A 54,804-nucleotide genomic window follows, 5' to 3' on the forward strand; every position below is an offset into this window, starting at 1 on the left:
GTGAGGCGGGCGGTTTCGAGCATAGACCACTCAAAGATCGTCCCGCCTCACCCTTCATCCTTATCTGAACACCGCCTCGCGGGCGCCGGGCGGGACGCTCGCGGCCCTCTGATAAATGACAGCGGTCGAGTCCGGTCGGAGGGCGGTGAGCGGGTGAACGGCCGGAACCGACGGTCGTTTGCCCTTATAAGTCCGGCTCGGCGGCTCCGAGCTCCGAACGATCGAGGGCTCCGGGTTCCGAGCGCTCAGCGGCTCCGAGATCCGAACTCCGCCGAGACGTGTCGCCAGCGACGGTGAGGCGAGTGCCCCGGGCCCGACGCCGGCGCTACAGCTGCTCTTCGATCGCCTGCAACACCCGAGCGCTCGTCCGGATCCCGTTCTCGAAGTTCTCGACGTCGAGGTGCTCGTTCGGCGAGTGGTTCCCCTGGTCGTGGTTCGCGTAGGGAACGATGAGCACCGGCACGTCGCTGAGGGCCTCGACGTCGCGGAAGTAGGCCGCGGGCAGGCTCCCGCCCAGCACCGGCAGTTCGATCGGCGAGTCGCCCCAGACGGCCGCGAGCGCGCTCTCGACGGGATCGGCGGCGGGCGTGTCGACCGGCGTCTTCATCGGCGGGAACGTGCTCTGCTTGGTGGCCTCGACGTCGGGCGCGACCTCGTCGAGATGGTCGCGGATGGCCGCGAAGACATCGTTCGGGTCCTGGTGGGGGACGAGCCGACAGTCGAGCTTCGCGGTGGCCTCGTTCGGGAGGACCGTCTTCATCCCTTCGCCCTGGTAGCCCCCAGAGAGGCCGTTGATCGTCATCGTCGGCTGGGTGAGCAGGCGCTCGTAGTAGGGGTCGTCGCTGGCGAAGTGGGACAGCTCGAGGTCGGCCGCGATCGCCGCGCTGTCGTCCGGGATGGCCTCGACGAGCTCGCGGTCCGCCTCCGTGATCTCGACGCCGTCGTGGAAGCCCTCGACCGTGATCTCGTCGCCGCCGGGGCCGCGCATCGAGGAGAGCGCCTCGACGAGCTCGTTCGTCGCGGCCGGGACCGGGCCGCCGAAGTTGCCCGAGTGGAGATCCGTGTTCGCCGTGCGGTGATCGAGCTGGAAGGAGAGCACGCCGCGGTTGCCGTAGATGAGCGTCGGCCGGCTCTCGCGGGCGACCTCGACCGGTTCCTCGCCGTCGACGAACTCGTCTTCGGCGTCGGCCGCGCCCGGGGCGACCGCGTGCTGGGGGCCGTCCGCGACGTAGACGAGGTCGGCGTCCTCGATCTCGCGGGCGCCGTCCTCGAGGTACTCGCGGAGCCCGTGGCTGCCGCTCTCCTCGCCGCCCTCGATCAGGAGCTTTACCTCGACTTCCGGGAACGCGTCGGCCGCGAGCAGCGCGTCGACCGCGAAGGCGTGGCAGGCGAACTGGCCCTTGTTGTCGCCGGCGCCGCGCGCGTAGATGCTCCCGTCGCGGACGGTCGGCTCGAACGCGGGGCTCTCCCAGGCGTCCTCGTCGCCCGGCGGCTGGACGTCGTAGTGGCCGTAGAAGACGACCGTCGGCACCTCGTCGGCCGGGACCTCGCCGCGCGCGACGGACTCGGGCACGCGCTCCGCGTACACGAGCGGATGCCGGCTCGTCTCGATCAGCTCCGTGTCGAGCCCCGACGCCTCGAGGGTCTCGACGACGAGGTCGCCGGCGACGGCCATCCCCTCGCTGGTCGTCGAGATGCTCGGCTGCCGCAGGAGGTCGAACAGGCGCTCGCGGTACTCGTCGAGGCGGTCGTCGATGGCGGTCGTTACCGGGTCGTCGGCAGGTGCGTCATCATCGTCGACGTCGTCGACGTCGTCGCTCATGCGTAGGCTCACGACCGCCCGGGGTTTTGCCGTTCGGGTTGCGGAACGTCGCGCTGGGGTGCTGATGCTGGAGCGAAGGCGAATCGTGTGCCACGTTCCGCCTTCGCAAGAACTACGGCTATCTCGCACGTCACTCCCTCAAGGGATCCCCGTGGCCAATCAGGACGCTCGCGTCGACATGACGACGGGGCGGATCACGCCGAAGCTCTTCCACCTGGCGTGGCCGCTCGTGCTCGGCAACCTCCTCCAGACGCTGTACAACCTCGCGGACATGTTCTGGGTGGGGCGCGTGAGCGCCGAGGCCGTCGCCGCCGTCTCGCTGATGTTCCCGCTCTCGTGGATGTTCGTCAGCTCCGCGATGGGCGTCACGGCGGCGACGATCGCCGTCGTCTCCCAGCACGTCGGCGCCGGCAACGACCGCCACGCGGACCGGGTCGTCGCGCAGACCTGCATCCTCGCCACGGTCGTCTCGCTCGTGCTCGCGGTCGGCGGCTTCCTCGCGCGCCACTGGCTGCTCTACTGGATCGGCGCCCGCGACCAGGTGTTCGTCGAGGCGCTCGCGTACATCGAGGTCATCTTCCTCACGCTGCCGCTCACGTTCCTCTTCTTCGCGTTCCGCGCGTCCCTGCAGGGCGCCGGCGACACGAAGACGGCGATGTGGCTCGTCGCGGTCTCGGCCGGGATCAACATCGTCATCGACCCCTTCTTCGTCCTCGGCTGGGCCGGGTTGCCGGCGATGGGCACGCGCGGGGCCGCGCTCGCGACGCTCGTCTCCCGCCTGTTCGCGACGGCGGTCGGGATCTGGATCCTCGTTCGCGGGAAGCGCGGCATCCAGCTCCACCTCGGCGACCTCCGCCCGGACCCGGCGATCCTCCGGAAGCTCGTCGACGTCGGCTACCCGGCGACGCTGGACGGCTGGGCGCGCTCCTTCGCCGCCGTCGCGATGGCCGCACTGGTCGCGCGCTTCGGCCCGGCGGCGACGGCGGCGTACGGTATCGGCGTCAGGCTCATGTCCGTCTCCTGGACCGTCTCCGGCGCGGTCGGCCAGGCGACGTCGACCGGCGTCGGGCAGAACCTCGGCGCGGAGACGCCGGACCGCGCAACCCGCGTCACGGGCGTCGCGACCGCCGCGACGATGGGGATCCTCTTTGCCGCGGGCGGGCTCGCCTGGCTGTTCCCGGACGTCGCGATGGGCGTCTTCATCGACGACCCGGCGGTCGTCTCCGAGGGCGTCCGGTTCCTCCGGATCATCGCGCTGACCTGGGGCTTCTTCGGCGGGCTGATGGTGATCCAGGGTGCCTTCCGCGGCGCCGGCGACACCAAGGTCGCCATGACGCTCTCGCTGCTCTCGCGCTGGATCGTCCGCATCCCCATCGCCGCCATCACGGCCTTCGGCGCGGTGACCGTGCCCGTCGTCGGCGTCTCCTACACGGGCCTCGGCTGGGGCGTCGACGGCCTCTGGTGGGCGTACGCGACGAGCGCCGTCGTCTCCTTCGTCGTCGGCGTCGCCTGGTTCCTGCGCGGGACCTGGCAGGAGGGGGTCATCGAGGAGGAACCGCCTGCGGGGGCCGCGGCAGATCCCGATGCAACCGCGAGCGAAGACGCCGGCGACGAGGTGGTCGCGACGACGGAAGAACAGGGGTCGGACGCGCCGACGGACGATTAGGCGCGCTGCGGGAGGTCGCCGTTACTCCGCCAGCCGCTCGCGCAGCAGCTGGTTCACCTGGCCGGGGTCGGCGGAGCCGCCGGTCTGCTGCATCACCTGGCCGACGAGGAAGTTGATCGCGCCCTCGTCGCCCTCGTGGTAGTCCTCGACGGCGTCGGGGTTCTCCTCGATGGCGGTCTCGACGGCGGTCTCGACCTCGCCGGACTCGGCCTTGCCGAGCCCCTCCTGTTCGATGACGGTGTCGGGGTCGACGCCCTCGTCGAGCATCTCGCGGAGGACGGTCTCCTCGGCGTTCTTCGTCGTCACCTCACCCTCGTCGACGAGCTCGACGAGGCGTGTGAACTCGTCGAGCCGGTCCTCGACGTCGGTGATCGCCATGTCGCGGTAGTTGAGCTCGCCGAGGAGGTTGTCGGCGACCCACGTCGCCGCGAGGTCGGGGTCGAACGACTCGGCGACGTCCTCGAAGAAGTCCGCAACCTCCTTCGTCGACGTGAGCTTCGAGGCCGACTCCTCGTCGAGCCCGTACTCGGTCTGGAACCGCTCGCGGCGGGCGTCCGGGAGTTCCGGGATCGGGATCTCCTCCTTCCAGTTGGACACCTCGAGGGCGGGGAGGTCGGCCTCGCGGAAGTAGCGGTAGTCCTTCTCCTCCTCCTTCGAGCGCATCGAGACGGTGATGCCGCGGGACTCGTCCCAGTGGCGCGTCTCCTGGGCGACCTCGCGGCCGCGCCGCACGGCGTTCTTCTGGCGCGTGACCTCGTACGCGAGGGCTTTCTCCGCGGCCTTGTGGCTGGAGATGTTCTTCACCTCGGTGCGGTTCGCCGCCTCGAGGGCTTCGTCGGGGATGTGGCCGTCTTCTTCGACTTCCTCCCCCGGCACGAGCGAGATGTTGGCGTCCACGCGGAGCGAGCCGTCGCGCTGGGCGTCGAAAACGCCGAGGTACTCGAGGACCTCCTCGAGCTTCGCGAGGAACGCGCGCGTCTCCTGGGGCGACCGGAAGTCCGGGTCCGTGACGATCTCCATCAACGGCGTGCCGGCGCGGTTGTAGTTGACCAGCGTGTAGTCGGCGGTGTCGATGGAGCCGCCCTTGTGCTGGAGCGAGCCGGGGTCCTCCTCGAGGTGCGCCCGGGTGACGCCGATCTCTCGGCGCTCGCCCTCGACCGAGACCTCCAGCGAGCCGTCCGCGCAGATCGGCGCGTCGTACTGCGTGATCTGGAAGTTCTTCGGCAGGTCGGGGTAGTAGTAGTTCTTCCGGTGGAACTCGGTGCGCTCGGGGATGTCCGAGTCCAGCGCCTTGCCGATCTTGACGGCGGCCTCGACGGCGCCCTCGTTGAGGACGGGGAGCGCGCCCGGGAGCCCGAGGCAGGTCGGGCACGTGCGCGTGTTCGGTTCCTCGTCCTCGGCCGGTTCCGTCGAACAGCTGCAGAAGATCTTCGTGTCGGTTTCGAGCTGAACGTGGACCTCCAGCCCGATGACGACCGCTAGCTCCTCCTCCGCGGTCTGAGTACTCATTACCGACGCGTAGCGCGGCCGCTGTGTAAAGCGTGTCGGGATACGGAGCCGCGACTCGCACCTCGGGGCCTCACCGTGAGTGACCATCCACGTTGGAACGGAACCAGCTACAGTTCGCTGACGTCCATCGATCCGTCGACCGAGAGCGTCCCTCTCGTCCCGACGGTGACCTTCATAATCGTATCGATACGGCCGACAGGCCCTCTTTCCGACTTGGCGTACATTTCCCCATATGCCCGATATGTTCCATACGGACAATCGGCATCAGGAACACCGAGCGGAAAGTAGTCGGCAACGGCAGTCGCCCCCGGGGTGAGTTCGAGACCGCCGGCCTCCGCCGTTTGCCGAACGAATTCGGGCATCTTCCAGCACTCCTCGTAGACGGCGTCGCCGATCGTCAGCGACTCGCCCGAATCAACACCTGAATACTCGTTGACTGCGTCGGATTGCTGGGGAAACAGTTTCAACGGCGTCGAGGCGTCCACCTGCTCGGCACGATTCGTGTCGAAGCCCACAGGAACCGGGTCGCCACCGGTGACCAGCAGCGTGCGGTCCGTGTGGTTCGTCAGCGCCGCTCGAACGCGCCCCGGAGCGTCGCTACTCGGTTGGCGAACCACCGTGACGAGAAACTCGAAGTCGGACTCCGAGACCGGTTCCGGCGGTTCAGCGGTTTCCGCTTTGGTAGTTGTCGGGTTCGGAGACTCTGACGGTGTGCTGCTCGCCGTTTGCGTCTCTGGTGAGGTGTCCGTCCGAGAAGTCTCCGTCGCGGTCGACGGCACGTCCTCGCTGGTCGCCGAACACCCACTGAAGGCGGAGAGCCCGGCCAGCGCCGCCAGCACTCGTCGTCGGTTCGGGGAGGGCATAAAAAAATTCGCCGCGGCCGGCGCTGAAAGTTCTTTCCCCGGTCCTGTCCCCCTTACTCCTCCTCGATCAGCCGCATTCCGGCCGGATGCGTCCGGCAGACGTCGGGGTCGTAGCCGGCGTCGGAGAGGCCCGTGCCGAGCGCGAAGACGGTCCGGCCCAGCATCGCCATCGACGCCTCGCCGCCGGCGTCCTCGACGGCGTCGATGGCCTCGGCGACCTCCGGCACGAGCAGGCCGACGTCCCTCGTGAACTCCTGCGCGGCGGCGACGAGCGTCGAGAGCCTGGGGTTGCGTTCAAGGGTCGTGAGCGCGCGCTCGCCGGCCGCCGTGAGGTCGGACGTGTCGCCCTCAAGCACGTCGACCGTCGAGAGCTCGCCGAAGGAGACGTACTCGACGCGCGTCGTCGCCGGGACGCCGTCGAGCCGGCCGTAACCTGGGGCGCCGGGCTCGAAGCGGATCGGGATCCCGCCTCTCGCCTGCGCGACGACGTCGCCGAGGCCCGTCCCGGCCTCGACCTCGGCGACGTGGGCTGTCCGGATCAGGTCGTTCTCAGAGCGCCCGCAGTCGAAGGCCTGGTTCGCGGCGAGGGCGGTGCCGAGCGCCGCGGCGCCGGAGACGCCGAAGCCGGCGCCGATAGGGAGCTCCGTCTCGACCGCGACGTCGGCGTCGACGTCGAGGGCATCGAGGACGCGTTCGACAGGCTCGACGTCCACGTCGTCGCCGTCGACGGTGAGGCCGTCGCCCTCGGAAACTGTGACTTCGACGCCGTCCGTGAGCGTGAGGCCGGCGCCGCAGGAGCCGGCGGCTGCGGGTTCGTCCGCCGGATGTGCGCTGAAGAACGCGGTGATGTGGCCCGGCACGAAGGCGGTCGATCGCTCGTCAGTCATAGTGAGGTCGACACACACCTCGGGATTAACGGTTGCCATCCGCGGCGGGCGCGGCGATGTGTCTCCCGGGTCGGCGTCCGCCTAAAAATGAAGGTAGTCGAATTCGACGTCTCGCGCGCGGCCGGCTATGGCGAGAGGCGCTGGCGGTCGCGCGGGTAGAGCACGGCCTCGCGGATGTTGTCGAGGTCGAGCAGCGTCATGATGAGGCGCTCGGCGCCGATGGCCCAGCCCGCGTGCGGCGGCATGCCGTACTTGAACATGTCCGTGTAGTACGCGAACTCGTCGGGGTCGAGCCCCTGCTGCTCGAACCCTTCGATGAGCTGCTCGTAGCGGTGCTCACGCTGGCCGCCGGAGACGAGCTCCATGCGCGGGTGCATCAGGTCGAAGCCGGTCGAGAGGGCCTCGTCGTCGTCGTGGTCCTTGATGTAGAACGGCTTGATCTCGGAGGGCCAGTCGGTGATGAAGTAGTGGCGGCCCATCTCCTGGCCGAGCGCGTGCTCGCCCTCGGTCGGGAGGTCGTCGCCCCAGACGAGCTGCTCGTCGAGCTCGCCGGTCGCGTTGATCTTCTCGATGGCCTCCTCGTAGGTGAGTCGCGGGAAGGCGTCGTCCGGGACCTCGAACTCGCCGGCGAGCCCGAGCGTCTCGAGCTGGTCCGCGCAGTTCTCGGAAACGGCCTCGTAAGCCGACTTGACGACGGACTCACAGACGTCCATGGCGTCCTCGTGGTCGCAGAAGGCGCCCTCGAAGTCGATGGAGGTCGCCTCGTTGAGGTGCCGCGGCGTGTTGTGCTCCTCGGCGCGGAAGATCGGGCCGATCTCGAAGACGCGCTCGAGGTTGGAGCCGGCGGTCAGCTGCTTGAACAGCTGCGGCGACTGGTTCATGAAGGCCTCCTCGCCGAAGTACGTGATCGGGAACAGCTCCGTGCCGCCCTCGGTCCCGGTCGCGACGATCTTCGGCGTGGTGACCTCCGTCGCGTTCGCGTCGCGGAACGCCTCGCGGGCTGCGCGCAGGATCTCCGAGCGGATCTCGAAGATGGCCTGCACCTCGTCCTTGCGCAGGTCGAGCGTCCGGTTGTCGAGTCGGGTCGAGAGGTCGGCGTCGACCTTGCCGGAGGGGTCGAGCGGGAGCTCGGTGTCCGCCTCGGCGATGACCTCGACCGATTCCGGCGTGATCTCGACGCCGGTCGGCGCGCGAGGCTCCTCCTCGACGGCGCCCGTGACGGAGACGACGGATTCGCGAGCGGCGTTGAGGCCAGTCTCGACGAGGTCGTCGTCCATCTCGTCCTTCTCGAACTTCACCTGGATCTTGCCCTCGGTGTCGCGCAGGATCAGGAACGCGATGCCGCCGAGGTCACGGATCTCGTGGACCCAGCCAGCGACCGTCGCGTGGTCGCCCGGCTCGGCGTCGGCCGTGTACGTACGGTCTTCAAGTCCTTCCATACACACGCGTACCGCGGTTACGGCTTAAAAGACGTTGATTCGAATTTTGCTTATGGGGATGGCTCACGTGGTTATCGCAAGCTTTCGGGTGGGTCTTCGTCGTCGGTGGTTGCGTCGGGTCCAGTTCGAACTTCGGCGACGTTGGCAACTCGACTTCGTTCGGAAGTTCGGTCGCTATCTTCTCTCGTGGCTCCACTCGATATCCACCGAATTCCACAGCCGTCGAGGCGATCACGTTTTTAAACGAACTCGGCTGTCGTCGCTGGCGATACCACTCGGCAGGTCTTGAAAGCCCCAGCCGGCGAGCGGTCGCGCTGCTCGCTGCGCGCCTCGCCAGCTCACTCGCTGCGCGCCTCGCCAGCTCACTCGCTTCGCTCGTTCGCTGGCTCTGTGCTTGCGTCGCAGGGCGTCCCGCTCGCCGGCTGCCCCTTTCAGTCCCACCCACCGAGTGGTTGCCAGGCGTCGCTCGCGGCGGTTGGTTCACGGCTATCGCTTGGCGGGTGCTCGGCGTGCGGTACTGGGCGGCTGGCGCGCGCGAGCAACGCGTGCGAGGGAGGCCGGTGGCGCGCCGGAGCGGTGCGGTGCCGGCGCGCCCCGGCCGAGGCTGGGGAGGGCCGAGGCTTGCGGTTTCTGGGCGGTCGCGGTGCGGTCGCGGTTGCGGTGCTGTGCGGTCCTGGCGGACTGAAAGGGCGATGGCCGGTCGCGCCGGAGGGGGAGTCGCTGAGCAGGCCCTATCTGCGCGGGCGGTGCGGAGAGCGCAGATATCCTCAGCGACCGCGAGCGGCCGAGGGCTTTCTGGGTGTTTGCGGTGCTGTCGAGAGCAAGACCGTATCACCTGCCCAAACCTGCGCATCCCGAGCGGCCGAAGGCTTTCCCGGCGTTGCAGCCTGTTATATCGATGGTCGCTATTTAGAATCCAGCTACACCCGCGTCTCGGCCAACGATTAACCCCCTCGCGCCCCATACTCGAAACATGAACAAACTCGTGGATGGCGAGTGGCGCACGGACGCCTACGAGGCGACGGGCGAGTCGGGGGAGTTCCAGCGCGAGGAGACGAACTTCCGAAACTGGCCGGTCGGCTCCGAGATCCCGGCCCACGTCGACGCCGAGATCGACGAGCGGTTCGAGCCCGAACCGGGGCGCTACCACCTGTACGTCTCCTACGCCTGCCCGTGGGCGCACCGCGCGCTCACCGTGCGCTCGCTGCTCGGTCTCGAGGACGTCATCGACGTCAGCGTCGTCGACCCCTTCCGGGCCGAGGACGGCTGGCAGTTCACGCCGGAGAAGGCCGGCTGCACGCCGGACAAGATCCACGGCGCGGATTACCTGCGCGAGCTGTACGTCGAGGCCGACCCCACCGCGACCTGTCGCGTGACGGTGCCCGTGCTCTGGGACACGAAGGAGGACACCATCGTCAACAACGAGTCGCGGGAGATCATCCGCATCCTCGACACCGCCTTCGCCGAGTTTGGGAACGGACGACGCCTGCTCCCCGAGGACGAGGAAGCGATCCGCGGGGTCGACGAGCTCATCACCGACATCTACGAGCCGATCAACAACGGCGTCTACCGCGCGGGCTTCGCCCGCTCGCAGTCTGCCTACGACGGCGCCATCGACGACCTGTTCGACGCGCTCGACCGCTACGACGAGCTGCTGGCGGACCAGCGGTTCCTCGCCGGCGACCGGCTCACCGAGGCGGACGTCTGCATGTTCACGACGCTGATCCGGTTCGACCAGGTGTACCACACGCACTTCATGTGCAACGTCCAGCAGATCCACGAGTACGACAACCTCTGGCCGTACCTGCGCGACCTCTACGGGACCGGCGACGTCGCCGAGACCGTGAACATGGACCACATCAAGGAGCACTACTACACCACCCATCCGGACGTGACCCCCTCCCGCATCGTCGCTCGTGGGCCTGACCTCGACTTCGAGGCTCCGCACGACCGCGACGCACTCGCGGAGTCGCCGCCGCTGCCCGAGGGGAGCGCCGTCGCGGACGACTGACCACGCAGACGCCGACGACAGAACCACACCACCTTCCCGTCGCGACGTTCCGCCTTCCAACTTCTTAACTCGGCGGCGGCCGACCTACGCGCATGCACCAGCCAACAGAGCGCGTCCGCGCGACGGAGCGGTCGCGCATCCGGGTGATGTTCGACCTCGCGGAGCAGGAACCGGCCGACCGCGACCTCGTCCGGCTCGAGGTCGGCGAACCCGACTTCGACACCCCCGAGCACGTCGTCGACGCCGCGGCCGAGGCCGCCCGCGGCGGGGCGACGCACTACACTTCCAACGCGGGCCTGCCCGAGACCCGCCAAGCCATCAGCGACTCGATGGCGGAGAACTACGGCATCGAGCACGATCCCGACGAGATCGTCGTCACCGTTGGCGGGATGGAGGCGCTCCACCTCGCGACGCTCGCGACGGTCAACCCCGGCGAGGAGCTGCTCTACCCGTCCCCGGCCTGGCCGAACTACGAGACGCAGGCGCTACTGGCCGACGGGGAGCCGGTCGAGGTACCGATGCCGGCCGAGAACGACTACGACCTCGACGCGGACCTCCTGATCGAGGAGATGAGCAAGAACACCGCTGCGGTCGTCCTCACCACGCCATCGAACCCGACCGGCCGCGTCTTCGATCCGGCCGAGATCCGCGCGGTCGTCGAGGCCGCCGCGGACTACGACGCTTACGTCATCGCCGACGAGGTGTACGCGGGCCTCACGTACGACACCGAACCCGAGGGCATCGCCTCGCTCACGGGGCACCCGGACCACGTGCTGACGGTCGGCTCCTGCTCGAAGAAGTACGCTATGACGGGCTGGCGGCTCGGCTGGCTCGCCGGCGACTCGACGGTCATCGACCAGGTCGTCTCGATCCACGAGTCGACGACGGCCTGCGCCTCCAGCGTCGCGCAGGCGGCCGCCATCGAGGCGATCACCGGCCCGCAGGAGCCCTTCGAGGAGATGTACGACGCCTTCGAGCGCCGCCGCGATTACGTCGTCGGGCGCATCGAGGGCATCGACGGCCTCTCCGCGCCGCGACCGGAGGGCGCTTTCTACGCGTTCCTCGACCCCGACGTCGACGCCGACTCCCTGACGTTCGCGAAGTACCTCCTCCGCGAGCACGGCGTCGTCCTCGCACCGGGCGACGGTTTCGGCGACGCCGGCGAGGGGCGGCTCCGGCTCTCCTTCGCGAACTCGATGGATCGGCTGGAGGAGGGGATCGACCGGATCGAAGCCGGGATTCAGTCGTACTGAAGCAGGAAGCGTCGCTTTCGGGCGGTCCTCTTTATAAGTAGCCGAGCGGGATCTGCCGGTTCAGACCTACCGCATGTCCTCACAGCCGTGCTCGCACGCCGCCTCCGCGACCTCGTCCGCGGCTGCGCCGCTGGTGAGGTAGTTGACCGCGGCGTCGTAGCCGTCGCGTGCGAACTGGAGTTCGATCGCCCGACAGAGCCCGCGTGAGGATCCTGTGACGACTACTGCTGGCACGTCTGGAGCCTCGCCGTCCGGCCACCTGAATCGACGCGTTCTCCGGGACGTTGCCTACTCGTCCGCGAGCGGGGCGTCAGGCGAGGGTGCCTCCGCGTTCTCCGGGGCGGCGCCGCCGAACTCGCCTTCGCGCATCACGCGCTCGGCGTCCGCGAGCGCCTCGTCGGCGTCGAACGCGTCGACGACGGCCCGGAGCTCCTCGTCCGTCGCGTCCGCGAGGTCCTGCGCGTGCTCAGTCACGTTCGGCACCGCCCGGATGATGTTGTCGATGATCGGGATCGCGGCGGTCTGGGGCGACCGGGAGCCGGGGTTCAGGTCGATGACGATCTCCGTCTTCCCCATCTCGGCCAGCGCCTCCGCGCGGTCGCCGTCCTCCAGGGGAACGAGGACGACGTCCGCGGCGCCGATGCCGTCGGCGTCGACGGTCCCACGCGCGTGGTCGAGCCCCGGGATCTCGCCGTCGCCGGTGAGCCCCTTCACGTTCTCGGCGCCGTGGGCCTCGAGGTGGTCGACGATCGCGCGCATGCGCTCCTCGGTCCGGTTGAAGAGGTTGACCTCGAGGTCGGCGTCGACGGCCTCGGCAAGCGCGACGATCTCGCCCGGCACGAGCGCCGCGACGTTGCCGTTGACGGAGAGGACGGGGTGGTCCGCGAGCAGGAGCTGGGCGGCGGCCGCCCGCTCGGCGGCGTCGGCGGAGTCGATCGTGCGCTCGCCGAGCAGGTAGTCGAACGCTTCGCCGCGGCCCTGGGCGATCAGCCCCTGTCTGGACGTGATCCCCTTGTCGACGCCCGCCTCGATGCGGTGACGCGTGAGGAGGGAGGCGTAGCGCGGGTGGTCCTCGGGGATCTCGACGTCGCTCATGATCGATGGTAGGTGATGGACTGTTTAAAAGTCCGCTACTTTGGATAGTCAATACAGGATTCTTTGTAATTGGAGTTTATATTGTATTATAATATATTTCGTCAACTAATTCAGGCAGACATAGTCGAAAAGCTGGAGGAAAACGGTTGGCAGACAATCTACTTGAGTTTCGAAAAGGACGTAATTTCTACACTATCAGAGAGAACCGATAACGAAGTGATAGAACTTCTGCCGCTCGGATAGAACGTACTAGTGATAGCGTGACTTATTCTTACACGGAGGACGGACAATGTCGTTGACAGGTTATTTATAATTGGAGGAACGGGTTTTCGTTAATGCCTCCTGAGAATGAAGACCTCTTCCTGGCTGATCGAGCTATTACCTCTGAGGCGAATGATGAATTTGGACATAAGGAGTACGCAGACAGTTTAGAGAGGATTCTACGGAACGCTAATCCGCCTTGGCACATCGGCATCTTCGGAAAATGGGGATCCGGTAAAACATCTATAATTCGGATGCTGTATAATCGTCTCAGGGAAAAGAAGGAGTTTGAAGATACTGTTTTTGTAGAGTTTGATGCTTGGTCTCACGCGGAAGGCTCTATCCGAACCGAGCTACTTCTTGAATTAGATGAGAGGATCGGTAAGGAGGTCAAAGGAGAGAATTCAGATGGTATTCTTGGTGAAGACGAGATCACAGGTAGGCTATACGACGTAGAAGAGGAAGAGGAAGTTTCGAAGCCAGCTAACCCACGAAAGGTTATAGAAAACTTTTGGGAGGACAGCCCACTACTCGCAATCAGTTTTGTCGGTATCGCTATAGTTGCAGGTCTACTACAGTATAAGGGGCACTCAACACTGGCATCGATAACTGTTACTGGATTACTACTTCCAGTTCTCGGTTATATTCTCCAGCAGTTGGACACTGTGGCCCAGACGATTCAGAGAAAGTTCCTACACCCTAGAAAAGAGTGGTCAGGATCTTACCAGCGAATATTCGAAGATGTAATCGAAGAGTCGAACGCAAAAACTATCGTAATCTCTATCGACAATCTGGACAGATGCGAGAGTTCGACGGTCTACGATGTCCTCGTATCTCTTAAGACGTTTCTGGAGAATGATGACTGCATCTATCTCATTCCTTGTGATGACAAAGCCTTAGAGAGCCATATCAAGTCGATTGACAAGGGCGAATATTTTGAAGAAGGAAAGAACGAACGAGAATTTCTCCGAAAGTTCTTCCAAACCCATATACGAATTCCACCGTTCCTACCAGAAGATATCGAGGACTACACTGAGAAGGAGAACCAGAGGCTCTCCGATCCTTTCGAAGAGGAAGCTCTTGACGTCCTCACTAATGCCTACATCGACAATCCACGGAGGATCAAGCATGCACTCAACCGGCTTTCGACACTCAGGGTTTTAGCGGAGGAGATTGAGGAAACCGGCGGGTTAACTGGGGGTAGAATCACCGAAAACATCCCATTCCTAGCAAAAGTCTCCATTTTAGAAGAGGAATATCCAGAGTTCTATGATACTCTCTCGGAAAATCCTCGGTTGCTAGGAGATATTAATGACTACTTCCGAGACCAGCTTAGTGGTTCAAGCGACCAGAATCGGGTTGAAAAGGTTCTGAAACCAGATGATGACTCAGAGAAGAACCCCGATCAAGAATCTCGTCTGGAGGCATTTCTCCGTTCCACTCGCCGTATCCATGTTGAGAATCCAAATCCGTTCCTGAACTTGTCTGAACCGTCTTATGCAACCAGTCTTGCCGACGTCGACGCCTTCCTGCAAAATCTTAGGACTGGGCAGGGGGAAGATGTTAGGAAGGAACTTGAACAAGTCGATGACTATGGCCCGTATGTTGACGCGATTGAGAGTACGATACAGAAATATACCACGAAGAGGAGGGAGCAACCGCTTTTCGGGACTGTTGACACTACAATAGCGGTCTTCGATGAATTTGATGAGCGTTCAAGAGGGAGGCTGATTCGTCTTCTTGGGGAATATCTAACTGTTGAGCCTGGGAAGAGATTCTTGGTTGTTCTTGAACCTGATTCAGTATTCCCGATCATCATTCAGATGCGCGATTCCGACTCAGAGACACTACTGGAAGAGTATGCTGGCCTTCTAGTTGATGACAAGGATCTACGCGAGAATATATTAGAGGCCTTTGTGAACAACGCTGAGGATATACCTCAGAACATCGCTCGTAAGGTGTCTAACCAGGTCGAATCACTCGAAGACAACGAGTTCAAGACCGCACTTGATCGTATAGAATCTTCTGAGGAGGCAAAGAATCGCATTATCCGTACTGAGACGCTGGAGCGGGCCGTATCAATGATAGTGCTACAGGATAATGAGAACAAATTCACCGATACAGATTACTATACACGTTTTGAGGATGTAGCAAGTCAGAAAGCAAGAGGAGCGTATGCCACGCATCTTCTTGATCTGAGACTGGATTATTCGAGAAATCAAGAGCAGCAGGTGGATCAAGAATTGGCAAAACTGTTGCTTGATGTTAAGGGTGATATCCTCCAGTCGAGCGGGGAGGAAGTCTTCTACGGGATTCGTGATATAGTGAAGAGTAGCGGGAACAGGCAGCCCGTCGATCTGATCGAGGTTTGCTTCCATTTCTACGATTCGTTCCCTAAAATGTCAAAGCAAGAGTTCCACAGCTGGATGGCCGAACTCTTCCGTGACTGGAATGCCAATAATACAGAGGAACTTTTCGATCTAAGTAACGAGTATGAGGTCTCTATTGTAGAGACAGAGGAAGAAGTTAATGCAGTTCTACAGCAAATTCCTAACCCGTTAGACAACGAATCCCTTGTTATAACTAAGATTGTACCCGCCATTCCAAGAGAATTTGAGCAGCAACTTCACGATAAGGTGAAGAATCTAATCAAGAACAACAATAATAATCATAGCCAGCTTGGAATCGATATATTCACCGAGTATTCAGACCGGTTCGAACCTATTTGGGGAGAAGTCATTGAAATCTGTGGTAACCAAGCGAATCGCGAAAACCGCATTAATCAAAAGAGACGCTACTTGAAGCTTGGTGCAGTGATTTTCCCGAAGCTCGACGGACCGGGACAGGAGAGCTATATCAGCCAAATAGACAATCTACTAGGTGGTGATCAGACCGAGTACCAGTTATACCAAGATCTCTGGGAGAAGATAGAGTCTGATGTTGAGTCTGACAGGAAAGAGACTGTAGCAGAAGATGTCCGTAATGAGCTGGCACAAGCTTTCAGTCGGAATCAGAATCCAGGACATCTTGATCCCTTGATTGAAGTGATGAGTTCTATTACTGGATATCTTGTTGAGGAGAACGGTCAACAATTCATGGACCGTATCAGTAAGCAACTTACGCAGAATAATCTGAACGATGGCCAGAAAGCACGAGTCTTAGAACATATCTCGGAGTTCGACGAATTCTTCGGAAAAGAAGGCCAGATTCTGGATCGAGTCGAGAACGTCCTGAAACAGTCGAACCATAATAATGTCGAACAGAAAGGAGGAAAACTGCTCGACAAGCTGGAAGATCTTGGTGAAGCCGACCAAGCAAGGATCGACCAGATTAGGGAGGATTACCTCTTAAAGTGAGGTTAGTTTCACCTCCCCTGTTTTTAACAAGTAGTCTAAATTTTGGCCACCACCTAATCCAGATTCTATTGTAGAAGGACACCGACTATGACCTATAGCTCTGAGAACAAAGTTGACGGGATAGTGCTACTCATAGACCTCCCACAGGAATTCCTAAACCCGAAAAGGAAATTACATATCGATAGCACCGGCGCGAACTGCTTGTAACCGCCACCATCTACAATCTCCAAAAAGCTCTCAAACATTGGTCACGTCCCAATCATCGGATTCAACATAGCACAACAGTCCGAAAACCCTCCACCGCTCGCGGTTGCTGCGCGACATATCCGCGGCTCTCCGCCTCGGGAGACGGTCCGGGCTTCCGTTGCGACCTCGACGGACGGGTCCGGACTGCGACTTCCAGCCCTTCGTTCGTTGTGCTCACGAAGACACCGCCCGACGCTGATAGGGGTCGGCTCAGCGACTCCGATACAACGCGACCGGCCATTGCTCTTTCAGTCCGCCAGGACTGCCACAGCAACTGCACCGCGACAGCGACAGCACCGCACAGCTACCGCGAGCCCGGCCCTCCCCGGCCTCGGCCGGCGCCGGACCGCAACACCTCGGCGCCGGCCTCCCTCGCACGCGTTGCTCGCGCGCGCTGGCCGCCTCAGCACCGCACGACGGACAGCCGGCAAGCGATAGCCGTTAATCAACCGCCGCGCACGACGTCAAGCCACCACTCCTGGGCGGGATTGAAAGGGGCAACCGCCGAGCGCGAAGCCCCGCGACGAAAGCACCGAGCCAGTGAACGAGCAGCGCGAGCGCCTCGGCGGCTGGGGCTTTCTGGGCATGCTGAGTGGTGTCTGTGGGGACGACACCCGCATTCATTTATAAGCATGCCCGTTCAGAGGGCGGCTATTTACCGGTTCCGCGAACGATTTCCAGAACGTCTACCGACCAAACCAGTACTACGAAGAGGTCAAAAAGCCAGCAATCACCGACTTCATCCAATTAAATCATATCTGCCCAGAAGACGCTAAATCCGAATCAGAGCGTGTCGAGAACGCCAAGCACGCGCTCCTCGGCCTGGCGGCCGGGGTCGTGTTCGCTGCCGTCGCGGTCGGACTCGAGGTGGTCGACGGCGGTGCGGTGCATCGCCTCCTCGATGGGCGTCGACTCCCAGCCGAGATCCGCGAGCTTGCAGGTGTCGAGCACGTGTGGGTAATCGCGGTAGAGGACGAAGTCGTCCGGTTCCAGTGAGCCGGACGCGAGCGCGTCAGCGCCGGCGGGGACGACCTCGCAGTCGGTGTCGAGCACGTCCGCGATGAGGTCGACCATCTCCTCTAAGGTGACGAGCTGGCGGTCGCCGACGTTGTACGCCTCGCCCGGCTCGCCGCGCTCGGCGACGACCCGGAGAGCGCTCGCGACGTCCTCGACGTACGCGCGGTGCCAGACGTTCTGGCCGTCGCCCGGGACGACGACGCGGTCGCAGTTCGCGACGCGGTCGATCCAGTAGTCGAGCCGCTCGGTGTAGTCGTGGGGCCCGTAGACGATACAGGGCCGGACGGCCATCGCGTTGACGCCCTCCGCTGCGGCTTCGAAGACGACGCGGTCGCCCTCGGCCTTCCGGTTGCCGTAGGTGTCGTGGGACTCGTCGGTCGCCTGCTCGGCGGAGCAGGGGCGCAGCTCCGTCTCGCCCTCCCGTTTGGGAATCTCCTCCGCGCCGTAGGCGTCGCCCGAGGAGATGTAGACGTAGCCGTCGACGTCCGCGAAGACGTCCACGGCGGCCTCGACGTCCGCCGGGTAGTAGGCGATGCAGTCGATGACGACGTCGGGCTCCGCCGAGAGCTTCGCGGTCCGGAGGTCAGTGTCGTCGGTTCGGTCGCCCTCGACGTGCGTGACGTCGTCGGCGCCCGCGAAGGGGTTCTCGTGGTTGCCGCGGTTCAGCATCGTGACCTCGTAGTCGTGCTCGCGGAGCTCCTCGACGACGTGGCGCCCGATGAAGCGAGTGCCGCCGATGACGAGTGCGGAGTCTGCCATACACGGACTCGTGTGGGAGCCCTCAAAAGGGTGACCGAACCGGTCGGAGGAGGGTGTGGGTCGAGGGTCGCCGTAGCAGCGGCGGACTCCGTTCCACGACGCGGCTCTTTATAAGCTCGCGGCGTAACGCCCGCCCATGTTGGCGCTTCACGCGGCGTTTCTGCTGCTGCTCGTCGGGTCGGCGGCCTTCTTCACCTGGCTCGCCGCCCGCGACGTGCGGCACGCGACGACGACGGTCACGGACCAGCAGGACTGGCTCGCGGACACCCTCGGCGTCGAGGACCACGAGGAACTGCTCTCGTACCACCGGATCACGACCGCCTTCGGGCAGCTCCAGGAGTGGGTCGTCCTGGGCGGCCTGTTGCTCGTCCTCTACCTCGGCGGCCTGAACCTGGCCGTCGACGCGCTCAAGGGCCTCGGCCTCGGCCCCGTCGCCACGGGCGTCCTCTTCTTCGCCGGGCTCGTCGTCGCCTCGCAGCTGTCAGGTCTCCCGTTCAGCGCGGTCGATACGTTTGCGATCCAGGAGAGCTTCGGGTTCAACCAGTCGACCGTGAAGCTGTGGGCTCGCGACCAGCTCGTCTCGACGGTCGTCTCCGTGGTCATGATCGGGCTCGTCGTCGGCGTCGTGCTCTGGTTCACGACCGTGCTCCCGTCGCTGTGGTGGCTCGTCGGCTGGGCGTTCGTCGTCGCGTTCCTGCTCGCGATGCAGGTCGTCTACCCGCGCGTCATCGCGCCGCTGTTCAACGACTTCGAGCCCGTCGAGGCAGGCGACCTCCGCGAGGGCATCGAGGAGGTGTTCGAGCGCGCCGGCTTCTCGCCGGAGGGCATCTACGTCATGGACGCCTCCCGGCGCTCCTCGCAGGTGAACGCCTACTTCGTCGGCTTCGGCGAGACGAAACGGGTCGTCCTCTTCGATACCCTCGTCGACAAGCTCGACGTCCGGGAGGCGCAGGCCGTCCTCGCGCACGAACTCGCTCACTGGAAGGAGAACCACATCTGGAAGCGCCTCGGCGCGTCCGCGCTCCGCCTCTTCGTCGTCTTCGCCGCCCTCGGCTACCTCGTCGAGGTCGACTGGCTCTACGTGATGTGGGGGCTCCCGACGGACGCCGTCTACGCCGGCCTGTTCCTCGCGACGCTGTGGATCTACCCGGTCCTCGACCTGACGAGCCCGATCGAGAACCGCGTCTCGCTGTCCCACGAGCGCGAGGCCGATGACTTCGCCGCCGAGGTGATGGACGGCCCCGAGCCGCTCGCGGACGCGCTCGCACGGCTCACCCAGGAGAACCTCTCGAACCCCTTCCCGGACCCGCTGTACGCGGCGTTCCACTACTCGCATCCGCCGATCCCGGAGCGAATCCGGCGCCTGCAGGAAGGGAGGGACGTCGACGCGAGCGACGGGAACGACGCGAACGACGCGACTACCGGCGCTTCGGAAACTGACACCGCAGAAGCGTAGTCGGCGACCACCTCGCGACGAAGGATCGGCTCCGAGAGCCGTTCAGCGCCGGCCTACCATCCGGACGACGATCTGGAGGACGTGCACGAACACACCAGCGACTGCAACGTAGAGGCCGATCGCCTGCAGGGAGACGGCCTGGACGCGCGCGTCGCGGATGCGCCAGATCTCCCAGCCGAGCCGGAGGATGAAGCCGGCGAAGATGAGGACAAAGCCGACCAGCAGCACCGGCGGGAGGAAGGTGCCGACGAGCACGGCGACGAGCCCGCCGAGGAACGCGTACGTCGACCAGGTGCTGTAGTGGTCGAAGTCGATCGAGCGTGCGTACACGTACGTCCCGATGCCGGCGGTCATGATCGCGACGACGACGGCGGTGATGCCGAGGATGGTCAGCTGTGCGCCGCGGGACGCGAACCCGAGGATCCCCGCGCCGAAGGTGCCGAAGGCGAGCTGCAGGATCGCGACCCCACCGAGCGCGAGGCCGACGTCGCCCGCCTCGACACCCTTCTCCGCGAGGGATTCGCCCGCGTAGATCGCGGCCCCGTAAATCAGGACGCCGACGATCGGGATCGAGAACAGAAGCTCGTTGACGGCCGCGAGCGGCGTCGCCACGAAGACGTACATCAGCAGGACGTTCAGCGTCATCAACGCGGCTCCGCCGCCGATCGCTTTCCACTCCCGGCCTGAGAGAAGGAACCCACGGTCCGTTTTCGTTTCGTATGCGCTCATACCTACGCGTTCCCAGAAGAGACTTAAAAAGGCACGCGTGTAGAAGGTACGCGTGAGAAGCCACGCGTGAAGCGGTCGGCGAGCGGGCACCATCGTTCCGACGCCGCCAGCGCGACCCGACGTTATTGGAGCCAACCTCACCTACCGTAACCCAGAAGCTTCAGGAACCTACGCACGTACATACGGTTGATGGCACATCGGTTCCGCCCGTGGATCGCTGCCGTGCTCGCGCTCGTGCTGGCTGGGTTGGGGCACGCGTACCTGCGCCGCTGGGCGCGAGCGCTGCTCTGGCTCGTGACGATCGCGGCATCGTCAGTCCTCCTGCACTCCCTCCACGGCGTGGAACCGGCCAACCCGCTCACGTCGCCGGGCGCGATTCCGACGGACATCCTCGTCCCGCTGACGTTCCTCATCGGGCTGTCCGCGGTGGACGCGTTCCTCATCGGTCGCGAGCAGGCCGCGAGCGGCGAGCGCGACGCGGCGGAGCACGTGGCCGCCGAGCGTGGCGTGGGCAGCGACTCTGCTGACGTCGAGGGCGGCCGCGAGCCCGGATCGAACCTCGATCTCGGCGGCAACGTCACCGAAATCCTGCCGACGGAGGGACGCGAGGGCAACGCCAAACTGGCCGACGAGGGCGACGTCAAGCGCAGCGGGACGGTCCAGTGTCCCAACTGCGGGAAGCAGGCGGACGCGTCGCTGGACTTCTGTCACTGGTGTACGGAACGGTTCCCCTGGGCCGACGAGGAGTAACCCGAAAATCGGCGGCGCGTAGACCGCGGTCGACCGCAGCGCTACTTCTCGATGATGCTCTCCTCGACTTCCTCGCCGAAGTGCCGGGCCACGTCCTCGTAGTAGAGGAGCACCTCGTCGCCAGTCTCGAGGTCGGTGACCGCGGTCCGGCCCTCGCTCGTCGGGACCTTGATCGTCTCCGCGTTCTGCAGGAGCGTCTCGACGCGGTCGGTGCCGTCCTCGCCCTCGACCTCGACCTCGACGCGGAACATCGGGCGCTTCTCGATCTTCACGCGACCGACGATGGCCTCGCGCGTGTGGCCGTCCGTGTCGACCACCTGAACCTCGTCGCCGCTTTTCAGCTCCGCGAGGTACTTCGTCCCGCCGTCAGGGGTCCGGACGTAGGCGTGGACCGCGCCGGCGTTCACCCGGAACGGGCGGGAGGCGACGTACGGCGATTCGGCGGTCTCCGCGTGGACGAAGAAGAGCCCGCGGGACATCGACCCGACGAGCATCCCCTCGTCGTGCTCCATCAGCGTGCCCGTGTCGATGCAGACGCGGTCGGCCATGCCCGCGCGCTCGACCTCGGTCACTTCGGCGTAGGTGAGCTCGAGCTGCTCGCGCTCGGCGGCGTCGCGGACCTCGCAGGTCTGCCGGATCTCGTCCGGGTCGTCGGAGTCGAGGAGGACGCCGTCGGAGCCGATCTCCAGCGTCTCGAAGGCGGTCTGGGCCTCCGCCGCGCTCGTGACGCCGGCGATGAGGTGCGTCTCGTCGCCGACGCGGGAGATGAGGTTCTCCAGCGGGATGATCGTCCAGTCCTCGCCGACGGCGATGGTGTACTCGGCCTCCGCAGCGGCCTCACCCGCGAACGCCTCGTAGTTTTCGTCGAAGATCCGGACGTAGGCCCCCTGCGCGCGGTCGTCGCGGCGCCGGAGCGTCGAGAGGTCCGCCGACCCGGAGAAGTCCTCGGGGAGGTCGATCGTCCCGTCGCCCTCGCTGTCCTTGCCGACGAAGTAGGCGTCGGCCTCGCTCTCGTCGGGTTCCGCCTCGTCGACGACGTCGGCGTCGGTCCGGAACGCGGCCACGTTGACGTCGCCGAGCTCCCGGACGCGCTCGACGTCGCCCTCGTCGACGAGCACCCAGTCGACGCCGGCCTCGATGCCGGCCGTGATCCGCTTCTTGCGCGTTTCCCAGTCGCCCACGTCGTCGTCGGCCTTGATCCAGACGCTACGGCTCATGCTCGGACCGTCGGGATGGCGGCGCTTGAAAACTGCGGAAGCCGCAGCTGATTATGGTGTGTCGTGTTTGTCAGTGGTCGCGGTAGTTGGTTTGTTTTAAAGGGCGCAATTGCTGACCGGTCGCGCTTATAAATGGGGTTGGCTTCCGTCGTTGGCGAGACCACTCAGCACACGTAGAAAGCCCCAGCCGATGAGACGGTCGCTTTATAAACAAATTTGGCTACTGTTGCGTTCGACACCACTCGGCACGCCCAGAAAGCCCCAGCCGCTGAGCGGTCGCGCTGCTCGCTGCGCTCCTCACCCGGCTCGCTCACTGCGTTCGCTCGCCGGGTTCCGGTGCTTACGTCGCAGAGCGTCCCGCTCAGCGGCTGCCCCTTTCAGTCCCGCCCGGGAGTGGTGGCCGGGCGTCGCTCGCGGCGGTTGGATCGTCGACGACGTGCGCCGGCTGTCCGGCGTGCGGTGCGGGGCGGCGGCGCGCGCGAGCAACGCGTGCGAGGGAGGCCGGTGGCGCGCCGCGCGTTGCGGGGCCGGCGCGCCCCGGCCGAGGCTGGGGAGGGATGAGGTATTGCGGTTGCTGTGCGGTTGCTAGGCGGTGCTGTGCAGTCCTGGCGGACTGAAAGGGCGATGGCCGGTCGCGCCGGAGGGGAGTCGCTGAGCAGGCCCTATCTGCGCGGGCGGTGCGGAGAGCGCAGATATCCTGCTTCGCGAGAAATCGAGGATTTCTCGGAGCCCGAAAATCTCCGATTTTCGAGGACAGCGACCGCGAGCGGCCGAGGGCTTTCTGGGTGTTTGCGGTGCTGTCGAGCGCAAGACCGTATCAACTTGCCACACCAACCAATAGCGAGCGGCCGAGGGCTTTCTGGGTGTCTGCGGTGCTGTCGAGAGCAAGGCCGTATCACCTGTTTAAACTCACACATAGCGAGCAGCCGGGGCTTACTGGATGTCTGCGTTGCTGTCAAGCGCGGCAGCGTCTGGATCTTTATATACTCTTTATAAGCAAGAGTGGACGAGGTCCCTCTGGGTCCTGTAGCCGTGCTTGACCGAAAACACCTCGAAAATAACCAACCACCTCAACAAATACTCCATCCGCCGTCGACGAACACCGTCTGCCCGGTCATGTACCCGGCGTCCTCGCTCGCCAGGAACAGCACGGGCCCGGCGATGTCCTCGGGGTGGCCGGCGCGCCGCATCGGCACTGGCTTCAAAAACGCGTCCTCGCGGGCGCCCTCGTCGGCTTCCTCGGTCCAGCCGGGGAAGAACTCCGTCGCGATCTGGCCCGGGGCGACCGCGTTCACCCGGATGCGCTGGTTCGCGAGCTCGAGGGCGGCGTTCCGGGTGAGCATGCTGACGGCCGCCTTCGTCAGGTCGTAACCGGCCTGGTCGTGCTGGGCGAAGCGGGAGCTGATCGAGGAGACGTTGACGATCCGCCCGGGCTCGTTTCGGCGGACCATGTCCGCGGCGGCGGCCTTCGTCCCCGCGAACGCGCCACGGACGTTCGTCCGGTAGAGGCGGTCGAGCTCGCTCACGTCGTGTTCCAGTAAGGGCTCCGAGACGTACTGCGCGGCGTTGTTCACCATCACGTCGACCCCGCCCGTCGCGCGGGCGGCCTCGATGACGGCGGCGATCTCGTCGGGATCCGTGACGTCGGTCTCGACGAACTCCGCGTCGCCCCCGGCCGCTTCGATCCCCTCGTGGGTGGGCGTCTCGGCGTTGACGTCCTTCGGCTCCGCGCGGACGTCCGCGACGACGACGGTCGCGCCCGCCTCGCCGAACCGGAGCGCGATCCCGCGGCCGATGCCGGACGCGCCGCCGGTGACGATCACCGTCTCGTCCTCGAAATCGAAGGTAGCCATACTGTGAGTCGCACGCGGCGCGAGCAAAAGCGCGATGGCCGGGTACGGGTGACTGATTCCGGGTGGTCGGTACCGGGAGTGGCGACTACCCGCAACTGTGGAGCGTCCGAAGAACAGCTTCAGGTCCTCAGGCTTGCACGAGGCCCGCCGCACGCAACGCGTCCTCGACGTCGCGGTCGTCGTGGACGACCTTCGAGACCGCCGTCGCGATGGCCTCGGGGTCGTCGTGCTGGAAGATGGAGCGCCCCATCGAGACGCCCGCCGCGCCGCCGTCCATCGCGCCGCGCACCATCTCGACCGTTTCGCGGTCGGTCCCCTTCGAGCCGCCGGCGATGACGACCGGCAGGCGCGTGGACTCACACACGTGCTCGAACGACGCCGCGTCGCCAGTGTAGCCCGTCTTCACGACGTCGGCGCCGAGCTCCTCGGCGAGCCGGACGGCGTGGCCGAGGTCCTCCGGATCGTCGCCCTCGACGTCCGGGCCGCGCGCGTACGACATCGCGAGGACGGGGAGCCCGAGCCGCTGGGCGTCGTCGACGAGCTGCGCGAGGTCCTCGATCTGTTTGGGTTCGTAGTTGGAGCCGGAGTTGATGTGGAAGGAGACCGCGTCGGCGCCCGCGCGGACCGCCTCCTCGGCGGTCGCGGTGACGCGCTTGTCCCGCTCGTCCGGGCCGATAGTGGTGGAGGCGTTGGCGTGGACGATGTAGCCCGCGTCGTTCTTATTGTCGTGAACGCGCGGGGCGATCCCCTTCTGCGTGAGGACGGCGTCGGCGCCGCCCGCGGTGACGCCGTCGATGGTCGATTCGATGTCCTTCAGCCCCTTCACGGGACCCATGGTAATGCCGTGGTCCATGGGGACGATGAGGTAGCGGTCGTTCGTCGAGATTCGGTCCAGTCGTGCGTTGAGTCCTGCTGTCATGTGTTTGCCTCGTCGATAGTGTCGTGGGTGTCGTTTCGATGGCTCCACCGATGCCGATTCGCCGGCATCGCCGGATCCGCGTCGGCGGGACCCCCGTCGGTGGGTGACTCCCCGCGAGTCGCCGCGCCGTCGTGGTCGTTATGTGAACGTGTGTCAATCGGCCGTAAGTGGGTTTCGTTCGGCGCCGTTGCAAGTAGGTTACGCTCAACCCAATTACTCCGATTTCGAGCTGGCCGTCCGCTGCTCATATCCGCGTCGCGCGCCCGCCTTCAGCTCCCGCGAGAGCGCCTCCAGGCGGTCGGCGATGGCGGCCGTCGAGAGCTCCTCCTCGACGCCCTCCTCGATGATCCGCACTAAGGCGGAGCCGACGATGATGCCGTCGGCGCCGGCAGCGACGATCCGCTCGGCGTGGTCGCCCTCGGAGATGCCGAAGCCGACCGCCTTGGGGACCTCGGGCGCGTCCCCGCCCGCGGCTGTCGCCCCCTCGCCAGCCGCGGCGCCAGCCTCGCTGCCGCCCTCGCCGGCGACGTCGTACTCGGAGAGCCGTTCGAGGCTCTCCGTCGTCTGCCCCGACACGTCGCTCTCGGCGCCGGTCGTCCCGAGTCGCGCCTGCACGTAGACGTAGCCGGAGATCTGGCTCATGATGCGGTCGAGGCGCTCGCCCTTCGTCGTCGGCGCCACGATGAACACGAGGTCGAGGCCGAACTCGTCGCAGGCCTCGCGCAGGGGGTCGGCCTCCTCGGCCGGGAGGTCGGGGACGACGAACCCCTCGAGGCCGACCTCGGCGGCGCGCTCGACGAACGGGCGCGGCCCCTGCTCGTCGCCGTACTGGTAGATGAGGTTGTAGTAGGTCATGCAGACCAGCGGCACGTCGACGTCGAGGTCGGTGACGAACTCGAAGTAGCGCTCGGGGGTCATCCCGCCCTCGAGCGAGCGGATCACGGCGCTCTGGATGGTGGGGCCCTCCGCGATGGGCTCCGAGAAGGGGAGGCCCAGCTCGATGACGTCCGCACCGCCGCGCTCGAGGGCCTCGACGTACTCCAGCGACGACTCGTAGTCCGGGTCACCCGCGGCGAGGTAGGGAATGTAGGCGGGGCCGTCCGCGAACGCCTTCGCGATGGCCTCGCTGTTGCCGGTCGCCGGCATCTAGATCCCCCCCGAGAACATCGACATGTCGGGTGCCTCCTCGATGTCGCGCTTGTCCGTCTCCTCGATGACGGTCTCGAGGTCCTTGTCGCCGCGGCCGGAGACGTTGACGATAACGGTGTCGCCGAGCTCCTCGTGGGCCTGCTCGAGGTAGCCGAACGCGTGGGCCGTCTCCAGCGCGGGGATGATCCCCTCGGTCCGGGAGAGGCGGTGGAACCCCTCCAGCGCCGCGTCGTCGTCGACGTTGACGGGTTTCACGCGGTCCTCGTCGACGAGGTGGGCCAGCTCGGGGCCGACGCCCGAGTAGTCGAGCCCCGACGACACGGAGTGGCTCTCCATGATCTGGCCGTGGGTGTCCTGGAGGAGCTTCGTCCGCGCGCCGTGGAGGACGCCCTCCTCGCCCGTCGAGAGCGACGCGGAGTGGGGCGCGACGCCCTCCGCCTCGTCGATCTCAAGCGAGGCGCCGCCGGCCTCGACGGCGTGGAGCGCGACCTCCTCGTCGTCGACGAACGCGTCGAAGGCGCCCATCGTGTTCGACCCGCCGCCCGCGCAGGCGACGACGTCGGTCGGGAGCCCGCCGGTCTTGTCGAACGCCTGGTCGCGCGCCTCCTCGGAGATGACCGACTGGAAGTCGCGGACCATCGCCGGGAACGGGTGGGGGCCGACGACGCTCCCGATGACGTAGTGGGTGCGCTCGACGGTGCCCGCCCAGTCGCGCATCGTCTCGGAGATGGCCTCCTTGAGCGTGCCGCGCCCGGCCGTCACCGGGTTCACCTCGGCGCCGTTGAGCTTCATCCGGAAGACGTTCGGGCGCTGGCGGTTGATGTCGCGCTCGCCCATGTAGATCTCACAGGGCATGTCGAGGTGCGCGGCCGCCATCGCCGTCGCGGTGCCGTGTTGCCCGGCGCCGGTCTCCGCGATGATGCGCTCTTTGCCCATGTACTTCGCGAGCAGCACCTGGCCGAGCGCGTTGTTCAGCTTGTGCGCGCCGCCGTGGACCAGGTCCTCGCGCTTGAGGTAGACGTCGCGGTCGTAGCGCTCGGAGAGTCGCTCCGCGTGCTGGAGCGGCGTCGGACGCCCGCCGAAGTCGCGGAGGCGACGCCGGAACTCGTCCATGAAGCCGTCCTCGTTGTTGAGCACGTAGCGCTCGTAGGCGTCCGTCAGTTCCTCGATGGCGGGCATCAGCGCCTCGGGCACGTACTGGCCGCCGTAGCGACCGAACTTTCCGTCCTCGTCGGTGTCTGGTGTCGTCTCTGAGCTCATGTGTCTCCCTCTGGGGCGTCGTCGGCTGCTGTCGCCGGCGGCGTCGACGCCGCCGTGTCGTCGCCGTCGTCCTCGACGGCCTCCGCCACGTCGTCGCCGTCGGTTGATTTCGCCGCGTCGTCCTGCTCGGCGGTGACGAGCCGGCGCGTGTTCGTCCGTACGTCTCCGTCCATAATAGCGCTCCCAACGAGGAGCGCGTCGGCACCCGCCGCGCGCATCCGCCGGACGTCCGCGGGCGTCGAGATCCCGCTTTCGGCGATCAGCGTCACGTCGTCCGGGGCTTCTGGCGCGACCGCCTCAAAGGTACCGAGATCGACCGCCAGCTTCGCCAGGTCGCGGTTGTTGACGCCGACGAACTCGGCCCCCGCGTCGATCGCGTGGGCCAGCTCGTCGGCGTCGTGGACCTCCACGAGCACCTGGAAGCCGCGTTCGTGGGCGGCCTCGAGAAGGGGCGCGAGGTCGTCGCCGACGAAGCGTGCGATGAGGAGGACCACGTCGCTCGCGACGGCGTCGAGCTGATCCTCGTGAACGACGAAGTCCTTGCGGAGCACCGGCACGTCGACCGCCTCGCGGACGCGTCGGAGCGTCTCCGTCGAGCCGCCGAAGTGCTCGGGCTCCGTGAGCACCGAGAGGGCGGCCGCGCCGCCGTCCACCATCCGCTCCGCGAGGGCGACGGGGTCGTCCTTGCGGCTCCCCTCGGTCGTCGGGCTGGTCGGTTTCACTTCGGCGATGACCGGAACGCGGTCGTCCGCTTCCGCCGTCGCGAACGCCGATTCAAGGTCGCGCGGGTCGACGGTGACCCGCTCGTCGCCACCACCTCGCTCCCGGGCGGTCTCGAGAATCGAGCGGACCGCTGGGGCCAACTCGGCCGTGTCGTCGTCCATTACTGTACACTAATGTACTCATCTGTTCATAAGGCTTGCGCACCCAGCGAGCGCGTCGGGGTCGGCGACGCCGAAGCCGTCGTCCGCGATCGCCGGAACGCCGCGGGACGCCGCCGCGGGGCGCCGCCGCGGGACGCTGCGAGACGCCGTCGCCGAGGGTCGCGGATTTAAACCGCTCCCGTGCCCATCTCCCGGTATGGTTAGTCTCGGAACGACCGGCGTGTACGCGCGCGAGTACGACGCGCTCGACCGCGCCGTCGAGGTCGGCTTCGCGAGCGGGCGGGTGATCAGCGTCGCGTTCCCGCCGACGCCCTCGGCGGACGCCGACGCGGACCACGAGCTGCTCGACCGGATCGGCGAGTACCTCGAGGGCGCCGAGGAAACGTTCGACGAGTTCGAGGTCGCGCTCACCGTCGACACCGACGAGCGCGACGTGCTCGAGAAGGTCAAGCAAATCGACTACGGCGAGGAGGTCTCGGTCAGCCAGCTGACGCGGATGGTCGGGAAGGACCCGAACGAGCCCGAGGACGTCGAGTTCGTCGACGAGACGCTTCGGGACAATCCCGTGCCGCTCCTCATCCCGGACCATCGCGTCCAGGGCGGGCCGTACGCGACGCCGCGCGCCGTCCGTCGGAGCTTCCGGGAGATCGAGGGGATCTGAGGCCGGCTCCGCCCTCATCGCCCGGCGGCTACGCGTTCGTCTGATACACGCTGACGTCGTCGAACGCGTTGTCGTAGAAGATGTTCGAGGGGTGCGTCGGCGCGTCGCCGGAGAGGAACAGGCGGTCGATCTTCTTCCAGCTGTTCTCGTAGCCGAGGTGGGCGAACTCGATGGCGCCGCGGAGGCGATGGTCCGGGCCGCTCCGGTGGGCCACGGTCCGGTCGGCGCCCGACCTGAATGCCTCGACGAGGTCGGCTTCGGTCTCGATCTCCCGGTCGAACTCCGTCCAGGCCTCGCCGACGGTCGCCGCCAGGTGCGCGTAGGAGGTACCGAAACCCGGGAGGCCGACGTCGTCGGCGATCCGCTGCATGCGGCGGTTCTGGTAGCCCAGCAGCTTCGCGTTGTACGTTTCGACGGCGTCGATCCGGTCGGCGTGGGCGTCGACCTCCGGTTTGGTGAGAGAGACGTTCATAAAGCCCGGATGCGGGGCCAGCACGGCCGCGTCCTGGCGGTCGAACTCCGCCATGGCGCCCTCGAAGGTGATGAAGTCCGGGACCGGGTCGGAGAGCCCGACCGCGAGGACGTGTCGGCGGTTCCACCAGTCTCCCGTGAACACCTCGCGGGCGGGGACGACCAGCAGGTCGTCGTCGGAGAAGCGCCGGGCTTGCTCCTTGACGTCCGGGAGCCGGACGAAGTGCGGTGCGTACACGAGGACGTCGATGCCCCGCTCCTTCGCGCGGGCGACCACGCGCTCGTCGAGCACCTTGACGTGGGCGTCGACGCGGGTCCCAGTGTGTGCCACGGCCGAGAATTCGCATGCCGCCTCAAAGGCGTTATCGTTCGGGTCAGTCGCGTCGGGATGGTGCCCGAGGGAAAACGCTTACTTCCGTCCCACTGCTCAGTCCAGCTATGTCCCGCTGGACGTGTGGAATCGACGGCTGCGAGACGTCGTTCGACGACGTCGAGTCGACGATCATCCACCAGACGACGGACCACCAGCGCCACGAATGCAAGGTGTGCGGGACGATCGTGCCCGACGGCTACTTCGCGATCCGCCACGCCTTCGACGAGCACACGCGGGCCGAGTACGTCCGCGCCTACGACGCCGACTCCTCCGCCGTCCGCGTGCGCGAAGAGATCAAAGACGAGATCGAGGACACCGCGGACCTGCAATCGGTCGTGAACGAGCTGAACAACGACCCGATCTGATTCTGCTACCGGGATTCCGGAGTACCGACGGAGCGCGGCTGTTCCCTCGGACCGACTGCGGCGATAGGCGGCTGGCTGCTGTCGCTTCCGGAACGTATCGGAGGTGGCTCCCGCAGTAGTATGTGTAAACAGTATATAAAGGGCCGGGCGCAACGGCGCTTCCCTATATCGCAGTCGGCCAGAAAGTCTTCGTCTGCACTTTATAAACCCGGCTGACAGGCGATACGGACCCACACTCGACAGCACCGCAAACACCCAGAAAGCCCTCGGCCGCTCGCTATAGGTTGGTGTGGCCAGTTGATACGGTCTTGCTCTCGACAGCACCGCAAACGCCCTGAAAGCCCTCGGCCGCTCGCTATAGGTTGGTGTGGCCAGTTGATACGGTCTTGCTCTCGACAGCACCGCAAACACCCTGAAAGCCCTCGGCCGCTCGCGGTCGCTGAGCGACATATCCACGGCTCTCAGCACCGCCCGCCGTGGATAGGGGTCGGCTCAGCGACTCCGCTTCGCCGCGACCGGCCGTCGCCCTTTCAGTCCGCCAGGACAGCACAGCCCAGCAACCGCGACAGCGACAGCACCGCACAGCTACCGCAAGCCTCAGTCCTCCCCAGCCTCGGCCGGGGCGCGCCGGCACCGCCTTGGAAGGCGTTCCGGGCTGCCTGCAGTAGCGGGCTGCCGGGCTGCGACTTCCGGCCCCTCGTTCGCTCCGCTCACGAGGACACCGCTCCGGCGCGCCCCGGCCTCCCTCGCACGCGTTGCTCACGCGCGCCACCGCCCGCCGCGCCGCGACCGCCCACCAGCCGCCGCGAGCGACGCCCAGCCACCACTCCAGGGTGGGACTGAAAGGGGCAGCCGCTGCGCGGGACGCCCTGCGACGCAAGCACCGAAACGGCGAACGAGCGACCGGAGGGAGCGAGTGAGCCGTGAGGAGCGCAGCGAGCAGCGCAACCGCTCAGCGGCTGGGGCTTTCTGGGTGTGCTGAGTGGTGTCTCTAGCAACGATTTCCGTATTTATTTATAAGCGCGGCCGCTCAGCGGCTGGGGCTTTCTGGGTATGCCGAGTGGCGTCGCCAGCGACGCTGCCCATTTTAGTTTAACAGTGCGACCGGTCAGCGGCTGGGCCTTTCGAAGCGTGCGGAGTGGTGTCGCTCGCAACGCGGGCCGTGTTTGTTTATAAGCAACACCGCTCAGTGGCTGGGGCTTTCCGGACATGCTGACTGGTGTCGATAATAACGGCCGCCGAGCAGCCGAGGAGCGAAGAGCAAGACCTGGGGTTCTCCGGGGGGTTTACTGTCACCCAACCCATGGTGACGGATGCTAACATGCGAGCTGCGAGACTCCACGAGTACACGGAGGACATGAGCGACGCGCTCCGGATCGACGAGGTCGACCGGCCGGTACCGACGGCCCCCGACGACGTGATCGTCGAGGTGTCCGGGGCGGGCTGGTGCCAGACGGACAACCACATCATCGAGGGGATGTGGACCGAGTACGTCCCGCAGGACCTGCCGATGACGCTCGGCCACGAGAACGCCGGCATCGTCTCCGCGGTCGGCTCGGACGTGTCGCTCGTCGAGGAGGGCGACCCGGTCATCTGTCACCCGGTCCAGACCTGCGGCACCTGCCGGCAGTGCCGGCTCGGGGAGGACATGTACTGCGAGAACGGCGCGTTCAACGGGCTGACGACCGACGGCGGGTTCGCCGAGTACCTGCAGACGAGCGAACGCGCCGTCATCCCACTACCCGACGGCGTCGACCCGACCGACATCGCGCCCCACGCGGACGCCGGGATCACGGCCTACCACGCGGTCAAGAAGGCGGTCGACGAGCTGAACCCGGGCGACCACGCGGTCGTCATCGGCGTGGGCGGCCTCGGGCACATCGGCCTGCAGTGTCTCGACGCGATGAGCGCCGCGACCATCACCGCCGTCGACGTCAAAGCGGAGGCGCTCGAGCTCGCGAGCGACCTGGGCGCGCAGCAAACGGTCGACCCCGAGGCGACGGACCTCCCGGCGGAGCTCGACGCGATCACGGACGGGGCTGGCGCGGAGCAGGTACTCGACTTCGTCGGCGCCGACGAGACGACCGCCTACGCGCCGGACATCGTCGCCCCCGGCGGCGACCACCACATCGTCGGCTACGGCGGGCACGTCCACGAACCGGCGCAGGCGCTCGTCGACGGCGAGTTCTCGTTCAAGGGAACGCTCGTCGGGCGGTACACCGAACTCCAGGAGCTCGTCGCGCTGGTCGACCAGGGCGAGGTGGACCTGCAAACCACCCGCTTCGACCTCGCCGACATCAACACCGTCGCCGAGAAGCTCGAACACGGGGAGATCGAGGGGCGGGCCGTCATCACGCCCTGAGCGCACACCCCCAAGCCGGACGCGACCGAGCCGCCGATGGGCTCACCGATAACCGGGAGCTTTTGGGCTGTCCTCCCCACCGATTCGGTAATGGAGTACGTCCAGGAGCGCGTCACGACGCTGCACGCGCTGCGGGACCGGACGCCCGAGGCGCCCACCAACCGGGCCGCCGTCGTCGTCCCGATGACCGAACGCGAGTACGGCGGGCTGGCGGCCGAGCGGGTGCTCTCCGCGCTGGCCGAGGTCGACCCCGCACGCGTCATCGTGCCCCTCCGCTCCTCGCCGGAGCGGGCGGGACCCTTCCACGACTGGCTCGACGAGTTCGACGTCAACGTCGAGACGCTGTGGTGTGACGGCCCGCGGCTGGAGGCGCTGCTGACGAACAACGGGCTGGCCGGCGAGCGGGGCAAGGGCCGGGACGTCTGGCTCGGGCTCGGGCAGGCGCTCTCGGAGGACTACGTCGTCGTCCACGACGCGGACACGAAGACGTACACGCCGGCGTACGTCCCGAAGCTGCTCTACCCCCTCGCGCACGGTCACGAGTTCGCGAAGGGGTACTACGCCCGCGTCGAGGCAGACCAGCTGTACGGCCGGCTGTTCCGGCTCCTCTTCCGCCCGCTCGTCCGGGCGCTCGCCGAGGAGACGACTGCGCCGATCGTCGACTACCTGGAGTCGTTCCGCTACGCGCTCGCTGGCGAGTTCGCTGCCACGAGCGAGCTCGTGTCCGAACTGCAGGTCCCACGCGGCTGGGGGCTGGAGGTCGGCACGCTCGGGGACGCCTTCCGTCACGCCGGTTTTGAAGGGTCCGCCCAGGTCGATCTCGGGCAGTACGAGCACGACCACCGGTCCGTCCGCGGCCCGACCGGCCTCGCGGACATGAGCCGGTACGTCACGGAGGCGACCCTGCGCGCGGTCGTCGACAACGGCGTCAAACCGACCTACGAGACGCTCCCGGACCGCTACGAGCAGGCCGCCCGCTCCCTCGTCGACTCCTACGAGGTCGACGCCGCGTTCAACGGGCTCGACTACGACCGCGACGGCGAGCTCGACCAGGTCGACCGGTACGCGGACGCCATCGACCCCCTCCCGGACGAGGACGACCGGCTCCCGCGATGGACCGAAACGAGCATCGACCCGGCGGAAATCGTCGAAGCCTCCCGAGCCGACCTCGCGGCGGTGCGTAACCAATGACGGGGGACGAGGAGTCGATTGATAATGAGTCGGCGCCGTCGAGCGTCGCCGCCCGCGACGACGTCGCCGGCATCGTCGACCTGTTCGGCACGCTGACGCGAGCCGAGCTCCGACAGGCGCTCTCGGAGCTGGCCTTTAAACAGGGCGCCGACGCGGACCCGGCGGCGCTCGACGCTGCCGTCGCGCAGGCGATCCGGGAGTACCACCTCGTCCCGGTCGACGTGGAGGAAGCTGGGGAGTCGCCGGCCGCGGACGACGACGCGGTCACCACCGTCGCGGACGACGACGAACTCGCGGTCGGCCCGACCGCCTTCCCGTCGCTACCCCCGAACGCCGAGGACCTCCCCCACATCCTCGACGTCGAGGAGCGCGACGTCGACCGCGAGGCCCTCGCCGAGCAAGTCCACGACCGACTGGGGCGGGAAGTCGACGCCGCGCTCGCCGAGAGCGGCGCGGCACGGCTGGAGACGCTGCTCGACGTCACCTACGACCTCGAGGCCTGGGCGCCGGTCGAGGCCGACGACGTGCGCGAGCGCATCGAGTCGGGACTGGAAGACTGAGCGGCGGGCTTCGCGGGCGGTCGACGGCGGTCGTCGCGGGCCGACGTCGCGGACGGGCGGTCCCGGGTCGGCTGGGACTCGCCGGTCCTTTCCCGCGTCGCTGGAGCGGGGAACAAGACTAAGGCTTCCGGCCTCCCTTCCGTCGATATGGACCTCTCCGGGGTGCGGAACCGCTCGCCGGTCACGATGGTCGACGGCGAGCGCGAAGCCGCGGTACTCGCGCCCGTCCTCTACCGGGAAGGCGAGCCGCACCTCCTGTTCACGAAGCGCGCGGACCACCTCGGGGAGCATCCCGGCCAGATGAGCTTCCCCGGCGGCGGCCGCGAGCCCTCCGACGAGACGCTGCGGGATACCGCACTCCGGGAAGCGAACGAGGAGATCGGGCTCGTCGCCGACGAGGTGACCGTCCTCGGCGGGCTGGACGACATCCGTACCTCGACCGACTACGCCGTCCGTCCCTTCGTCGCCGAGATCCCGGACCGGACGTACGTCCCCGACGAAACCGAGGTCGCCGAGGTCGTCGTGATCCCCGTCGCGGCGCTGACCGACCTCGACAACTACGAATCGGAGCGCCGGGACCATCCGGACTACGGCAACCACCGCGTCCACTTCTTCCACGTCGACGATTACACCGTCTGGGGCGCGACCGGCCGGATCCTGACGCAGCTGCTCGAACTCACGACGGACTGGTCGATGCCGCCCGAGGTCGACCGCGTCGTCGACCCCGACGCCGACTTTCCGGTGTAGCGACCGGCGGGACCGCGGGGTCGCCGCCGACGGTTAAAAGCCGCCCCACCGGAGCGAGACCATCACCGCGATGAGCGCGAGCTGGAACGCGCCCTGGACGCCTGCGAGCTTCGCGTTCCGCATGCCGATCCGCCCGATGAGGTCGGTGTCGGGCGTCGCCGACTGCATCTCCAGGTAGACGCGGACCTCGCCCGGAAGAATTACGCCGAACCCCTCGAGGCTCAGCACCGTCACGATCCCGAGCGCCGCGAGGATGACCGGTCGCGTCATCTCCAAGTCGCCGACCGTGAGGCCGACCCAGACGACGGCGGGGATCGTGACCAGCGCGAACGGCACCTGGAAGCGTCGGTCGTCGAGCGCGTCGAGCTGCCAGCCGATGAGCAGGAGCGCGGGCGGGAGGTTCACGAGCGTGAAGAGGGCGAGCCACGGCGTCGCGTTCGGGAAGTAGCCGAGCCGGAGCGCGAGGTGAATGCCCGCGGCGATCGTCGTGATCGCCAGCGCGGGCATCAGGAACGCCATCTTCGGCGTGAGCCGCTGGAACACCTGCGCGCGTGAGTCCTCGTCGAGGCCGCCGATGACCGGACCGAGGACCATGCCGAAGAAGAGGTCGATGCCGGTCCAGAGGATCCCGGCCATCACGTGGACGTACGTTTCGCCCGTCGTCGACGCGACCGTCACCGCGTAGCCGAGCGCGGCTAGCGGGACGAAGAACGCCCCGACCGCGAACGCCGGGTTCGACTGGTTCGCCATCCCGCGGACGGAGCCGCGAACGCTCGTGCGAGTTGCCATGGTGTCGTGCACGTGTTTCTGATCATCTGGTATAAAAGTTCAACTAGTGGACATTCCTGTGGGCTTTTCGAGGATGGGGAGTGCGCATCGGCGGCGATCAGGTTGGGCAGGTGACGCCACGCCGAGCGAACCACAACCACTATTACCACCTGCCAATACTACCCAGTTGTATGAACGACTTCAACAAGTTCAGCGACGTCGGCGAGGCGGAGGTCACCCGCGCGATCGGACAGCAATGGAGCGAGGAGTTCCTCGACTTCTCGGACACGGAGGTCATCATCGTCGGTGGCGGCCCGTCCGGCCTGATGGCGGCGAAGGAACTCGCCGAGCGCGACGTCGACGTGATGGTCGTCGAGAAGAACAACTACCTCGGCGGCGGGTTCTGGCTGGGCGGCTTCCTGATGAACAAGGTCACCGTGCGCGACCCGGCCCAGGGCGTCCTCGAGGACCTCGACGTCGACTACGAGGAAGCCGGCGACACCGACGGTCTCTACGTCGCCAACGGCCCCGAGGCCTGTTCGGGCCTTATCAAGGAGGCCTGCGACGCGGGCGCGAAGATCCAGAACATGACGGAGTTCACCGACATCGTCATCCGCGAGGACCACCGGGTCGGCGGCATCGTGATGAACTGGACGCCGGTCCACGCGCTCCCGCGCGAGATCACCTGCGTTGACCCCATCGCTGTCGAGGCCGACCTCGTCATCGACGCGACGGGCCACGAGGCCGTCGCCGTCAACAAGCTGGACGAGCGCAACGTCCTCGACGCGCCGGGGATCCAGCACGCCGAGGAGCACAACACCGGCATGGACAACACGGGCGACGACACCTACGGCGCGCCCGGCCACGACTCGCCGGGCCACGACTCGATGTGGGTCGGCCAGAGCGAGGACGCCGTCGTCGAACACACCGGCGTCGTCCACGACGGCCTCATCGCGACGGGGATGGCGACCGCGACGACCTACGGCCTCCCGCGCATGGGCCCGACGTTCGGCGCCATGCTCGTCTCCGGCAAGCGCGCCGCGGAGGTCGCACTCGAGGAGCTCGAGGTCGACGCGGCTGACGTCCAGCTGAGCACGCAGGTCCCGGCCGACGACTGAGGCGACGACGCACGCTCCGTCCCCTGCCCCATTCCGGATCCCCTACCCCCTTTATAAGCGGCCACCCGCCGAGTCGTCGGCAACTCGCCCGGTCGTGATCCGCGCGAAGCCGGCGAGTCGACGGGAGGTCGCCGCGTCCGGACAGCGCTCGTGCACCTGCGCGTGCGCGTCGCGAACGCGCTCGTCCAGCACACGGACCGGCGACCCGTGTCGTGTTTTCGTGCCCGGCGGCGCACCGGCACGGACGAGTACCCGAAAAACGGGGTTCAGCGCCCGACCAATGGTGTCGGTGCTCCGCGCGAGGTCGAGCAGGCCGATCCGGCCGCCCTCGCCGACGAGCGAACACCAGTCGTCGACGACGCCGGCCGGCTCCGCGAACAGCCCCGTGACGAACGTGCCGACGACGACGTCGACTTCGCCAGCGGGCCCCGCCGCTCGCGGGAGTTCTGCCGGAGCGAACGGCGGCTCCGTCGCGTCCCCGCGGACGACGTGGACGTTCTCCCAGCCCTCGCGGTCGACGCGGTCACGTGCTCGCCGCAGAACCCCCGAGGACACGTCGACGCCGACGACGGCGCCCTCGCGGCCGACGCGCTCCCGGAGCACGGGGAAGTTGGCGCCGGTCCCACAGCCCAGCTCGACGACCACGTCACCCCGTTCGAGCCCGACGGCCGCGGCGAGCGCCTCGCGGAGGCCGGCCGCGAAGGGGGCGTCGGTGGCGATCCGGTCGTAGAGCGCGGCGTACCGGGAGTAGAAGGCGTCGACGGCGGTCGCGGCGTCGTCAGTCATCGGTTCGCCCTCGAACGGCCAGGACCGAAGAACTACCGGCGAGCCGTCGCCGGCGACGGGCGGTTATAAACTGCCGAGGTGGGTTTATAAGAGGTCCCTGACGACCTGCGCGGCGCTCGGCGCGTCCGCGGCGAGGACGTAGACGATCGGCTCGATGCCGACGGCACCGGTCTGGTAGAGGACGAGCGGCGTGTCGGGGGTTTCGGCGCGAACCGCGGTCGCGACGGCGTCCGCCGTCTCCTGCTCGGCACTGAACTCGACGGTCGGGTACGTCTCCGCGAGCTCCTCGACCAGCGCCGGCTCGTACCGCAGGTTGACGATCCCGCGTGCGTCGCTGCCGGCGGATCTGGCGGCGAGGAGGACGGAGGCGACGTGCTCGCTGACGCCGTACTCGGGCTCGCCAGGCACCATCGCGCGGCCCTTGACGTCGACGAGGCGACCGGGGACCGCGGCGACGTCGTCGACGCCCTCGGCGTCCGGCAGACACTCGGCGACGTTCGCGCCGACGTTCGGGATAAGGCCCGCAAAGCCGGAGGTGTTCGTCAGCGTGCGGAGGCCGCGGCGGACCGAGGCGAGCACCTGCTCGCGCTCGCGGAAGGCGCTCTCCGGGTCGTGGATGGCGAACTCGACGTCCGCCTCGGACAGTTCCGGCATCGCCTCCTCGTGGAGGTCAGCGAGGACGTCCCCCTCCTCGAGCTGTCGGATCAGGACCTCGATCTCGACGAGCGCGGCGACCCGGCTCATGTCGCCGGAGGCGAGCCCCTCTCCGACCGTCTCGACGAGGTCCTGGACGCGCTCGTCGGACACGATCTCGTCGCGGCGCTCCACGTCGCCGTGGGCGTACTTCGAGACGGCCGACTGTGAGATCCCGAGCGCTTCGGCGACCTCCAGCTGCGTGAAGCCGCGGTCGCGGAGGTCCTCGGCGAGCATGGAGCGCACCGTCGGGAGGAACTCCTCGACGACGATCTCCTCGATGAACTTCATCGGCCCACGTCCTCCGGCGACCCCCGGCTACTCCCGCCCGCGTCGCCGTCGAACTCCGGGTCGTGGTCGATCCGGGAGGCCTGCGGGCCGGACTGGCCCTGGTACTTCGACCCACGCTCCTCGCCGTAGGGACGCTTCGCGGGCGTCTTCAGCTCGGTGAAGATGAGCTGGGAGACGCGCATTCCGGGCGAGAGCGCCACCGGCGCAGTCCCGAGGTTCGACAGTTCGAGGGTAATCTGGCCCTTGTAGCCCGGGTCGACGATGCCGGCGGTCGCGTGGATGACGATGGCGAGCCGCCCGAGCGAGGAGCGCCCCTGCACCGTCGCGAGCAGGTCCGGGGGGATCGAGACGCGCTCCTTCGTCGTCCCGAGGACGAAGTCGCCGGGATGGAGGATGAAGTCGTCGCCCTCGTCGACGTGCGTTTCCGTCACGTAGTCGTCGACCTCGTCGGCGCTGTCCGGGTGGATGTACGGAATGTTCGTGCGCTGGAACTCGAGAAACTCCTCGCCGAGGCGCAGGTCGACGCTCGCCGGCTGCACCTGTTGATCGAGGTCGTCGATCGGGTCGATCTCGAGGTCGCCGTCCTCGAGCCGCCCGAGGATGTCTACGTCCGACAGAATCATGCCCGAAACAGGGCGCTGCCCGAGTTAAAAGGTCCCGGTACGGACCACGCGCCGCCACGGCCCGCGGCGCGTGCGACGGGCTGGTCGCCCAAGGAACCGCACCCGTTTTGTCGGCCCCGACCGTCCCTCCGCTATGAAACAGGCCATCGTCGCACGCAAGGACCTCGGGATGGGCGAGGGCAAGCTCGCCGCGCAGGTCGCCCACGCGTCCCTCTCCGCCTACGAGGACGCCGGCTCCCGAACGCGGAAGCAGTGGAAAGGGTCGGGCCAGAAGAAGATCGTCCTCCGCGGCGACAACGAATCACAGCTCTTCGAGCTCGCGGACAAGGCCGAACGCGAGGGGATCCCTCACGCGATCGTCCGGGACGCGGGCCACACGCAGCTGGAGCCTGGTACGGTCACGGCACTTGCCGTCGGCCCCGCCTCGGAGGAGATCGTCGACCGGATCACCGGCGACCTCTCGCTGTACTGATGCGGTCGGCCCACCCGATCGAGGACGCCGTCGGCATCGAGTACTACGTCAGCGACGCGGACGGCATCGACGGGCAGCTCCGCGTCGACCCGAGCGACTTTCGCGTCCGCGAGCTCGAGCAGTTCGAGACGGAGCCCGTCGACGCCGATCCGGGCCCGTACCCCGAGCTCGTCTGTCGCGTCCGACTGGAGAACTGGGACACCAACGACTTCGTCCGTCGACTGAGTGACGCGCTCGGGATCAGTCGCGAGCGCGTCTCCTGGGCCGGCACGAAAGACAAGCGCGCGATCACGACGCAGCTGATCACGATCGAGGGTATCGACCCCGAGGACCTGCCCGAGATCCGCGGTGCCGACATCGACGTCGTCGGCCGCGCGGGGCGACCGCTCACCTTCGGCGACCTCGCGGGCAACGCCTTCGAGATCTGCGTCCGCGACGCGGTCGACGACGCGCCCGAACGCGCCGAGCGGATCGCGGCGGACTTGCGGGACTTTGCCGGCGCCGGGGACGACGACTCCGTCGGCGTCCCGAACTACTTCGGCCAGCAGCGCTTCGGCAGTCGGCGCCCCGTCACCCACGCCGTCGGACTCGCGGCGCTCCGCGGCGACTGGCGCGGTGCGGTGCGGGCGTACGTCGGCAACCCCTACGAAACCGAACCGGAAGCGACGCAGGAAGCGCGCGACCTCGTCGAGGCGGAGTTCGACACCGACGACCCGGACTGGGAGGCCTGTCTCGACGCGATGCCGAACGCGCTCCGGTTCGAGCGCTCGATGCTGCACCGCCTCCAGGAGACCGGCGCCGAGACCGACGCGGACTGGCGGAACGCGCTCGAAGCCGTCCCGAGCAACCTCCAGCGCATGTTCGTCAACGCCGCGCAGTCGTACGTCTTCAACCGGATCCTCAGCGAGCGCCTCGAACGCGGGCTCCCCTTCGACCGCCCCGTCGCCGGGGACGTCGCCTGCTTCGCGGACGGCGACGCACCGGCGGAGCTGTACGCCCCGGACACGGACCGCCTCCAGCGCGTCAGTGAGGAGCGCGTGCGCGTGATGGAGCGCCACTGCGAGCGCGGGAAGGCGTTCGTCACTGCGCCGCTCGTCGGCACCGAGACGGAGCTCGCGGACGGCGAGCCCGGCGAGATCGAGCGCGAGGTGGTCGACGAGGTCGGGATCGAGCCGAGCGACTTCGACCTCCCGGGCGACTTCGGGTCGACGGGGACCAGGCGAGCGATCCTGCTTCGGACGGACCTCGAGGTCGACGACGACCTGTGGTTCGAGTTCGCGCTTCCGAGCGGGAGTTACGCAACGGTGTTGTTGCGGGAGTTCCTGAAAAGCGGGCCGCTGGAGCTGTAGTTAGCCGAGTTTGCGGCGGACGCCGACCGCGAACATGGAGAGCAGGGCGAGGGCGCCGGCCCCGAGCATCCCCGCGGCGATTCCGAGGTTGGTGACGTCGCCGTCGCTGGTTACCGCGAGGTCGTCCTCGGTGGAGTCGTTCTCCATGCCGTAGTAGTAGTTCCCAGGGTCGTCGATCCGCTCAAACTCGACCTCTTCCGAGGACGTCGATCCGTTGGTGCGACCTTGGAACGTGACCATGTCCATGGTGGAGTTCTCCTCGAACGTATCGCCACTATAGAGGCGGATCTCCCCTTCTACGAGCTCGCCCCGTTGCTCATTCAGGGGGATTCGGACTGTGTCCGATCTGTTCTTACCGGTCATGGGGTATCCGTAGATCCGATGAGACTCCCTTGAGTAGACGACTAGGGTTTTGGTATAGGCATGCGGTGACGGATCGGTTACAGTTACGACGAGCTCCGTGCCGTTACCGTCAAGAGCGGGTTCGACACTCACCTCCGATATTTTCGCCATCAGTACCTCGCCAGTATCGTCAGCATTCGTCGTTCTATTGTATGTATATTCGATGTTTGGCCCGATTATGGCGAATAACACATTCTGTTGGGCCTTCTCTGGATCCGGGTATTCAGAGAGGTCGTGAGTGTATGTCTTAGATTGACCTGGAGCTAGGGTCACGTTTTGATAGACAACCTCAGTAAGTCCGAACGAAACAGAGTAGAAACTCTCACGGGAGTATCTTGCTTCATTTTCAGCCTGAACTCTAATAGACATATTTTCAAAATATGTCACCTTAAAAGTGATATTGAAGTCCGAAGTCACTTCATCATTATATACCACCTCACTTTCTGCTGCACTCGGTACGCTTGGCGCTAAGCAAAGGATGAGCAATACGCCAATTAGAGACGTGAGTAACACTTTCTTCATTATTTTCTACAGTCTGTGGCAGCATTATTTCTGCAAATAGTGCTTAAATCCTTCTCCTCGAAACTGGAACGTATCTCATCGATTGTCCACTTGTTTTCTTCTTTAAATTGTATTTCAACAGTTCCTGTTTTCCGGAGTTCTCTCTGCCCAGTGCGGCGTCTAAGATCGTACTCAACAACGTCTGACGCGACGTCTGCCCGCGTCTTGGCAACATCCGACTCGTCAGATACCGAACTAACCCAGCTTTCGTTACTGCCAGTTTGCTTCGCTAAAACCCAGTAACTCTTCCTTTTAGTACCCGCTAGTCTAATTCCATTTTCACGAGTTATGAAGCCTGCTTTCGAAGATGACGATACCGTATCATATTTTTTCCATCGGTTAATCGATTCTTGCGTCTGAACGGTCCGCGACGCTAGATATTCAGTTCTCTCCGTTGTACGGGTGCTTGTTACCTCGTATTTATACTGGGTTTCGTACTCCGCATCTGATATTTTCTTTTTCCGGGTTGCTCCAGTCCGACGGTGATCGCCTGCCAGTTGAGACGTGGACCAGTAAGTCTCCGTCACCGTCTTACTCCGGGTTCGTGCTACAGTTACCGTATACGTGTACGTCTCAGTCGTCTGTACGGTATACGAGTCTTCGTGTTTGTAGCAGCCGAAGGGTTTGCAAGTTCGCACCGTCCGAGTTCGTTCTTCCGTGACTGTTCGGGTGCCAAACCGCGTGACATCGACGTATTCTGTATAGTACTCGGTAGTCTCGTACTCGTACTTATACTCTGTTTGATACTTCGGCTCGCTCGTTTGTACCCGTCGAGATTCGCCGGTATATTGTCCATCTCCACTTCGTGCTGAACGCCATTCTGTTACCGTTTCAGTGACAGTTTCCGTGTGCGTCTCAGAACCTGCAGAGACCCAATTTTCTTCAGCCCCTCGGACGAAAAAGTCACGCTGAGCTTTCGTGTCGAATTTCTCGACCTTGGTTTCGTATTCAGCTTCTTGTTGGACATATTTTTCCAGGACGTACAGAGTTCGCGTCTTCTCGGCCTGAATGTGGTAATCCGACTTGGCCATCAACTTCGCCTTCGCCAAGGTATCTACCTCGACTTTATCAAATACCGATTTCCGAACGAGATATTCGACGTTCTCTACCTGAATATCCATTAGAAACGGCTCGTCAACGGTCTTTATTTCAGGTTTTGGTAGTGTGTTTATTCGGGTCGTTTGATCAGGGTTCTTCGCGTTGTATACACGCACCTTCGGGCGTTCTCCCTGAATGAACTCTCTAGCCGGTATTTCTACGATTGCTTCCATCCGCCCTGTCGTCTCGGCCTTTGACCCTCGGTTGTTGCCCCAATGAACTACCTCTCCGTTTCCGTCGACTATTTCAATCTCTATTGGAGCATTTTGGAAAGACTCCCAATCTGCAGTGTGGTGTTTGTAAATTATGGAGACTTCCACCATTTCGTCAGGTCTGTAAGTATTGTTTTCCCGTCCCAATTCAGTGTCCTTCAGAATTGGTGAATAGTATGCGTCCATGGATCTCCTCAGGACGGATGATTTCTCGTGCTGATCGACAACTTTCAGAACAATCTCGTTCTTCTGCGATACATTTTTCAATGAATTTCCAACGCTAGCTTCGACCATATCGGGGTTCCAGGAATACATCAGCGCAGTCCCGTCAGGGTCGAACGAATCAGAAGCATTCAGAAAGATACGCCGCTGGCCATATTCTGGGCCCTCCGGATTTACTCGAATCTTGAGCCTTATCTCTGGAGGACTAGGTTCCACAATAAGTGACCTCTTAGCTCTATCAGAAGCTAAGCTTCCTGTCATATCTGAAAGAAAGATAGTGGATTTCACCCTATATTTACGCGGTGTTTTGTATGAAAGTTCGTAAATAACCCGTACGGTGTCTTTATTTTCTCTCCGCTGGGCAGTCCTTTTAAAAACGGGTTGTGTTTTCGAACCATTGGTGGTAATCGAGATGTTCTCTCTTGGATACCCATTCAAGTCGACAACAACCTCGTACTTCGCCGTATATCGATTCGCATCGATCCGCTCGTGATACGAATCGACAGGTTCGTTAAGGAACTCAGCGGACACGATCTCCGGCTTCCCTACGGGAGTTACGTTCGTCGTCACGCGTCGTTCCTGGCCGAGGTTGTCGGTCGCGACGACCGTGACGGTATGCGCTTCGTTGTCCGCGACGCCGTCACGCTTGAAGCTGATCTGCTTCGCACCGATCCCTCTACCGACCCAGCGCTCAACTTCCGCTCCGTCGACCCAGATCGAAACCGAGCGAAGCGAGTCCATTTCGTCGGTCGCAAAGACGGTCCCGCTAACGCTACCGTCAAACCCGTCAAAGCCCTTCAGCTCGATAGCCGGTTTCGGATTCACGAGGACGTCCCGACTGCCGTCCTCGAACGTGGCGACCCGCTTGGATCCGTCCTCGTAGCGGACGACGGCGCTGAGCGTGTATTCGCCCGGGTCCCAGGTTGCTGAGTACTCGACGCCCTCTCCGACTGGGTCTCCGTCCACCAGCCAGGTGACTGACTCGACCTGCGACGTCGACGCCGACGAGATCCGGTGTGTCGCCTCGAGCGGCTTTTCGCCGTCGACGATCTGTGGTCCCTCGATTACCGGATCGGCGTCCGCAGCGGTGCCGTCGTACCACCCGTTAGAACCTGACGAGCCCCCGCTGTCGGAGCTTTCGGGTTCTACGACGTCGGTCACCGTCGTCGCCGTGGCGCGTTGTCCGGCCTCGTCGACGACTGTGACCGCGAGTTCCGCCGTTCCGAGCGTCTCGAACTGGTGCGAGAAGTCCGAAGCCGATTCGACGTCGCTGAAGCTCGCTACCGGTTCGCCATCGACCTTCCAGGTCACTTCTTCGATGGCTGCATCACCCGGAGAGATTGCGGCGTTAAACGTCTCCTCGCTCCCGACGAGCGTCGCGTTCGGACCCTCGACCGAAACTGACGGCGGTTCGCCTCTGGAGACGTCGACGTACAGCGTATCGTTGGCGGTTCGACCGGCATCGTCAGTGACGGTGAGCGTGACCTCGTAGACGCCGAGCTCGTCGGCCTCGAAGGTCGTCCGAACGCCGTTCGGATCCTCCGGCGTCGTTTCGGTTCCGCCGGGGCTCTCGATGGCCCAGCGGTACGCGACTATCTCACCATCCGGTGCGTGCGACCCGCCTCCATCGAGGTACACCGTCGTACCCTGCGTCACGGACTGGTCCAGTCCAGCCTCCGCGAGCGGCGTGTTTGCCTCGGTAGCAGTAACACCTGTAGCGAGCAACGCGGCAGCGAGCAACAGTACGAGGATCAGTTCACGATGTTTCATCCAGTCGGGGGAAGGTATCCTCGGTATCTGGTATAAATATTAGGTACTCAGTAATTGAATGTATATCAAACCTGGATGATTTATACTTCCCTCTCCGCTACCCGTAGCCCTTTCAGCGAAGCCCACACCTCTTCGCCTATGCCCGAGACCGACGCCGACCTCTTCGGCATGACGTGGGAGCAGGCAGGCGAGGCGATCGACGAGTCGGACATCGCCGTCCTCCCGACCGGCAGCATCGAACAGCACTCGACGCACCTCCCGGTGTCGACGGACACCCTCCGCGCGGATCACCTCACCGCGGAGCTCGTCGACGCCGCGCCCGACTTCGACCTCGAACTGCTCCGCCTCCCGACGCTGCAGTACGGCGTCTCCGAGCACCACATGCCGTTCCCGGGGACGATCACGCTCTCGCGGGAGACCTACATGGACGTCGTCGTCGAGATCGGCGAGTGCATGGCCGAACACGGCGCCGAGCGCCTCCTCTTCCTGAACTGCCACGGCGGCAACAAGGAGCCGCTCTCGATGGCGGCCGACCGCCTCGGCCGCGACACCGACCTGACGGTCCACTACGTCCACTGGACCGATTACGCCCGCGAGGCGCTCGAAGAGGAGTTCGGCGAGGGCTGGGGCCACGCCGGCGACCACGAGACGAGCTTCGTCGAGCTCTATCGGCCGGACCTCGTCCGCTCCGAGAAGAAGACGCCGCAGGAGGCGCGCGAAATGCCCGACACGAGTTCCTACGAGTACTTCAGCGACGTGACCGAACTCGGCGGCCTCGGCGACCCGACGAACTCGGACGCCGACGCGCTGGAGCCGATCGTCGAGTCGACGACCGAGGATATCTTAGAGGCGATCAAGGCCGACATCGACGCCGGCTGGTAGGCCTTTCAAACCCGGATTCCGTCGGGCTGCCCCTTCGAGCGCCTCACGGACCCGGGTGTTCAAAAGGGATGACGCACAACGCCGCCCATGGAGCGGACTCCGGACGGGACGCCGGTCGGCGTCGACGATCCCTACGACGTCGTAGACATCTGCGACCACCTCACCAGCGACGGCCGGTGTCGCTACGCCCTCGATCACGCCGGGGCCGACCGCGAGTTCGCCGCCGAGCGCCGCCGCGACGACTACGCGTGCCACGTCGGCGAGGACGGCTGCTGGAAGGCCTGTCCGCACTACCGATCGACGACCGACATGAACGAGTGCGTCCGGTGCGGCCTCGAGGAGGTCCGCATCGCGCACGAGGACGTCCAGCCCCTCCTGGAGGAGCACCACCTGATGTACGGCGACGCGAGCGACGAACCGTCGGTCGAGGTGTGCGAGGCGGGGATGGCCGCGGACGACGCCGGCCCCCACGAGATCACGGTCGCGCTCTGCCGCTGGTGTCACGCCAAGGTGCACAAGTCGTTCGCGCGCATCGACGACGACGCGAGCCCGGACCCGGAGGCGATCGCCGAGCGTGAACAGCGCCACGGAAAGGAGCTGGACGAAATGGGGTTCACCTCCGCGAGTGAACGGTTCGAGTAATTATCGGGTTTATATTTATTAGGGGTTGAACTGGGCGATTTGAGTGGTTGGTTGGGATTTCCTGCAACTGTCACAACTCAGAACACGTAGAAAACCCCAGCCGCTGACCGGTCGCTCTGATAAATAAAGTCAGTTCGCCTGACTTGCAACACCACTCAGCATGCCCAGAAAGCCCCAGCCGCTGACCGGTCGCGCTGCTCGCTGTGCTCCTCACCCGGCTCACTCGCTTCGCTCGTTCGCCGGGTTGTGGTGCTTACTTCGCAGGGCGTCCCGCTCAGCGGCTGCCCCTTTCAGTCCCGCCCGGGAGTGGTGGCCGGGGCGTCGCTCGCGGCGGCTGGTTTACCGACGGAGTGCGTCGGCTTTCTGGCGTGCGGTGCTGGGCGGTTGGCGCGCGCGAGTAACGCGTGCGAGGGAGGCCGGTGGCGCGCCGCGCCATGCGTTGCAGTGCCGGCGCGCCCCGGCCGAGGCTGGGGAGGCCTGAGGAATTGCGGTTGCGGTGCAGTCGCGGTGCAGTCGCGGTGCTGTCGCTGTCGCGGTGCTGTCGCTGTCGCGGTGCTGTCGCTGTCGCGGCGCTGTCGCTGTCGCGGCGCTGTCGCTGTCGCGGTGCTGTCGCTGTCTCGGCGCTGTCGCTGTCGCGGCGCTGTCGCTGTCGCGGCGCTGTCCTGGCGGACTGAAAGGGCGATGGCCGGTCGCGCCGCAGGGGAGTCGCTGAGCCGACCCCTATCCGCGCCGGGCGGTGCGGAGAGGCGCGGATATGTCGCTCAGCGACCGCGAGCGGCCGAGGGCTTTCTGGGTGGTTGCGGTGCTGTCAAGTGTAGCAGCGTCTGCACCTGTACATCCAGTTTATAAGCAAGAGCGGCCGAGGGCTTTCTGGGTGTTTGGGTTTAATGTAGCATCCTCTGCACCTGAAATTCCTGTTTATAAACATGAGCGCGCGAAAACAAGACCACAATACCCGCTCAGATCCCCACGAAAATGACGGACACCATCTCCATTCAGTCCGAATCAGTCGCCACCAACCCGTACAAATACCCACCCCTCCCATGCGGAGTTCTGACGCCCCTTCGGACGGTTTAAGTCGCCCACGCCGGTGATTCAACGTAATGACCGAAGAGCAAGAGCTCGGAATCACCGAGAGCAAGTCGCACGCGACCGGTGACTGGTACGCCGAGGTCGTCCAGAAGGCGGGGCTCGCGAACTACGGCCCCGAGGGAATGAGCGGCTTCATCGTCACTCGCCCGCGGGCCTACGCGCTGTGGGAGTCGATCCAGAACTTCCTCGACACGAAGTTCTCGAACACGGGCGTCCAGAACGCCTACTTCCCGATGTTCATCCCCGAGTCGTACCTCGAACGGGAGAAGGACATCGTCGAGGGCTTCGACCCCGAGGTCGCCTGGGTCACGGAAGCCGGCCACGAGGAACTCGAGGAGCGGCTCGCCGTCCGGCCGACCTCGGAGTCGATCATCGCGCCGTACATGTCCCAGTGGGTCCGGAGCCACCGCGACCTGCCGCTGCGCGTGAACCAGTGGTGCTCGGTCGTGCGCTGGGAGGCGACGGAGACGAAGCCGTTCTTCCGCACGAAGGAGTTCCTCTGGCAGGAGGGCCACACGGCCCACGAGACCGACGAGGAGGCGTGGGAGGAGACGATGACGCGGCTCGACCAGTACGAGTCGGTCTACGAGGACCACCTCGCGATTCCGGTGCTGCGCGGGCAGAAGCCCGAGCACGACAAGTTCCCCGGCGCGAAGGTGACGACGACGGTCGAGGCGCTCATGCCCGACGGCAAGTCCGTGCAGGGCGGGACGTCACACCACCTCGGCCAGTCGTTCGCGGAGGCGTTCGACCTCACCTACACGACCGAAGCGGAGGAGGAGGAAGTCGCCCACACGACCTCGTGGGGGCTCTCCTGGCGCGCGCTCGGCGCGCTGATCATGACCCACTCGGACGAGCAGGGCCTCGTGCTCCCGCCGACGGTCGCCCCCACGCAGGTCGTCATCGTCCCCATCTGGCAGGCCGACACGAAGGAGAAGGTCCTCGACTACGCCGAGGAGGTCGCCGACGACGTCGAGGCCGCCGGCATCAGCGTCGAACTGGACGACCGCGACGAGCGCAACCCCGGATTCAAGTTCAACGAGCACGAGCTCAACGGGATCCCGCTCCGCATCGAGATCGGTCCCAACGAGGTCGACGACGAGGAGCTCACCCTGGTCCACCGCCCCGACGGCGAGTCGATCGTCGAGGACCGCGAGGACACCGCGGAGACGGTCCAGAGCCACCTCGACGAGGTCTTTGCCAAGCTGTACGCCGACGCGGAGGAGAACCTCGACGGCGAGGTCCGCGAGGCCGACGACCGCGCGGACATCCTCGGGACGCTCGGCCAGCACGGCGGCTACGTGAAGACGCCGTGGTGCGGCGACGAGGACTGTGAGGAGGAGATCAAAGACCAGATCGCCGCGGAGATCGTGATGGTCCCCTTCGAGGACGAGGACGACCTCGTCGACGCCGACCACGACGAGACCTGCGGCGTCTGCGGCGAGGCCGCCGAACGGACGGCCTACTTCGCGAAGTCGTACTGACGCCGGCAACGCGAGGTCGCGGACGCCGGTCGCGTCGTCGACCCACACATCCTCGCGGTTTTTGTTCCTCGTCGGGCCACCGTTCTTTTATAAACCAGCCGTCTGCGACTACCCGTTCATGCTATTAATTACCACGATCCGGATACGGCCGGCTCGACCAGCGGAGACCCATCATAAACGGTGAAGGACCCTGTACAATAATGACCTTATATTCCCTAATGTGTGGGAAAGGATCCCTAATCGTATGAGGGTCAGCCCTTTACGCCAGTCTTTGATTTTTACTCGTATGACAAACCCACACAGTACCACCCCCGGGCCCGACGCGGACCCGGCGGGTTCCGATGGGGCCGACGACCTGCTCGCCTCGCCGACGGACGCGAAGTCGAACTGCGGCGTCGGCGCGGTCGTCGACCTCGACGACGGCCCCTCACACGACGCCGTCGCGGACGCGGTACGCCTGCTCGAGAACCTCGAACATCGCGGCACGACCGGTGCGGAACCGAACACCGGCGACGGCGCCGGGATCATGGTCCAGCGTCCCGACCCCTTCTTCCGAGACGTCGTCGACGCCGACCTCCCCGAGGAGTACGCCGTCGGCTCCGTCTTCATGCCCCACGACGACAGCGTTCGCGCGGCGCTGTTCGACGTCGTCGCCGAAACGCTCGCCGACTACGGGCTCGAGGTGCTCGACTGGCGCCACGTCCCCACCGACAACACCGCCCTCGGCCAGACAGCGCTCGACTCCGAACCGGACCACTGGCAGGTGCTCGTCGCGCCAGTCGACCCCGAGACGACCGAGGAGCGGTTCACCGCCTCGGTCACCGACACGGACCCCCACCGCGGCTTCGACCGCGCGCTCTACGTCGCCCGCAAGGCCATCGAGGACGCCGTCGACGACGTCGACGGGGCCGGCCGCTTCTACGTCGTCTCGCTCGACCGGCGCCGCGTCGTTTATAAGGGACTTCTGAAGGGCACCCAGCTCGAGGACTACTTCCCCGACCTGACCGACGACCGTTTCGCGAGCCGGGTGGCCCTCGTCCACGCCCGCTTCTCGACGAACACGCTCGGCGCGTGGCACCTCGCGCACCCGTACCGCAACATCGTCCACAACGGCGAGTTCAACACCATCCAGGGCAACATCAACTGGATGCGGGCCCGCCAGACGGACGTCGCCCATCCTGCCTTCGGCGACGAGCTGGCGACGGTCAAGCCGATCATCGACGACCCGAACCAGTCCGACACTGCCTCCGTCGACAACGCCCTCGAACTCCTGCTCCAGACGGGCCGTGACCTCCCGCACGCGATGCGGATGCTCATCCCCGAGGCGTTCCGCGACGACGACGAGATGGCCGACGACCGCGCGGACTTCTACGATTATCACGCCTCGATCGTCGAGCCGTGGGACGGCCCCGCGCTCGTCCTCGGCTTCGACGGCGACCAGGTGGCGGGCGTCCTCGACCGCAACGGGCTCCGCCCCTGCCGCTACGAGGTCACGGAGAACGACCGTCTCATCGTCGGCAGCGAAGTCGGCGCGCTCCCGACTGACCCGGCCGAGGTCGAGAGCCGCGGCCGGCTCCAGCCCGGCCAGATCTTCGTCGCGGACCTCGAGGAGGGCCGCGTCGTCCCCGACGAGGAGGTCTTCGAGAGCCTCACCGACGAGAAGTACGGCGAGTGGGTCGACGAGCAGCAGGTCCAGCTTGACGAGGTCGTCGAGGAGGATTCCGGCGAGGCCGCCGGCATCGACTCCGAGTTCGAGGAGATCGTCGCGGGTGCGGAGGGTGACGCAGTGGAGGCCGACGAAGACGAACCTGATGAAACGACCAGCCCGCTCCGCGCCCACCAGGCCACCTTCGGCTACACGACGGACTCGATGAACCATCTCGTGAAGCCGATGGCCGAGGCCGGGAAGGACCCCGTCGGCTCGATGGGCGACGACACGCCGCTGTCCGTCCTCACCGACGTCGACCGCCCGCTGTTCACCTACTTCAAGCAGCTGTTCGCGCAGGTGTCGAACCCGCCCATCGACTACATCCGCGAGGAGCTGGTCACCTCGCTGGAAACGCGGCTGGGCCACCAGCGTAATCTCCTGGCCGAGACGCCCGAACACGCCCACCAGCTCGTCGCGGACACGCCGATCCTCTCGGACGATGAGACGGACGCGATCAAGGCGCTGGGCGGGGATGACGCGTCGGGCGAGTTCACCAGCGCGGTCCTCGACGCGACCTATGACGCCGAGGGCGACATGGAGGCCGCCGTCGAGCGCCTCCGCGAGGAGGCGGCGGCGGCCATCGAGGACGGCGCGGACGTGCTCGTCATCTCGGACCGCGAGGTCGGCCCCGACCGGCTCGCGATCCCGAGCCTGCTCTCGATGGGCGCGGTTCACCACCACCTCGTGCGCAACGGCCTGCGGAACCACGCAGGGGTCGTCGTCGAGAGCGGCGACGCCCACGAGGTCCACCACGTCGCGACGCTCGTCGGCTACGGCGCCGACGCCGTCACGCCGTACCTCGCGTACGCGTCCATCGCGGACGTCGTCGCCGGCCCCGACGGCGCGGACGAGGCCGAGGCCATCGCCGCTTACCGGACGGCGCTGGAGGACGGCCTCCTGAAAACGATGGCGAAGATGGGCATCTCCACGATGGAGAGCTACCAGGGCGCCCAGATCTTCGAGGCCGTCGGGCTCTCCTCCGACTTCGTCGCCGAGTACTTCGAGGGAACGGAGACCCGGACGGAGGGCATCGGCATCGACGACGTCGAGCGGAAGGCCCGTACGCGGCACGCGATGGCGTTCGGCGCGGACCCCGAGCTCGAGACCACCGGCGAGTACGAACACCGGACGCAGGGGGTCAAACACGGCTGGAACCCCGAGACGGTCGGCACGCTCCAGCAGGCCGTCCGCTCCGGCGACTACGAGCAGTACGGCGAGTTCGCGGAGCTCGTCAACGACCAGTCCGAGAAGCTCCAGACGCTCAGGGGCCTCCTGGAGTTCGAGTCCGACCGGGACCCGATCCCGGTCGAGGAGGTCGAACCGGTCGAGGAGATCGTCGAGCGCTTCTCGACGGCCGCCATGAGCCTCGGCAGCATCTCGCCGGAGGCCCACGAGAACAACGCCGTCGCGATGAACCGCCTCGGCGGGAAGTCGAACACGGGCGAGGGCGGCGAGCCCCCGGCCCGGTTCGACACGGAGAAGGAGTGTAACGTCAAACAGGTCGCCTCCGGCCGCTTCGGGGTCACCGCGGAGTACCTCGCGAGCGCCGACGAGCTCCAGATCAAGATGGCGCAGGGGTCAAAGCCCGGCGAGGGCGGGCACCTCCCCGGCAAGAAGGTCAACGAGATGATCGCCCACGTCCGCTGTTCGACGCCCGGCGTCGGGCTCATCTCGCCGCCGCCCCAGCACGACATCTACTCCATCGAGGACCTCAAGCAGCTCATCCACGACCTGAAGTCGGCCAATCCCGAGGCCGACGTCAACGTGAAGCTGGTCTCCGGCGCCAACATCGGCACCATCGCCACCGGCGTCGCGAAGGCGAACGCCGACGTCGTCCACGTCTCCGGCCACTCCGGCGGCACGGGCGCGTCGCCGAAGACCTCCATCAAGAACGCGGGGCTCCCCTGGGAGCTCGGCCTCGCGGAGACGAACCAGATGCTCCGCGCGACGGGCCTGCGCGACCGCATCCGCGTGACGGCCGACGGCGGGCTCAAGACGGGCCGCGACGTCGCAGTCGCCGCCCTGCTCGGCGCCGAGGAGTACGTCTTCGGCACCGCCTCGCTGGTCACCGCCGGCTGCGTGATGGCCCGGCAGTGTCACGAGAACACCTGTCCGGTCGGCGTCGCGACCCAGCGCGAGGACCTCCGGAACCGCTTCCCCGGCCAGCCCGCCCACGTCATCAACTACATGACGTTCATCGCGCAGGAGCTGCGCGAGATCATGGCCGAGCTCGGCTTCGAGTCGGTCGAGGAGATGATCGGCCGGCCGCACGTGCTCGAACAGCGCGAGACGGACCACGAGACGGCCCGGCACCTCGACCTCTCGTCGGTCATCGCTGACCCCGCGGGCACCGACCGCACGAAGACCCGCGAGCAGACCCACGAGATCGACGACGCGCTCGACTGGACGCTCATCGACCGCGCCTCGCCCGCCATCGAGGAAGGCGCGCCGGTGACCATCTCGGAGGACGTGAGCAACGTCGACCGCGCGGTCGGGGCGACGCTCTCGAACCGCGTCGCCACCGCGCCCGCCGGGCCGCTCCCGGACGACACCATCACCTGCCAGTTCGACGGCTACGCCGGCCAGAGCTTCGGCGCGTTCCTCGCGCAGGGCGTGACGATGGAGCTCACCGGTGCTGCCAACGACTACGTCGGCAAGGGGCTCTCCGGCGGGAAGCTCATCGTCAACACCCCCGACGACGCCGGCTACGAGGCCGACGAGAACGTCGTCGCGGGCAACGTCTGCCTCTACGGCGCCACCGACGGCGAGATGTACGTCAACGGCGTCGCCGGCGAGCGCTTCGGCGTCCGCAACTCCGGCGTGAAGGCGGTCGTCGAGGGCGTCGGCGACCACGGCTGCGAGTACATGACCGGCGGCGTCGTCGCCGTCCTCGGCGACTTCGGCCGCAACTTCGCGGCCGGGATGTCCGGCGGCGTCGCGTACGTCTACGACCCCGAGGACAAGCTCGCGGACACCGCGAACACCGGCATGGTGAGCCTCTCCGACGAGCTCACCGACACGGACGAGGCGATGCTCGAGCGCCTGGTCGAGAACCACGCCGCCTACACCGAAAGCGAGCGTGCCGCGGAGTTGTTGGATGATTGGGCCGCCGTCGTCGACGACTTCACTCGCGTCTTCCCCGACGCCTACGCGGAGGTCATCGAGGAAGGTCGCGGCGCCGACGTGCGGGAGGACCGGCCCGAGCCTGCCGGTGTGGACGCCGGCGTCGAGGCCGACTCCGGCGTCGCTCATAGCGACGACTGAGTAGGCTTCGTAGCGGGCTTTTGCGTTGGTGGGCGTTTATAAACCGCAGCTTGAAACGCGGTGGCTACTCCTCTTGACTGGAACAGATGGATAGCCCTGGCCACTCTTGCTTAAAAACTGCAAGCATAGGTGCAGAGGCTGCTACACTGAACCACCAGGTAGTGTTCAGATAAGCTGATTCCATGCGAAAGCGAACGCTTGCAACCAGTTTTCGACGGTCTCTGCTCTGGCATGGC

General features: G+C 65.6%; 41 protein-coding genes and 1 pseudogene. 19 read left to right on the forward strand and 23 right to left on the reverse strand.

The window, feature by feature from the left end; genetic code table 11:
* Positions 1-325 precede the first annotated feature (325 nt).
* A complete protein-coding gene (locus ACQE3M_RS15830; RefSeq protein ID WP_430506490.1) occupies positions 326-1,822 on the reverse strand; it encodes a M20/M25/M40 family metallo-hydrolase in 1,497 nt (498 codons plus the stop codon).
* A gap of 178 nt (positions 1,823-2,000) precedes the next feature.
* Here ACQE3M_RS15830 and ACQE3M_RS15835 point away from each other — a divergent pair, with 178 nt between their 5' ends.
* On the forward strand, positions 2,001-3,488 hold the full coding sequence (locus ACQE3M_RS15835; protein WP_430506529.1) for an MATE family efflux transporter: 1,488 nt from the start codon (positions 2,001-2,003) through the stop codon (positions 3,486-3,488).
* A 21-nt stretch (positions 3,489-3,509) separates the two neighbouring features.
* Here the strand turns inward: ACQE3M_RS15835 and gatB are convergent, their stop codons facing one another.
* From gatB to aspS, 4 genes are all read right to left on the reverse strand, one after another.
* The gene (gatB, locus tag ACQE3M_RS15840) at positions 3,510-4,997 is read right to left on the reverse strand and encodes an Asp-tRNA(Asn)/Glu-tRNA(Gln) amidotransferase subunit GatB (protein WP_430506491.1); all 1,488 of its coding nucleotides are present in this window, start codon (positions 4,995-4,997) and stop codon (positions 3,510-3,512) included.
* Between the two features lie 107 nt (positions 4,998-5,104).
* The gene (locus ACQE3M_RS15845) at positions 5,105-5,512 is read right to left on the reverse strand and encodes a hypothetical protein (RefSeq protein ID WP_430506492.1); all 408 of its coding nucleotides are present in this window, start codon (positions 5,510-5,512) and stop codon (positions 5,105-5,107) included.
* Positions 5,513-5,913: 401 nt separating this feature from the next.
* Positions 5,914-6,747, reverse strand: a complete 834-nt coding sequence (locus ACQE3M_RS15850) for a pantoate kinase (protein ID WP_430506493.1) — start codon at positions 6,745-6,747, stop codon at positions 5,914-5,916.
* 125 nt (positions 6,748-6,872) lie between these two features.
* A complete protein-coding gene (aspS, locus tag ACQE3M_RS15855) occupies positions 6,873-8,186 on the reverse strand; it encodes an aspartate--tRNA(Asn) ligase (protein ID WP_430506494.1) in 1,314 nt (437 codons plus the stop codon).
* A gap of 973 nt (positions 8,187-9,159) precedes the next feature.
* Between aspS and ACQE3M_RS15860 the strand changes: the two genes are divergently transcribed.
* Together ACQE3M_RS15860 and ACQE3M_RS15865 are read left to right on the forward strand one after the other, a co-directional pair.
* A complete protein-coding gene (locus ACQE3M_RS15860; RefSeq protein ID WP_430506495.1) occupies positions 9,160-10,197 on the forward strand; it encodes a glutathione S-transferase family protein in 1,038 nt (345 codons plus the stop codon).
* A 92-nt stretch (positions 10,198-10,289) separates the two neighbouring features.
* On the forward strand, positions 10,290-11,450 hold the full coding sequence (locus tag ACQE3M_RS15865; RefSeq protein ID WP_430506496.1) for a pyridoxal phosphate-dependent aminotransferase: 1,161 nt from the start codon (positions 10,290-10,292) through the stop codon (positions 11,448-11,450).
* A gap of 66 nt (positions 11,451-11,516) precedes the next feature.
* On the opposite strand, the gene ACQE3M_RS15870 is transcribed toward ACQE3M_RS15865, so the two are convergent.
* Together ACQE3M_RS15870 and ACQE3M_RS15875 are read right to left on the reverse strand one after the other, a co-directional pair.
* Positions 11,517-11,684 carry a hypothetical protein gene (locus tag ACQE3M_RS15870; protein ID WP_430506497.1) on the reverse strand — a complete coding sequence of 56 codons (168 nt, stop codon included), beginning with the start codon at positions 11,682-11,684 and terminating at the stop codon, positions 11,517-11,519.
* Between the two features lie 54 nt (positions 11,685-11,738).
* The gene (locus ACQE3M_RS15875) at positions 11,739-12,545 is read right to left on the reverse strand and encodes a 4-phosphopantoate--beta-alanine ligase (RefSeq protein WP_430506498.1); all 807 of its coding nucleotides are present in this window, start codon (positions 12,543-12,545) and stop codon (positions 11,739-11,741) included.
* 335 nt (positions 12,546-12,880) lie between these two features.
* On the opposite strand from ACQE3M_RS15875, the gene ACQE3M_RS15880 reads away from it, so the two are divergent.
* On the forward strand, positions 12,881-16,162 hold the full coding sequence (locus tag ACQE3M_RS15880; protein ID WP_430506499.1) for a KAP family P-loop NTPase fold protein: 3,282 nt from the start codon (positions 12,881-12,883) through the stop codon (positions 16,160-16,162).
* A gap of 1,029 nt (positions 16,163-17,191) precedes the next feature.
* On the opposite strand, the gene ACQE3M_RS15885 is transcribed toward ACQE3M_RS15880, so the two are convergent.
* Positions 17,192-18,184: an NAD-dependent epimerase/dehydratase family protein gene (locus ACQE3M_RS15885; RefSeq protein WP_430506500.1), complete on the reverse strand. Its 993-nt coding sequence runs from the start codon at positions 18,182-18,184 to the stop codon at positions 17,192-17,194.
* A 136-nt stretch (positions 18,185-18,320) separates the two neighbouring features.
* Here ACQE3M_RS15885 and ACQE3M_RS15890 point away from each other — a divergent pair, with 136 nt between their 5' ends.
* Entirely contained in the window at positions 18,321-19,640 is a 1,320-nt protein-coding gene (locus ACQE3M_RS15890) for a M48 family metallopeptidase (RefSeq protein ID WP_430506501.1), read from the forward strand.
* 42 nt (positions 19,641-19,682) lie between these two features.
* Here ACQE3M_RS15890 and ACQE3M_RS15895 read toward each other — a convergent pair whose 3' ends face one another.
* Positions 19,683-20,369: a hypothetical protein gene (locus ACQE3M_RS15895; RefSeq protein WP_430506502.1), complete on the reverse strand. Its 687-nt coding sequence runs from the start codon at positions 20,367-20,369 to the stop codon at positions 19,683-19,685.
* A 189-nt stretch (positions 20,370-20,558) separates the two neighbouring features.
* On the opposite strand from ACQE3M_RS15895, the gene ACQE3M_RS15900 reads away from it, so the two are divergent.
* Positions 20,559-21,119 (forward strand): DUF7575 domain-containing protein, encoded by a 561-nt coding sequence (locus ACQE3M_RS15900; RefSeq protein WP_430506503.1) that lies wholly within the window; start codon positions 20,559-20,561, stop codon positions 21,117-21,119.
* A 41-nt stretch (positions 21,120-21,160) separates the two neighbouring features.
* On the opposite strand, the gene ACQE3M_RS15905 is transcribed toward ACQE3M_RS15900, so the two are convergent.
* The 6 genes from ACQE3M_RS15905 to trpC form a co-directional block, all read right to left on the reverse strand.
* Positions 21,161-22,336, reverse strand: a complete 1,176-nt coding sequence (locus tag ACQE3M_RS15905; protein ID WP_430506504.1) for a 3-dehydroquinate synthase II — start codon at positions 22,334-22,336, stop codon at positions 21,161-21,163.
* A 1,070-nt stretch (positions 22,337-23,406) separates the two neighbouring features.
* Complete coding sequence (locus ACQE3M_RS15910; protein WP_430506505.1) at positions 23,407-24,189, reverse strand: SDR family NAD(P)-dependent oxidoreductase; 783 nt, start codon at positions 24,187-24,189, stop codon at positions 23,407-23,409.
* A 127-nt stretch (positions 24,190-24,316) separates the two neighbouring features.
* Positions 24,317-25,108 carry a 2-amino-3,7-dideoxy-D-threo-hept-6-ulosonate synthase gene (locus ACQE3M_RS15915; protein ID WP_430506506.1) on the reverse strand — a complete coding sequence of 264 codons (792 nt, stop codon included), beginning with the start codon at positions 25,106-25,108 and terminating at the stop codon, positions 24,317-24,319.
* Positions 25,109-25,321: 213 nt separating this feature from the next.
* Complete coding sequence (gene trpA / locus ACQE3M_RS15920) at positions 25,322-26,254, reverse strand: tryptophan synthase subunit alpha (protein WP_430506507.1); 933 nt, start codon at positions 26,252-26,254, stop codon at positions 25,322-25,324.
* Positions 26,255-27,517, reverse strand: a complete 1,263-nt coding sequence (trpB, locus tag ACQE3M_RS15925; protein WP_430506508.1) for a tryptophan synthase subunit beta — start codon at positions 27,515-27,517, stop codon at positions 26,255-26,257.
* Positions 27,514-28,401 carry an indole-3-glycerol phosphate synthase gene (gene trpC / locus ACQE3M_RS15930; RefSeq protein WP_430506509.1) on the reverse strand — a complete coding sequence of 296 codons (888 nt, stop codon included), beginning with the start codon at positions 28,399-28,401 and terminating at the stop codon, positions 27,514-27,516. Before trpC ends, trpB begins: the two co-directional genes overlap by 4 nt.
* A gap of 196 nt (positions 28,402-28,597) precedes the next feature.
* Between trpC and ACQE3M_RS15935 the strand changes: the two genes are divergently transcribed.
* Positions 28,598-29,062: an MGMT family protein gene (locus ACQE3M_RS15935; protein WP_430506510.1), complete on the forward strand. Its 465-nt coding sequence runs from the start codon at positions 28,598-28,600 to the stop codon at positions 29,060-29,062.
* A gap of 28 nt (positions 29,063-29,090) precedes the next feature.
* On the opposite strand, the gene ACQE3M_RS15940 is transcribed toward ACQE3M_RS15935, so the two are convergent.
* Positions 29,091-29,864 (reverse strand): PHP-associated domain-containing protein, encoded by a 774-nt coding sequence (locus ACQE3M_RS15940; RefSeq protein ID WP_430506511.1) that lies wholly within the window; start codon positions 29,862-29,864, stop codon positions 29,091-29,093.
* Positions 29,865-29,971: 107 nt separating this feature from the next.
* Here ACQE3M_RS15940 and ACQE3M_RS15945 point away from each other — a divergent pair, with 107 nt between their 5' ends.
* From ACQE3M_RS15945 to ACQE3M_RS15965, 5 genes are all read left to right on the forward strand, one after another.
* Complete coding sequence (locus ACQE3M_RS15945) at positions 29,972-30,271, forward strand: DUF7565 family protein (protein WP_430506512.1); 300 nt, start codon at positions 29,972-29,974, stop codon at positions 30,269-30,271.
* Between the two features lie 1,321 nt (positions 30,272-31,592).
* Positions 31,593-32,633 carry an NAD(P)-dependent alcohol dehydrogenase gene (locus tag ACQE3M_RS15950; protein ID WP_430506513.1) on the forward strand — a complete coding sequence of 347 codons (1,041 nt, stop codon included), beginning with the start codon at positions 31,593-31,595 and terminating at the stop codon, positions 32,631-32,633.
* A gap of 90 nt (positions 32,634-32,723) precedes the next feature.
* A complete protein-coding gene (locus ACQE3M_RS15955; protein ID WP_430506514.1) occupies positions 32,724-33,824 on the forward strand; it encodes a glycosyltransferase family protein in 1,101 nt (366 codons plus the stop codon).
* Positions 33,821-34,384: a DUF7109 family protein gene (locus ACQE3M_RS15960; RefSeq protein ID WP_430506515.1), complete on the forward strand. Its 564-nt coding sequence runs from the start codon at positions 33,821-33,823 to the stop codon at positions 34,382-34,384. Before ACQE3M_RS15955 ends, ACQE3M_RS15960 begins: the two co-directional genes overlap by 4 nt.
* A gap of 147 nt (positions 34,385-34,531) precedes the next feature.
* Complete coding sequence (locus ACQE3M_RS15965; RefSeq protein ID WP_430506516.1) at positions 34,532-35,131, forward strand: NUDIX hydrolase; 600 nt, start codon at positions 34,532-34,534, stop codon at positions 35,129-35,131.
* Positions 35,132-35,164: 33 nt separating this feature from the next.
* On the opposite strand, the gene ACQE3M_RS15970 is transcribed toward ACQE3M_RS15965, so the two are convergent.
* Positions 35,165-35,881, reverse strand: a complete 717-nt coding sequence (locus tag ACQE3M_RS15970) for a hypothetical protein (protein ID WP_430506530.1) — start codon at positions 35,879-35,881, stop codon at positions 35,165-35,167.
* Between the two features lie 209 nt (positions 35,882-36,090).
* Between ACQE3M_RS15970 and ACQE3M_RS15975 the strand changes: the two genes are divergently transcribed.
* On the forward strand, positions 36,091-37,017 hold the full coding sequence (locus tag ACQE3M_RS15975) for a sulfide-dependent adenosine diphosphate thiazole synthase (RefSeq protein ID WP_430506517.1): 927 nt from the start codon (positions 36,091-36,093) through the stop codon (positions 37,015-37,017).
* A gap of 51 nt (positions 37,018-37,068) precedes the next feature.
* Here the strand turns inward: ACQE3M_RS15975 and ACQE3M_RS15980 are convergent, their stop codons facing one another.
* The 3 genes from ACQE3M_RS15980 to dcd all read right to left on the reverse strand — a co-directional run bounded on the left by ACQE3M_RS15980 (position 37,069) and on the right by dcd (position 39,410).
* The gene (locus ACQE3M_RS15980; RefSeq protein WP_430506518.1) at positions 37,069-37,803 is read right to left on the reverse strand and encodes a class I SAM-dependent methyltransferase; all 735 of its coding nucleotides are present in this window, start codon (positions 37,801-37,803) and stop codon (positions 37,069-37,071) included.
* Positions 37,804-37,887: 84 nt separating this feature from the next.
* Positions 37,888-38,787: a thiamine-phosphate synthase family protein gene (locus ACQE3M_RS15985; protein ID WP_430506519.1), complete on the reverse strand. Its 900-nt coding sequence runs from the start codon at positions 38,785-38,787 to the stop codon at positions 37,888-37,890.
* A complete protein-coding gene (gene dcd, locus ACQE3M_RS15990; RefSeq protein WP_430506520.1) occupies positions 38,784-39,410 on the reverse strand; it encodes a dCTP deaminase in 627 nt (208 codons plus the stop codon). The genes ACQE3M_RS15985 and dcd overlap by 4 nt, the downstream gene beginning before the upstream one ends.
* Before the next feature lie 133 nt (positions 39,411-39,543).
* Between dcd and pth2 the strand changes: the two genes are divergently transcribed.
* Both pth2 and truD read left to right on the forward strand, forming a co-directional pair.
* Positions 39,544-39,882, forward strand: coding sequence for a peptidyl-tRNA hydrolase Pth2 (gene pth2 / locus ACQE3M_RS15995; RefSeq protein WP_430506521.1), 339 nt, complete (start codon positions 39,544-39,546; stop codon positions 39,880-39,882).
* On the forward strand, positions 39,882-41,231 hold the full coding sequence (truD, locus tag ACQE3M_RS16000; protein ID WP_430506522.1) for a tRNA pseudouridine(13) synthase TruD: 1,350 nt from the start codon (positions 39,882-39,884) through the stop codon (positions 41,229-41,231). The genes pth2 and truD overlap by 1 nt, the downstream gene beginning before the upstream one ends.
* Here the strand turns inward: truD and ACQE3M_RS16005 are convergent, their stop codons facing one another.
* Positions 41,232-42,155, reverse strand: a complete 924-nt coding sequence (locus ACQE3M_RS16005) for a hypothetical protein (protein ID WP_430506523.1) — start codon at positions 42,153-42,155, stop codon at positions 41,232-41,234. It lies immediately after the preceding gene.
* Positions 42,155-45,496 carry a PKD domain-containing protein gene (locus ACQE3M_RS16010; RefSeq protein ID WP_430506524.1) on the reverse strand — a complete coding sequence of 1,114 codons (3,342 nt, stop codon included), beginning with the start codon at positions 45,494-45,496 and terminating at the stop codon, positions 42,155-42,157. Before ACQE3M_RS16010 ends, ACQE3M_RS16005 begins: the two co-directional genes overlap by 1 nt.
* A 138-nt stretch (positions 45,497-45,634) precedes the next feature.
* Between ACQE3M_RS16010 and ACQE3M_RS16015 the strand changes: the two genes are divergently transcribed.
* From ACQE3M_RS16015 to gltB, 4 genes are all read left to right on the forward strand, one after another.
* A complete protein-coding gene (locus ACQE3M_RS16015; protein WP_430506525.1) occupies positions 45,635-46,378 on the forward strand; it encodes a creatininase family protein in 744 nt (247 codons plus the stop codon).
* Positions 46,379-46,465: 87 nt separating this feature from the next.
* Complete coding sequence (locus ACQE3M_RS16020) at positions 46,466-47,020, forward strand: DUF7097 family protein (protein WP_430506526.1); 555 nt, start codon at positions 46,466-46,468, stop codon at positions 47,018-47,020.
* Between the two features lie 1,103 nt (positions 47,021-48,123).
* Positions 48,124-49,596 carry a proline--tRNA ligase gene (gene proS, locus ACQE3M_RS16025; RefSeq protein ID WP_430506527.1) on the forward strand — a complete coding sequence of 491 codons (1,473 nt, stop codon included), beginning with the start codon at positions 48,124-48,126 and terminating at the stop codon, positions 49,594-49,596.
* Between the two features lie 286 nt (positions 49,597-49,882).
* Positions 49,883-54,568: a glutamate synthase large subunit gene (gene gltB, locus ACQE3M_RS16030; protein ID WP_430506528.1), complete on the forward strand. Its 4,686-nt coding sequence runs from the start codon at positions 49,883-49,885 to the stop codon at positions 54,566-54,568.
* A 165-nt stretch (positions 54,569-54,733) separates the two neighbouring features.
* Here gltB and ACQE3M_RS16035 read toward each other — a convergent pair.
* Positions 54,734-54,804: pseudogene (locus ACQE3M_RS16035) on the reverse strand (IS6 family transposase); the annotation flags it as partial.

The sequence above is a fragment of the Halosubterraneus shenae genome (genome assembly GCF_050510935.1).
In the GTDB taxonomy this organism is placed as follows: Archaea; Halobacteriota; Halobacteria; order Halobacteriales; family Haloferacaceae; genus JBDGPU01.

What these genes read in the sequence shown, in the direction of transcription:
- ACQE3M_RS15890 (WP_430506501.1), top strand. Translation starts at nt 18,321, where the DNA reads ATGTTGGCGCTTCACGCGGCGTTTCTGCTGCTGCTCGTCGGGTCGGCG.
- gltB (WP_430506528.1), top strand. Translation starts at nt 49,883, where the DNA reads ATGACAAACCCACACAGTACCACCCCCGGGCCCGACGCGGACCCGGCG.
- ACQE3M_RS16005 (WP_430506523.1), bottom strand. Translation starts at nt 42,155, where the DNA reads ATGAAGAAAGTGTTACTCACGTCTCTAATTGGCGTATTGCTCATCCTT.
- ACQE3M_RS15900 (WP_430506503.1), top strand. Translation starts at nt 20,559, where the DNA reads ATGGCACATCGGTTCCGCCCGTGGATCGCTGCCGTGCTCGCGCTCGTG.
- ACQE3M_RS15850 (WP_430506493.1), bottom strand. Translation starts at nt 6,747, where the DNA reads ATGACTGACGAGCGATCGACCGCCTTCGTGCCGGGCCACATCACCGCG.
- trpB (WP_430506508.1), bottom strand. Translation starts at nt 27,517, where the DNA reads ATGAGCTCAGAGACGACACCAGACACCGACGAGGACGGAAAGTTCGGT.
- ACQE3M_RS15980 (WP_430506518.1), bottom strand. Translation starts at nt 37,803, where the DNA reads ATGACTGACGACGCCGCGACCGCCGTCGACGCCTTCTACTCCCGGTAC.
- ACQE3M_RS15975 (WP_430506517.1), top strand. Translation starts at nt 36,091, where the DNA reads ATGAACGACTTCAACAAGTTCAGCGACGTCGGCGAGGCGGAGGTCACC.
- ACQE3M_RS15935 (WP_430506510.1), top strand. Translation starts at nt 28,598, where the DNA reads ATGGTTAGTCTCGGAACGACCGGCGTGTACGCGCGCGAGTACGACGCG.
- ACQE3M_RS15965 (WP_430506516.1), top strand. Translation starts at nt 34,532, where the DNA reads ATGGACCTCTCCGGGGTGCGGAACCGCTCGCCGGTCACGATGGTCGAC.
- dcd (WP_430506520.1), bottom strand. Translation starts at nt 39,410, where the DNA reads ATGATTCTGTCGGACGTAGACATCCTCGGGCGGCTCGAGGACGGCGAC.
- ACQE3M_RS16020 (WP_430506526.1), top strand. Translation starts at nt 46,466, where the DNA reads ATGGAGCGGACTCCGGACGGGACGCCGGTCGGCGTCGACGATCCCTAC.
- gatB (WP_430506491.1), bottom strand. Translation starts at nt 4,997, where the DNA reads ATGAGTACTCAGACCGCGGAGGAGGAGCTAGCGGTCGTCATCGGGCTG.
- ACQE3M_RS16015 (WP_430506525.1), top strand. Translation starts at nt 45,635, where the DNA reads ATGCCCGAGACCGACGCCGACCTCTTCGGCATGACGTGGGAGCAGGCA.
- ACQE3M_RS15970 (WP_430506530.1), bottom strand. Translation starts at nt 35,881, where the DNA reads ATGGCGAACCAGTCGAACCCGGCGTTCGCGGTCGGGGCGTTCTTCGTC.
- ACQE3M_RS15865 (WP_430506496.1), top strand. Translation starts at nt 10,290, where the DNA reads ATGCACCAGCCAACAGAGCGCGTCCGCGCGACGGAGCGGTCGCGCATC.
- ACQE3M_RS15880 (WP_430506499.1), top strand. Translation starts at nt 12,881, where the DNA reads ATGCCTCCTGAGAATGAAGACCTCTTCCTGGCTGATCGAGCTATTACC.
- ACQE3M_RS15955 (WP_430506514.1), top strand. Translation starts at nt 32,724, where the DNA reads ATGGAGTACGTCCAGGAGCGCGTCACGACGCTGCACGCGCTGCGGGAC.
- ACQE3M_RS16010 (WP_430506524.1), bottom strand. Translation starts at nt 45,496, where the DNA reads ATGAAACATCGTGAACTGATCCTCGTACTGTTGCTCGCTGCCGCGTTG.
- aspS (WP_430506494.1), bottom strand. Translation starts at nt 8,186, where the DNA reads ATGGAAGGACTTGAAGACCGTACGTACACGGCCGACGCCGAGCCGGGC.
- ACQE3M_RS15885 (WP_430506500.1), bottom strand. Translation starts at nt 18,184, where the DNA reads ATGGCAGACTCCGCACTCGTCATCGGCGGCACTCGCTTCATCGGGCGC.
- ACQE3M_RS15875 (WP_430506498.1), bottom strand. Translation starts at nt 12,545, where the DNA reads ATGAGCGACGTCGAGATCCCCGAGGACCACCCGCGCTACGCCTCCCTC.
- ACQE3M_RS15835 (WP_430506529.1), top strand. Translation starts at nt 2,001, where the DNA reads ATGACGACGGGGCGGATCACGCCGAAGCTCTTCCACCTGGCGTGGCCG.
- ACQE3M_RS15895 (WP_430506502.1), bottom strand. Translation starts at nt 20,369, where the DNA reads ATGAGCGCATACGAAACGAAAACGGACCGTGGGTTCCTTCTCTCAGGC.
- ACQE3M_RS15910 (WP_430506505.1), bottom strand. Translation starts at nt 24,189, where the DNA reads ATGGCTACCTTCGATTTCGAGGACGAGACGGTGATCGTCACCGGCGGC.
- ACQE3M_RS15905 (WP_430506504.1), bottom strand. Translation starts at nt 22,336, where the DNA reads ATGAGCCGTAGCGTCTGGATCAAGGCCGACGACGACGTGGGCGACTGG.
- ACQE3M_RS15830 (WP_430506490.1), bottom strand. Translation starts at nt 1,822, where the DNA reads ATGAGCGACGACGTCGACGACGTCGACGATGATGACGCACCTGCCGAC.
- trpA (WP_430506507.1), bottom strand. Translation starts at nt 26,254, where the DNA reads ATGCCGGCGACCGGCAACAGCGAGGCCATCGCGAAGGCGTTCGCGGAC.
- proS (WP_430506527.1), top strand. Translation starts at nt 48,124, where the DNA reads ATGACCGAAGAGCAAGAGCTCGGAATCACCGAGAGCAAGTCGCACGCG.
- ACQE3M_RS15960 (WP_430506515.1), top strand. Translation starts at nt 33,821, where the DNA reads ATGACGGGGGACGAGGAGTCGATTGATAATGAGTCGGCGCCGTCGAGC.
- pth2 (WP_430506521.1), top strand. Translation starts at nt 39,544, where the DNA reads ATGAAACAGGCCATCGTCGCACGCAAGGACCTCGGGATGGGCGAGGGC.
- ACQE3M_RS15860 (WP_430506495.1), top strand. Translation starts at nt 9,160, where the DNA reads ATGAACAAACTCGTGGATGGCGAGTGGCGCACGGACGCCTACGAGGCG.
- truD (WP_430506522.1), top strand. Translation starts at nt 39,882, where the DNA reads ATGCGGTCGGCCCACCCGATCGAGGACGCCGTCGGCATCGAGTACTAC.
- trpC (WP_430506509.1), bottom strand. Translation starts at nt 28,401, where the DNA reads ATGGACGACGACACGGCCGAGTTGGCCCCAGCGGTCCGCTCGATTCTC.
- ACQE3M_RS15985 (WP_430506519.1), bottom strand. Translation starts at nt 38,787, where the DNA reads ATGAAGTTCATCGAGGAGATCGTCGTCGAGGAGTTCCTCCCGACGGTG.
- ACQE3M_RS15945 (WP_430506512.1), top strand. Translation starts at nt 29,972, where the DNA reads ATGTCCCGCTGGACGTGTGGAATCGACGGCTGCGAGACGTCGTTCGAC.
- ACQE3M_RS15915 (WP_430506506.1), bottom strand. Translation starts at nt 25,108, where the DNA reads ATGACAGCAGGACTCAACGCACGACTGGACCGAATCTCGACGAACGAC.
- ACQE3M_RS15950 (WP_430506513.1), top strand. Translation starts at nt 31,593, where the DNA reads ATGCGAGCTGCGAGACTCCACGAGTACACGGAGGACATGAGCGACGCG.